Raw genomic sequence first — 57,671 nt, forward strand, 5'->3', positions numbered from 1 at the left:
CGGCGGTCAGATAACAGGCCCCGGCGACCAGCTCGGACTCGACCGTGTCGAGCGCGTCGATCAAATCGGTGATACCGGCTTTCAGCGCCGCTATGTCCGAAGGCCTTTTTTTGGCCAAGGCTTTCCGCACAGCGCCAACGGGTAACCACGCCCGTTCCGGCAAATCGGGCGCGCGATCTACGCCGTACGGGCCGATGGCGAGCATTTCGGCGGACAGGGTCTGGCCCTGCGCCATTTCCAGACGCTCGCCCAACAGATCGAGCGCCGGCCCGAAATCCTCGACGGCATGAAAGGCGAACTGCGCATATTGCACCGTTTCGCGGTCGAGCTCTGCGGACAGTATCTCCGCCAAATCGCCGGTGACCCGTGCGTCCACGCAGCGCAATTCCGCCTCTTCGGCCGCAAGTGCCTGCAAAGCATAGTGGCTTTCATCGTCGAGACAGAATGCCGTCACCGGGAGCGCCATCGCCCCCCATTCCGGCGCATCCTCCGCATCGCGAATGGCGGCCAGCGCGGTGCGGTCCGCAAACCAGTAACGGCGCGCGATATGGGTGACCGATCCGTTCATGCGGACTCTCCGAGCAAGGCCCGATGGTAGAGCGCGCCGTTTTGCGCGGCATCGAAATGTGTCTTCGCGGAGGCCAGTGCCTGTCGACGGCGCTCGGCAAAAGCTTCCGGATCATCGTGCCAGCGAATGATCCTGTCCGCGATATCCCGTGGATCGTAATCGACCAGTTCCACTCCGTCCGCCGTACCGAAATCGTCCGCAAACAGCGCGCGGGAGAGGATCGCCGGTAACCCAGACGCCATCGCTTCCATGACGACCTGCGGAAAACCTTCCGAACGCGCAGGCAGCAACAGCGCATGATGATCGCGATAGAGCCCGGGCAGCGCGGTATAGTCGTGAAAGCCGAGATAGCGGCGATTGCTCGCCTCGCGCTCGGCAAAATCGCCGGCGATGGTGAAGCGGACATCCGGCCGCTCATCCGCAAGCATATCGGCGGCCGCTTCGATCAGGTCGATGCCCTTTTCGGCGCTGCTGCGTCCGACGAACAGGATGCGATCGCACACGTCAGGTGCTTCGGATGGGGGATGAAAATGTCCGCGATCCACGCCGCGCCGGCAGATGCGGATCTTGCCCGGATCGCTGGCGAGCGAGGCCACGCGCGCCTGTTCCGTACCGCCCATCACGATGACCGTCCGGGCGACGTCGACCGCATACCGCTCCTGCGCCGCAAGGTTGGCGAGAAACGCCGTGCCGCGCATCGGCCGGCCCGCCCGTTCCTGTACGGCGATCTGCGTGGCGATATCGTTGCCTGCGATACGGTACACATAGTCGCAGGCTTCGCGATGGGCGGCCCGCGCCAGCGCGAAATTATGGCCGATCATCCGGCCGTTGAGCGTACTCACGATATCGGGGGCATGGACAGCCATCGCCGACGCATAGTCTTCGGCCAGCATGTCCGCGGCATGCGATCCCGCATCGTCCGCGGTATCGAGCGTCGCGAAGCCGACGCCGAAATTCTCGGCCAGCCTGCGCCGGTGCGGATCGTCCTCCGGCGGCAGATCGCGCATCAGCACCGTTATCTCCGCCTGGTCCTGGAGATCGCCGAGCAGGCTCGGATATTTGTAGCTGCCCCGTATCTCCCAATCGCGCGCATCATGCGCGACATAGGACGGTTCGAAAAAGGCGATGTGGGTCACGATGGCTCGACTGTGCGGAAAAGCGGCGGTGGAGACAAGCTAGAGCGCCAGGCGTTCGCGGTTGTCGACGAACCAGCGCCACGTTTCCTCCAGCCCGTCTCTAAGCCCGGTTTGCGGATCGTAGCGCAGCACGTCGCGCGCATGGCCGATATCGCACCAGGTATGGACGATCTCGCCGTCGCGAAACGGCTGATAGTCGACGGCGATGTCCCGCCCGCTGATCTCGCGCAGCATATCGATAATCGTGTTGAGCGGCGTGCCGATGCCCGTGCCGAGCTGGATCGGGCCGCTGGCATCGCTTTGCAGCGCCGCGACGATGCCATCCGACAGATCGCGCGCATGGACATAATCGCGCGTCTGCGTGCCGTCGCCATAGACGGTCAGCGTCTCGCCGCGCAGAATCTGCTTGATGAACAGCGCGATCACGCTGCCCTTGTGCCAGGATCGCGGGCCGTAAACGTTGGAAAAGCGCAGGGAGGCCGCCCGCATTCCGTAGCTCGCGGCATAGGCGGAGCAATAGCCTTCAACCGCCAGTTTCGAGGCGCCATAGGGCGAAAGCGGCGCCGCGACCATCGTCTCGTTGACCGGTGGTTCGGCCGCGCCGATGATCGCGCCGCCCGTCGATGCGTTGACGATCTTGTTTACACCCAGACGGCGCATCGCCTCGAGCACGACGAGGCTGCCGCCGACATTCACATCGAAATTGAACTTCGGTTCGGAAATTGATGGAATAACTCGAGTATCGGCCGCCAGATGCACCACCGCATCGACACCGGCCAGCGCGGTTTCGACCGTTTCTGCATCGCGGATATCGCCATGGCGGAATTCGATATCGCAATCGGCGATGGCCTCGCGCGATCCCAGCACTTCATTGTCCAGCACGACGATCTCATAGCCGCCCAGTTCTTCGAGCCGCGCGATCAGATTGCTGCCGACGAAACCCGCGCCGCCGGTAATCAATAGTTTCATTCCCAGTCCTTGCCCGTCTTTCGCGGGATCGAGTTGTCATTCCTCGGGCCGCGCCCTAATCGACGCGGGCCCATGCGTAAACGCCGGATCGGACCCTGATTGATGCAGCGCGACGACTTTACCGTAGCCGATTTTCCATCGCTCGACGCCTATCAGAGCGACGCGCCGGGGAAATTGCGCGTGTTGATCGCGACCGAGGAGATCGTCGGCCCGGTGCGCAATGGCGGGATTGCGTCGACCTACTACCACCTCGCCCGCGGGCTCGCCGCCGAGGGACATGACGTCACCGTCTGCTATCTGAAGGGCCGCGAAGTCGAGAACGAGACGGCCGATCACTGGGTCGATTTTTATGCGGGCTTCGGGATCACCTTCGTCCCCCTGCCCGATCTCGGCGAGCCGCTAGCCGGCGCCAGCGCCAAATGGCAATCGCGCTGGCTCGCCTTTTATCGCTGGTTGCGGGACAGCGAACGGTTCGACGTCGTGCACAGCTCGGAATGGCGCGGCGGTGCCTTTTACGCGCTGCAGGCCAAGCGGCTCGGCCTCGCCTTTCAGGATACGCTGTTCGTCACCAAGACCTCCTCGCCCTATATCTGGAACCGGCATTACCAGATGCAGCCGATCGACAATGTCGACCTGCTGATTGCGAGCTTCGCCGAGCAGAAATGCGTCGAATGGGCGGACATGGTCGTGGGCGGCAGCGCGCATCTCCTCAGCTTCATGGACCATATCGGCTATCGCCTGCCCGAGGGCCGCACCCATGTGCAGCCGAACATCGTCGATTTTTCCGAAGTGGTCGTCGAGGAACAGCGCCCCAACCGCGATTTCGGCGAGACGGTCCGGACACGCGAACTCGTCTTCTTCGGCAGGCTCGAGCCGCGCAAAGGTCTCGATCTGTTCGTGCTCGCGCTCGACATGCTCGTCGCGCAAGGGATCGAGATCGAGCGCGTGACCTTTCTCGGCAAGCCGGGGGAGCCGCTCGCCAACCAGCAAGGCCGCCAACCGCTCGATTTCATCCGCGACCATGCACAGCACTGGCCGTTTCCCGCCGATATCGTGACCGATCTCAATCAGCCCGAAGCGCTGAGCCTTATGTGCTCGCGCGACATGATCGCGGCCATGCCCTCGCTGATCGAGAATTCGACGATGGCGGTTTACGAGGCGCTCGTGCACAAAATCCCGTTCGTCGCGACCGCGGTCGGCGGCACACCGGAACTGATCGATCCCGCCGACCATGATGCGACGCTCGTGCCGCCCGACATCGAAGCGCTGGCGCTGCGTCTGCAGGGCGCGCTGGAAGACGGACAAGTCCTCGCCCGCCCGGCCTTCGACAACGACGCCAATCTTGAAACCTGGTACGGTTTTCACCGCTATGTGGCGGCCAACGGACCAACATCGCTGGCGCCCGCATCCTCTGATGCGCACACAGACGCCACAATCGCGCTCGTGATCCATGCGGCGAGTACCGATGCGCTCGATTGGGCGGTCGAACAGGCGATTGCCGTGCAGGATGTCGACGCCATCCGCGTCTATTCCGCCGTGAGTGCAGCGACGGCAAAGCAGCGACTGTCCGAAAGCGGCGCAAAGGGAATCGAGATTGTCGAAGCGATCGGCACGGCGGCCGGTGCCTGTTTCAACCACGCGCTCGAAACGGCGGATCAGGATATCTTCGTCTTTCAGGCGGCGGACAAAACGGCCTACCGCAATGGTTTCGCCGCCGCGTTGCGCGATGCCTGTACGACGGAGCCCGGCGCTCTGGTCACGGGCCTGTTCGCATTCGCCGCAGATGCCGAACGCGGCGAGCCGGATACGATTTTCGCGCCGCTCGGTGCCGATCCGGCGAGCCAAGCGCTGACCGGGGCGGCCTATGGCGTCGAACTGGTGGCCGGACTGCGGTCGACATTTCGTGACCTTGGCGATTTCGAAGCCTATCGCGTGCCCAAGGGCGTCACCCATGAATATGTGACACGCGCCGCGCAGCAGGGTCGCGACATGTTCGTGCTGCCGGAAATCCTGTTCGACCATCGCGGCGACTATGCCGAGATCACCGAACAGGCCGGCCATGGCGCCTATCTCGCGCAGAAGGCGCTGCTCGATGCGGGCAGTCTGCCGACGAAGAAGCTCCTCCTGCACAAGCCGGAAGCCGCCCGCACGCCGGGCAATGCCGGGCGGATCATCCTGGGCCAGGCGCATCGCGAAGAGGGCGAAACGGCCTGGCTCACCAATGTCGAAAAAATGGGGCGGGTGACGAACCCGCCACCCAATCGCCATCATGTGCTGCTCGGCTTCGACCGGGAAAGCGCGCGGCTCGATTTCGCCATATTGCACGAGGGCACGCTGACCGTCCGCGCCAATGGGCTGCCTATCCGGGAGGACGCCGAGTTCGGCCGTCTTGGGGAGTTTACGCGTGACAGTATCGCGCTTCTGCCGCTGCTCGAGGAGAGCGACCGGCTGCGGCTGCGCATCGAATTCAGCCGGAACGGGCGCGAGCGTTTCTCCTCCATTCTCGCGCAGCGCATCGAAGACGGCATCTATTTCCTCAGCGCGCGCAGCCCGATCTACTGGGACGGCGATTTCGACGAGATGTTGGCGCTGATCGGCGGCAGTCGGAACGTACCGGAGGTGCCGCCGCTGCGCCGCATGCCCGAACCGCGCCCGTCGCTGATCGCACGGCTGCGGCAAGACCTTCGCAAGAGCTGAGACCCGCCTGATAGCTTGGCCTCACGCAGGTCGGCACGGCGGGATCGGCGCTGGATTCACAGGGTCTTGCCGCTATAGATGTGATCGGTCGCATAATTTGCCCGGCTGAACGGCGCCAAGACCGGCAGCCAGCATCTGTGAGTGCGGAGGGGTATATGCCGTATCGGACGCGTGTTGGCGGTTACCGGGGCAATGGCGGCCACCCAGGCGCCCGCTCAGCAGCTCAGACCGAGTCTGGAGGACAGTTTCCGGCTGGGCACGGGCACCGGACTGCTCTGCCGCGTCCAATCCCGCTGCACCGATCCGGCGCTCGAAAAGATGTTCGATCGCGCCTGCGCAGTGGACGGCACGCGGCGGCGATGACGGCAGCCGATGGCTGAGACCGACACGCCCAATGGTGTTCCGGACCGGGACTCGCTGATCGCGCGCTGGCGGCGCGCCCGGCGCGAGATCGGGCCGACGCGCTTTGTCGCAACCATCGTCCTGCTGGTGCTCGCGCTGTTCGTCGCCCGTTACAGTTGGACGATGCCCTTTACCGACGAGATCGAGCGCGTCCTGTTCGACGTCCGGGCGAGCTACGCCATGGAGCAGGTCGAGGAAGACGATCGCATCGTCATCATCGTCTATGACGAGGACACCCTGCTCGACACCGGAGTCCGATCCCCGCTCGACCGCGAAATCCTCGCCCAGGCGCTCGCCAATATCGATACGCTTCAACCGGACGGGATCGCGATCGACATCCTGTTCGACCAGGCGACACCGAACGATGCGCTGCTCATCGACGCGCTGCGCAGCATGACGACGCGCACCTATGTGCCGCGCGTATCGCCCGAACACAGCCCGCAGCTCGGGCTTCAGCCGCGCCAGATGGATTTCCTCGCCGATTTCCTGCGGCAGACGGACACGGACGCCGTCGACGAAACGAGCGTCGTGCTGACCGCCGACGAAGACAATGTCGCACGCCGCTGGCCGGCCCAGCCCGACGACCTGCCGCCGCTCATGTCGAACTCGCTCGCGCCCGGGAACGAAGCCTATCGCGAGTATCGCGGCAGCATCGCCTATCGCACGCCGCTCTACGAAGACGGGGCAGTATTTCTCAAACTGCCGATCGGCTTTTTCGCCGACCCCGAGATGGCGCCGGCCTTCGCCGAATTCGTGACCGGGCGCCATGTGCTGATCGGCACCGATCTCAACGATCGCGACCGGTTCGAAACCCCTATCTCCCGCCTCACCGACGGCGCGACGATCCCGGGCGTCGAAGTCCATGCGCATATGCTCGCCCAGATACTCGACGGCGTGATGTTCGCGCAGATTCCGCCCTGGATATTGTGGCTGACGGCTTTGGTCGTCGTCCTGTGTGCGGCCCTGACGAGCCTGTCGGAGTTCCGGCTGTGGAAGCTCGCGCTGCTGATCCTCGTCCAGGCGGCGCTGATCCTCGTGATCCCCTTCACGCTGCATCGCACCGGCTATGATACCCAGAACCTGCCGGTGTTCGGCTGGATCGCCGGCTGGATCATCGCCTTTATGACAGTCGGCGCGGCGGCGCGTTCGGTGGGAGCGGAAAAGCGCCAATATGTGCAGGGCGCGCTCAACAAATACCTGCCCGCCGATGTCGCGACGCAGATCATGGACGATCCCGAGCGGCTGACGCTGCGCGGCGAAAAACGGGCGATCTATGCCGTTTTCACCGATCTCGAAGGCTTCACCAAGCTCAGTCACGCCATCGAACCGGAAATGGTGGCACGACTGCTCAACCATTATCTCGACAAGATGAGCGAGATCGTTCTCGATTATGGCGGGACGATCGACAAATTCGTCGGCGATGCCGTCGTCGCCTTCTGGGGCGCGCCGATCGCCCGTCCCGACGATGCCGACCGCGCCGCGCAATGCGCCATCGCGATGTGGCGATTCGGCGAGGAATTCCGCCAGAATGCACCCGAAGGCGTGCCGCCGATCGGCCGGACGCGGGTCGGACTGCATTATGGCGAGGCGATCGTGGGCAATTTCGGCGGCGAGGAGCGAATCCAGTACACGGCTCTCGGCGACGCCATGAATACCGCCGCGCGGCTCGAAAGCGCCAATAAACAGACGGATACGGCGATGCTCGCGAGTTACGAGGCGGTCGAAACGGTAACCAAGGCGGAATTCCGCTGTCTGGGGCGTGTAACGCTGTCCGGCCGGGCGACTCCGGTCAAAATCTACGAACCTGTGCTCGACATCACGGCAGGTTCAGCCGCGATGGTGGATAGTCTGTACCGGCAATTCGAAGAGGGAGATGAACAGGCCCGCGAAAAAATAGCCGAGTTGGCGGCGCAGAACCCCGACGACGCGGCACTCAGAAACTTCGCGGAACGCCTGATCACGACCGAACCAGGAGGGACTTATGTTCTACAAGGCAAGTAAATCGGCGCTCTATGCGGTGGCGGGCATCACGCTCGCATCGATGAGCGGCACGGCAATGGCCGACGTGCTGGTAACGCAATCCAGCGGCGCGATCGGGCGCGAACTGCCGCGCGGCACGCGGCTGCCCGACGACCGGATCATCACGCTGCGCGACGGCGACAGGGTTACCGTGCTGACCAGCAACGGCACACGCCGTTTCTCCAGCCCCGGCCGGTATCGCGTGAGCGGCCCGCGGCAGGTAGCGTCCGGCGGTATCGCACGAACCGGCCGCAACGGCATCTCCCGGGCGGGTATCAGCCGCGGCGTGCCGGGACTTGCCCCAATCCAGGCGGCGAACCGCACGCACTGGCAGATCGACATCGATCAGTCGGGCACATTCTGCATCGCCGAAGATCGGCCGGTCTCGTTGTGGCGGTCCAACGCATCGCAGGCGGCCGCGGTCATCGTCACGCGCGCCAGCACCGGTGCGAGCATGACGGTCACGCTGCCGGCAGGCGATTTCTCGCAGGCCTGGCCGGACGGCATGGCGATGGAAAGTGGAATCTATACGATACAGGTCACCGGCGATCCGGTTGAACGGCAGGTCGAATTCGTGACCGTCGAAGGCGATGTCAGCGATCCTATCGTCCTGGGCAGTGCGCTTATGGAGCATGAGTGCAACGTCCAGCTCGAAGCGATGACTGCCAATTACGAAACCGTCGAACCGGGCGAAGACGGAGGCTGATACGAACCTGGCGGACAAGCGCCGCAAGGGCAGGTCACCGCGCTAATGCAGCCGCGGGGAAACTGCATGGCGGCCAACGCGGATCTGTGGATTCAAAATCCGCTGGAGAGCGGCTCGGACGACTGAGCCGGCAATCGCGCCTCAGGGCCGCGAGACGATTGACCTTGCCCCGCGGGACCGGCATCGCTTGCGCCCATGACCGATACCCCGTTGATCCTTTTCAACAGCCTCACCCGCGCGCGCGAGCAATTCCGGCCTATCAATGACGGCGAGGCGCGCGTCTATACCTGCGGCCCGACCGTCTACAATTACCAGCATATCGGCAATATGCGCGCTTATGTGTTCGCCGATACGCTGGGCCGGGTGCTGAGCTGGAAGGGGTACAAACTCACCCATGTCATCAACATCACCGATGTCGGCCATCTGACGTCCGACGCAGACGCTGGCGACGACAAGATGGAAAAGGCGGCGAGCGAGAGCGGCAGATCGGCCTGGGACATCGCGAAATATTACACCGACGCCTATTGGCGCGATATCGAACGGCTCAATATCCGCCAGCCCGCCAAATGGTCGATCGCGACCGAGCATGTCGAGCAGATGATCGACTTCGCGAAAAGCATCGCGGACAAGCATTGCTACGAGCTCGACAGCGGCCTTTATTTCGACACTTCGACCGTGCCCGATTATGGCAGGCTCGCCCGCGCCGCGACCGATGAGGGCGAAAGCCGGATCGATCCGGTCGAGGACAAGCGGCATCAGACGGACTTCGCGATCTGGCGGAAGACGCCCGAAGGCGAGACGCGTCAGATGGAATGGGATTCGCCCTGGGGCCGCGGCGCGCCGGGCTGGCATCTCGAATGCTCGGTGATGAGCAAAATGTATCTGGGCGAAACCTTCGATATCCATACCGGCGGCATCGACCATCGCGAGATCCACCATCCGAACGAGATCGCGCAGAACCAGGCACATAGCTGCTCTGCCGATACCGGCGCGAACATCTGGATGCACAATAATTTCCTCGTCGATCGCGGCGGGAAGATGAGCAAGTCGGCGGGCGAGTTCCTGACGCTTCAGGTGCTCGTGGACAAGGGCGTCCACCCGCTCGCCTATCGCCTGATGTGCCTGCAGGCGCATTATCGCAGCGAGCTGGAGTTTACGTTCGAGAATTTGATTGCGGCGCTGACGCGGCTGAAGCGGATGGTGATGACCGTCGTGCAGTTGCGCGAAGAAACGGAACCGGCCGAGCGCTGCACACATCCACGGTTGCGCGAGATGCTCGACGCGTTCGGAGCGGCCGTTTCCGACGATCTGAACACGCCCAAGGCGCTCACGCATCTCGACGATATCCTCGCGCTCAAGAAAATCGACCGCGCCGAGAAGCTCGCCGCGATTGCGGAGGCCGACGCCGTTCTTGGCCTGAACCTGCTGACACTCGAGCGCGCCGATCTGCGCATGCGTCCGGTCGACGCCGATATCGAAGAAGATGAGGTGGAGCACCAACTCGACCTGCGTGCCGAAGCCAAGATGAACAAGAATTTCCCGGCCGCCGACGCCATCCGCAATATGCTCGCCGACAAGGGCGTCGAGATCATGGATGGCGATCCGCTGCGCTGGGAGTGGAGGATAGACGCATGACCAAAGCCGCCATCGCCTCGCTGATCCGGCCGCTGGTCGAACCGCATATCGACGGGCTGGACGTCACCTGGTTCGAAAGCGGCGACCAGGCGATGGAGATTGCCGACAGCGTCGAGATCGGCTGGTTCGACATGTACGACAAGCCGAAAATGGCGGAGATCATCACCGCGGCGACCAACCTCAAATGGTTGAATTCGATTTATGCCGGAATCGATCACTTTCCCGTCGATGCGCTGCGCGAGCGCGGGACGATCGTCACCAACGGCACGGGCATCAACGCGATCCCGATCGCCGAGTTCGTCGTGATGGGCATGCTGGCTGCGGCGAAGCGCGTCGATAAGCTGCTGGAATCGCAAGCGCAGGGCGAATGGCTGAACGGCCCGCCCGGCAATGCCGAGCTGTTCGAGAGCAAGATCCTCATCATCGGCTATGGCGCGATCGGCCAACAGGTCGCGAAAACGCTGTCGGGCTTCAATGCGGATATCACGGCCGTGCGCCGCACGCCGGTGGAGGATGACAGCATCATCGGCCCGGACGAGTGGCGCGCCCGGCTCGGCGAGTTCGACTGGGTGATCGTTGCGGCCCCCGCCACCGACGAGACGCAGCATATGATCGGCGCCGACGAACTCGCAGCGATGAAGAACACGGCCTGGCTCGTAAACGTCGCGCGCGGTTCGCTCGTCGATCAGGCCGCGCTAATTGCGGCACTGGAAGCGAAATCCATCGGCGGCGCCTTTCTCGACACGGTGACGCCCGAACCGCTGCCATCCGATGACCCGCTCTGGAAAGCGCCCAATATCTTCATCACCTCGCATATGTCCGGCAATGCGACCACGCGGATGTTCGAGCGCGCGGCGCAGCGCTTCGTCGAAAATCTCAAACGCTATCGCGCTGGCGAGGACATGATTTCGGTCGTCAATCTCGATCTCGGCTATTGAAGACATGTGCTCCTGCGCAGGCAGGAGCCTAGGGCGGCAGAGACAAACGCTCGTTGCTCTGGGCTCCTGCCTGCGCAGGAGCACTGCAGTAGTGACGCGCGCCGCTACCGCGTGTAACCTCTTGCCGGGTCTGCCGGAATAAGTTGCTGACAGGGGAAGCACGATGACCAAGGCGTCCGATCTTTTCGTCCAGTGCCTGGAAGAGGAAGGCGTAGACTATGTGTTCGGCGTGCCCGGCGAGGAAAATCTCGATTTTCTCGAAAGCCTGTCCAAGTCGAGCATTAAACTGATCCTCACGCGCCACGAACAGGGCGCGGGCTTCATGGCCGCCACCTATGGCCGGCACACGGGCAAGGTCGGCGTGTGCCTGGCTACGCTCGGCCCGGGCGCGACCAATCTCGTGACCTCGGCCGCCTATGCCAATCTCGGCGGCATGCCGATCCTGATGATCACCGGGCAGAAGCCGATCAAATCGTCCAAACAGGGCCGGTTCCAGATCCTCGATGTCGTCGACATGATGGGACCGATCACCAAATTCACGCACCAGCTGGCCTCAGGCGACAATATCCCGTCGCGCGTCCGCGAAGCCTTCCGCATCGCGACGACCGAAAAACCAGGCGCGACGCATCTGGAGTTTCCGGAGGACATTGCCGAGGAGCAGAGCGACAAGACGCCGATCCCGGCGAGCCTGCACCGCCGGCCGATTGCGGAGGAAAAGGCGATCCGCGCGGCCAGGCAGAAGCTTGAAGCGGCGAAATCGCCGATCCTCGTCATCGGCGGCGGCGCCAACCGCACGATGACCTGCCGGATGCTCACGCAATTCGTCGAAAAGACCGGCATCCCATTCGTCACGACCCAGCTCGGCAAGGGCGTGATCGACGAGACGAGCGACAAATATCTCGGCACGGCCGCGCTATCGGCCGGCGATTTCGTCCATCGCGCGATCGAATCCGCCGACCTGATCGTCAATATCGGCCATGACGTGATCGAAAAGCCGCCCTTCTTCATGCAGCGTGGCGGGGCCGAAGTCATCCATGTGAGCTGTATCCCGGCCGAGGTCGATCCCGTCTATTTCCCGCAAATCGAGGTGATCGGCGACATCGCCAACGCGATCTGGCAGATCAAGGAAGACATTATCCCGCAGGGGCATTGGACCTTCGACAAGATGATGAAGGCGCGCGCCGCCGAGGAAGAGCATACGGACAGCCTCGACGACGATATGCGTTTCCCCATCTATCCGCCGTTCCTCGTCAAGGCGGTGCGCGAAGCCATGCCGGCGGACGGGATCATCGCGCTCGACAATGGCGTCTACAAGATCTGGTTCGCGCGCAACTACAAGGCGCGCCAGCCCAATACGGTGCTGCTCGACAATGCGCTCGCCTCGATGGGCGCGGGCCTGCCCTCGGCCATGGGCTCCGCGATGGTCTATCCCGACCGCAAGATTCTCGCGATCTGCGGCGATGGCGGCTTCATGATGAACAGCCAGGAGATGGAGACCGCCGTGCGGCTCGGCCTCAATCTCACCGTGCTGATCCTGCGCGACGACGCGTATGGCATGATCCGCTGGAAACAGGCCAATATGGGTTTCGAAGACTACGGCCTCACCTTCGGCAATCCCGACTTCGTCCAATATGCCGAAAGCTATGGCGCGCACGGCCATCGCGTGGAAAGCGCGGCGCATCTCAAGGAGCTGCTCGACACCTGTCTCGGCAGCGAGGGCGTCCATCTGATCGACTGCCCGGTCGATTATTCGGACAATGACCGGATTCTCAATCACGAGATCAAGGAATTAAGCGAAAAATTAACGCTGTAAGTCGCGCAATCACGGTACGGAACGCTTGCCAGCAGCGGCCCGAAAGAACATAAGTCGGGGCGAGACGGGGGTCGCTTTATTTCGAACGGATGCGGGTGCGTCCGTCTTGATCGAAACCACGCCAGAGGAGGGATATGGCGGGGAGAGCGAATTGGGCGATCGGGCTAGCCGGGCTTGCGGCAGCGGCCGGCATTATGCTCGGCGTCGGCCAGTCCGAAGATGCGACCGCCGCGGCGGCGCAATCCACCTCGAACACCCATGTCGGCGTCGCGACCTGCGGCGGCACCACCTGTCACGGCCGGCAGGAAGCCGATGGCGCCGTGGTCCGGCAGGACGAGATTTTGCGCTGGCAGGAACCGTCCAGCGCAACCGGCGCACACAGTCGCGCCTATGCGGTCCTCACCAATCCACGCTCGCAGCGGATCGCTAACGAACTCGGCATCGGCAATCCGGCAAGCGCGGCGATGTGCCTCGGCTGCCATAGCGATTATGTGCCGCCGGCTCGGCGCGGTCCGCGGTTCCAGCTTTCCGACGGCGTGAGCTGCGAAAGCTGCCATGGCGGCGCGGGCGGCGGCGAAACCGGATGGCTCGCCAGCCATTATGCGGTCGGCAACACCCATGCGGCGAATGTCCGCCGCGGGCTTTACCCGCTGGAAAATCCCCGTGCACGCGCCTCGCTCTGCCTGAACTGCCATTTCGGTAGCACCGGCGAAGGCCAGTTCGTCAATCACAGGATCATGGCGGCCGGCCATCCGCGGCTCGTCTTCGAGCTCGATCTCTTCTCGACGCTCCAGCAGCATCATGACGAGGATGGCGACTATGCGCGGCGCAAGGGCCGGACCAACCATGTCCGCATGTGGGCGGTGGGCCAGGCGACCGCGCTCGAACGCTCGCTGACGCTCTTCCAGAATCAGCGCCTCGGCACCGAGGGCATGTTCCCGGAATTCTATTTCTTCGACTGCCATACCTGCCATCGGCGCATCTACGACGATCCGAACGCGCGCCCGACCGGGATCGCGAACCCGTCGCGCCCGATCCCCAACGGTTTCCCGAGCTATCAGGACGAGAATATGATCATGCTGGCGGCGGCTGCACGGGCGGTCGCACCCAATCTCGCCGAGCGGTTCGATCGGGACAGCCGCGCGTTCCACGGCGCGATGGCCGAGGGCCGCAGCGCGGCGACGGCGGCGGCGGCGCGCCTCCGCGAGAGCGCGCGCCAGCTCGGCAACGCCTTCGCCTCGGCCAGCTTCGACCGCCAGCAGACGTTCGCCATCATCAACAGCGTCTCCTCCGACGCGATCCGGCCGCGTTTCACCGATTATGAAGGCAGCGTGCAGGCGGTCATGGCGACCGATACGCTGCTCAACGCGATGGTCAGCCAGGGCATGGTGTCCGAAGCCTCGGTCACCGGCATCCGCGCCGATATCAACGCGGCCTATGCCGCGGTGCGCGAACCCAATGCCTATCGCCCGCTCGAATTCCGCCAGGCGCTCGGCCGCGCATCGGCGGCGATCGGACGGTTGCGGTGATACGGAGCACACGATTGACGGCGGCGCTGACCGCCAGCGCGCTCGTCCTCGCCTCGTGCGGCGGAGGTGGTGGCGGCGGCACGCCCGGCAATACGCAAGGCAATCCCGCACCGCCGCCTCCGCCTCCACCGCCGCCGGCCGTCACCCAATATCCGGTGCCGGCGCAGGAATCCCTCTCGGCCGCCGATGTGCGCCAGGTGATCGCGCAGGCCGCCGGCGAGGCCACAGCGCGCGGCCTGCCGGTCGCCATCGCTGTGGTCGACCGGGTCGGCAATGTCCTCGCCGTCTATGCGATGGACGGCGCGGATCTCTCGCTCAGCGTCCCTTCGCCCGCTGGCCCCGATTTCGACCTGCAGGGCACGGTATTGCCCGCGCCCGCCGCAGCCGCCGGCGCAATCGCCAAGGCGATCACCGGCGCCTATCTCTCCTCGGCCGGCAATGCCTTTTCCACGCGCACGGCGAGCGAAATCGTGCAGGAACATTTCCCGCCCGCCCCGGGCGTGACCACCGGCCTCGAAAGCGGTCCGCTCTATGGCGTGCAGTTCAGCTCGCTCCCCTGCTCCGACCTCGTCCGGCGTTTCACCGGTGCGATGGGCCCGGGCGCGCTGATCGGGCCGAAGCGCTCGCCGCTGGGCCTGTCCGCCGATCCGGGCGGCTTTCCGCTCTATCGCGATGGCGTGGTGATCGGCGGGGTCGGCGTGATGGGCGACGGGGTTTACGGTTTCGATCCCGACCGGCGCGACAATGACAATAGCGACGAGGAAGCGATTGCCCTCGCCGCCACAAACGGCTTCGAGCCCCGGCGCGGAATCCAGGCCGACCGCATTCCGGTCGACGGCACGACGCTTAAATATTCGGACGCGGACAGAGGCGACTTTGCGAGCAATCCCGATGCGCCACCGGCTTTCGCGACCATCGACGGCTCGCTGGTCAGCGTCGCCGGTTATTACGACGCGGCGGGCGGCGTGTTGGCCGGTACGGCCTATGGCTCGGAAGCGTCCGGCATTCGCGCCTCGACCGCCGCCGAATTCTCGATCCGCGATGCCTTCGTCCTCACCGACGGTTCGGGCGCCAACCGCTTTCCGATCCGCGCGGCGACGGACGGGGCGGATGTGACGTCGCCGCTCACTGCTGCCGAAGTCACGGCAATCCTCGAAGAGGCTTTTATCGTGATGCGCCGGGCGCGCGCGCAGATCCGGCGGCCCCTCGACAGCCGGGCGGAAGTCACCATCTCGGTCGTCGATACACATGGCGAGATTCTCGGCATCGTCCGCTCGCCCGACGCGCCGATCTTCGGCACCGATGTGTCGCTGCAGAAGGCCCGCACCGCGACCTTCTTCTCCGGCGCGAACGCGGCGACCTTGCTGCTCGGCAACCCAAGCGCCGATGTGCGCTCCTTCGTGCAGGCGACCCGCGATTTTCTCGGCGATCCCAATGCGCTGACCGGCGCCTTCGCCTTTTCCGATCGCGCGGGCGGCAACCTGTCCCGTCCCTTTTTTCCCGACGGCGAAGTCGGCCGGCCGAACGGGCCGCTGTCCCGCTCCATCGACAGCTTCAACCCCTTCTCGACCGGCCTGCAATCGGCGCTGATCCTCGACAATATCCTGACCCATGTCGGTTTCATTTTCGGGATGAACGCGGACACGCCGCCGCGCTGCACGGCGACGCCCGATGTCGCGCCCGGCCAGAACCCGCTCGAAAACGGCATCCAGATCTTTCCCGGATCGGTGCCCGTCTATCGCGGCAACAGGCTGGTCGGTGGGATCGGCATTTCGGGCGACGGCATCGATCAGGACGACATGATCGCGTTTCTAGGCACGCATAACGCCTCGGTGCGCGTCGGCGGGATCAGCAATGCCGCGCCCGATATCCGCGCCGACCGGATCGTCGTGCGGGTCGGCGGGAACGATGTCCGGCTGCGTTACGTCAACTGCCCGTTCGCGCCGTTCCTCGATACGGACGAGCAGAATGTCTGTCAGGGGTTGTGAGTGATGAGCGGCGGGGTATCGCTTATCGCAATAGCGCTAGTGAGCGGGCCAGCATCGTGTCTCGGAGCCAATGGCGGAGATTCTCCCCTCCCCTTGATGGGGAGGGGCTGGGGGTGGGGTGAGCTCGCAACTAGCGCATCGGTTGCAACCGTATTTGCAGACGGAGAAATCACCCCCACCCAAACCCTCCCCCATCAAGAGGGAGGGCTTCTTGAACTCGCATCGGCCGATCCGCCGCGCAGCCAGATGCCACGCCGCGTGCCCGGCGAGCCGGAGCCGGGCCTCAACGAGGTTCAGATCGAAGACGACATGGAGCCCGGCGATGCGGATGAAACACTGATCGAAGACCGCCGCCGGCCCGGCGTGCCGCAAAGCAACCTGCCCGATCCTGTGACGCAGGAAAATGTCGGCGCGGTGCGCGCCCCGCCACCTCAAGCCTTTCCCGGCGACCAATTTCCGGTGCCCGATCGCTGGCGGATCGTCGAGAGCATCGGCGTCAACGAGAACCTGCTCGACCCCTACAACCAGAACACGCTGAAAGGCGACCGGCCGATCCCGCTGGGCGATTTGCCGGACTGGCTGCCGATCAACGGCGACGACTGGTTCTTCGTCGTCAACGCGATCTCGGACACGGTAATCGAACCGCGCAGCTTTCCGACGCCGGTCGGCGTGCAGACGACGACGGAACGCGACAGCCTCGATGTGTTCGGCCGCGCCGACAGCCTCGTCCTTGCGCAAACCTTCATTACCGGCGTCGCGTTGATCAAGGGATCGACCGCCTATCGCCCGCCGGATGTCGAATATCGCGTCACGCTCGCGACCCAGTTCAACTATGTCGATGTAAACGAGCGGCGCATCCTATTCGTCGAGCCGAGCCGGCCGAGCCATCGTTTCGACTGGTTCACCGGCGTCCAGGAACTGTTTTTCGACTATCACTTCCGCAACACGTCGCGGCGCTACGATTTCGATTCCATCCGCATCGGCGTCCAGCCCTTCAATGCCGATTTCCGGGGCTTTCTCTTCCAGGACAACCAGCTCGGCGTGCGATTGTTCGGCACGCGCGACAATAACCGGCTCCAATATAATCTCGCCGCCTTTATGCGGCTTGAAAAGGACACCAACTCCGGCCTCAACGACCTTTTCGCGACGCCGCGCAGCGATTTCGTGTTTCACGCCAATCTCTACCGGCAGGACCTGCCGGTGCCCGGCCTCACCAGCCAGTTCAGCCTGACCTACAATATGAACCGCGAGCGCACCGATATCGAGATCGACGATAACGGTTTTCCGGTACGCCCGGCGCTGCTCGGATCGTTGAACGGGCGCAATTACGACGTCCTCTATCTGGGCTACAACGCCGACGGGCGGATCGGACGGTTCAACCTGACGGCCAGCGCCTATCTCGCGCTTGGCGAAGACCGGAACAGCTTCTTCACCGACGAACCGGCCGATATCTTCGCCTATTTCGGCGCCGCGGAGCTCAGCTACGATGTCGACTGGATGCGCTTCCGCCTGTCCGGCCTTTATGCGAGCGGCGACGGCGATCCGTACGACAATACCGAGCGCGGCTTCGATGCGATCTTCGAAAACCCGATCTTCGCGGGCGCGGACACCAGCTACTGGATCCGCCAGGTGATCCCGTTCGCGGGCGGCGGGCGCGCCATCGGCGTCAACGGCCGCAACGGCATCCTCAACTCGCTGCGCAGCTCCAAGGAGCAGGGCCAGTCCAACTTCAACAATCCGGGCACGATCCTCGCCGGCGTCGGCGCCGACTTCGACATCACGCCGGAAATTCGCCTCTCCGCCAACGCCAACCATCTCTGGTTCGAGGATACGGACAGCCTGCAGGCCCTGCGCAACGAAGGCAGCATCCCGAGTTCGATCGGCTATGACCTGTCGGCGGCGGCGATCTGGCGGCCCTCGGCGATCCAGAATGTCGTCTTCCGCCTGTCGGGCGCGGTGTTCGAGGCGAGCGACGGTTTTGCAGACCTGTTCGCCAACGATAGGCGATCGAACACCTATTATTCCGTCCTCTTCAACGCGATACTGACCTACTGATGGGCGGGCGACGCACATATCCGAAATCCTCCCCCTTAGGGGGAGGTGGCGCGCGAAGCGCGACGGAGGGGTATAGCCGATTCCCAATTTCGATCCGCTGGCCGGAATACCCCTCCACCGCCTGCGGCGGTCCCCCTCCCCTTGCAGGGGAGGATTTATGCTGACGACTCCTCGAATCCTTGCGCTAGTCGCTCTGATAGCCATCGTTTTCGCCATCGCATCCAGCCCCGGCGGCGCGGCGGGCGGAGAGACGGCGGTAGAGCGCGACTATGCCGCCGCCGGCGTCCTCGCCGATCCCGCACCGCGCAACCAAAGCCAGGAAGAGGCGGACGCCAAGAGCGCAGGCTGCATCACCTGCCACACGGCAACCGACGAGCTGACCATGCACGCCACGCCCGCCGTCACGCTGGGCTGCACGGACTGCCATGGCGGCAATCCCGATGTCGCGCTGACGGATCCCGATCTCCATTACGAGCATCCCGACTATCTGTCGGTGCAATATCGCGCCCATGTCCTGCCGCTCTATCCGGAAAGCTGGCACTGGCCGGCAAGTGCGAATAATCACCGCTCCTACACGCTGCTCAACCGGGAAAGCCCCGAATATATCCGCTTCGTCAATCCGTCCGACTATCGCGTCGTGCGCGAGGCCTGCGGCGCTTGCCATATCGAGGTGATCGAAGCCGCGGAGCGATCGCTGATGGCGACGGGCGCGATGCTCTGGGGTGGCGCGTCCTACAATAACGGCATCCTGCCGTATAAGGTCTATATCCTCGGCGAGGCTTACACGCGCGATGGCGAGCCGGCGCAGATCGTTTCGCCCGGCGATCCGCACGGCACGGTAACGCCCGAACAGGCCGCGCGCGGCGCGCTGCCCAATCTCGTGCCGCTGCCGACCTGGCATGTCGTGCCGCCCGGCGACATTTTCCGCGTGTTCGAGCGCGCAGGCCGCAATATCGCCTCGCAATTCCCCGAAATCGGCATCCCCAATATCGGCGGCAACATTCAGCGGCTCGAGGAGCCGGGCCGGCCCGACCTGCGCCAGTCGAACCGCGGACCCGGCACGGGCCTGCGCGTCTCGATCCCCGTGCTCAACATTCACAAGACGCGTCTCAACGATCCCTTCACCTGGTTCATGGGCACGAACGACCAGCCCGGCGATTACCGCCATTCGGGCTGCGCCTCCTGCCACGTCGTCTATGCGAACGACCGCGAGCCGCGCCACTCGCTGACCTGGGCGCAATATGGCCGGGACGGGCAGACGGCAACCGTCGACCCAACGATCAACCGGCTGCGCCAGGGCCAGCATCGCCCGGACCAGGCGCATGAAGAGGGCGAGGTTAACGACGACACACATGAAGTCGATGTGACCATGGCGCCCGGCCAGTGCGGCGCGGCTTTCGACATGATCGCCGAACAACTCCAGCAGCAGGGCATTCGCGGCTCGGGCGGGCAACGGGACGATGCGCATCACGAAGGTGGCGAATATGATGGCGTGGGCGGCGCGGACGGCGCCGAAGCGGATACCGGCCCGGTGCCCTTCGCCGAACGCGAGCGCGGGCATCCGGTGCGCCACGCCTTCACCCGCTCGATCCCGACCGCACAGTGCATGAACTGCCACATGCACCAGCCCAACATGTTCCTGAATTCCTATCTCGGTTACACGATGTGGGATTATGAGAGCGACGCGCCCCTGATGTGGCCGCGCGAGCAAGTCTACCGCACGGCCGAACAGATGTTCGCGATCCTCGACCGTAATCCCGAGATGGCGGCGATCCGGGGCTGCTGGGGCGATATCGATTTCCTGCGCAACGTGACCGACCTGATCAACCCGCAGGCGCGCGATACGCAGTTCGCCGATTATCACGGCCATGGCTGGAATTTCCGCGCGATCTTCCGCCGCGACCGCGACGGCAATTTCCTCGACGCGGACGGCAATATTCTCGATCCTGACGATCCCGAGCTCTTCCGGCGCGAGGGCGAAGGCCAGTTCGTCGATGTCGGCACAAATCCCGGGCGCTCGGTGCACATGATGGACATTCATGCCGAGGTCGGCATGCAGTGCGCGGATTGCCATTTCGCACAGGATTCGCATGGCAACGGCCTGATCTATGGCGAGGTCGCGAGCGCGGTCGAGATCGCCTGTGTCGATTGCCATGGCACGGCGGACGATTATCCGACGCTGCGGACGTCCGGCCCCGCCGCGCCGCCAACGGGCACGAACCTTACCCTTCTGCGCAACCCGGACGGGCAGCGCCGCTTCGAATGGATGCGCGACTATTCGGGCCGCCGGATTCTCGTCCAGCGTTCGATCATCGATCCAGATCTCGAATGGGAAGTGAGCCTTGTCCGCGACACGGTCGACCGCTCGCATCCCGATTTCAACGAGATGTCGGCCCGCTCGAAACTGATGGGCCGCAGCGGTGCGGAAAGCGGGGTGTTCGAATTCGGTCCTGGCATCGCCGAAGAGGATCGGGCGCATCGGGACGAGGAGATGGCCTGTTTCACCTGCCACCTCTCCTGGACGACATCGTGCGGCGGCTGCCACCTCCCGATCGAAGCCAATGCGTTGACCTTCAGCCATCACTATGACGGCCTGCAATCCCGCAATTACGCGACCTACAATCCGCAGGTAGCGCGCGACCAGATGTTCCAGCTCGGACGGCACCAGGACACGCGCGGCAATATCATCGCGCCGGTGCGCTCAAGCTCCGCGCTGGTGCTCAGCTCGACGAATATCAACCGCGAGCGCATTTATGTGCAGCAGCCGCCGATCGCCGCGTCCGGCTATTCGAGCCAGGCCTTCGCGCCGCATTTCCCGCACACGGTCCGCCGGACCGAGACCAAGCAATGCACGGACTGCCACCTCTCGGCGGCCAATGACAATAATGCGATCATGGCGCAGCTGCTGTTGCAGGGCACGAATTTCGTGAACTTCGTCGGTCTCAACGCCTGGGTCGGAAACGAGCAGGGTTTCCAAGCCGTGCGCGTCACCGAATGGGAAGAGCCGCAGGCCGTGTTCGGCTCCTATCTCCACCGCTATGCCTTTCCCGATTATTGGCGGCGGCATGTCGAGGATAATGGCCGCGAGCTGCTCGAATATCGGCGGGGACGGATCTTCGACGACGAACTCTCGGGCGAGACGCGAGCGATCGAGGAAATCGAACATATCACGCAGCGGACCAACGATGCGGCCCGCTGCCTGCAGCTGCGCGGCGAATATATGTTCGTCGCCGAGGGCCGGGGCGGCTTCCAGGTCTATGATGTCGCCAGCGTCGCCAATAAAGGTTTCTCGGAGCGTATCGTGACCGCGCCCTTCTCGCCGCTCGGCCATGACACGCGCGTCGATACGACCAATGCGACCTGCATGGCGCTGCCGACCAACCAGAATATCTCGCCGGACCGGCAGGTCGCGATGTCCAACATGATACCCGGCGAGACGGAGGAGGAGCGCGAAAACCGGCCGACATACACCTGCGAAAACGCCCCTGCCGAAACGCTGATCCGGATCAATCAGGAGCAATGCTTCCACCCGATCTATAATTACGCCGTCATCACCGACAGCGTCGAAGGACTGATCCTGGTCAACGTCAACACGATGGCCGATGGCGAGTTGCGCAACAATTTCCTGCGTCGCGCGGAATTCACCGACGGCACCGATGCGTGGAACGAGAATGGCGTGCTGAACGGCGCGCGCCATATCGTGCTCGGCGGCCATTATGCCTATATCGCCGCGGATGCCGGCATGGTCGTCATCGACCTCGACGATCCGCTGGCGCCCCGCCATGTCGCGACCATCCCGCTCACCGATGCGCGCGCCTCCGCCTTGCAGTTCCGCTATCTCTGGGTGACGACCGCCGAGGGCGTGCAGGTCATCGATGTGACCGATTTCGAGAATCCCCGGCTGATCCCGAACGCCACCTTCCCGCTCGCCGATGCGCGCCGCCTCTATATCGCGCGCACCTACGCCTATATCGCGGCGGGGCGGGACGGGCTGGTGATCCTCGACGTCGAAAATCCCGAAGCGCCGGTCGAACATGCCCGCTTCGTCCGCGAGGGCACGACGCCCGACACCAACGATGTGATCGTCGGCACGACCAACGCCTCGCTCTTCGCCTATGTCGCGGACGGGGTGAACGGCATGCAGGTGCTGCAGCTGACCAGCCCGTCGAGCCAGCCCAATTTCTACGGCTTCTCGCCTGCGCCGGTGCCTGAACTCATCGCCTGGATGCGGACCTCCTCGCCCGCGCTGGCGCTCTCCAAAGGTCTCGACCGCGATCGCGGCGTCGATGAGACCGGGGGCCAGATGGCGATTTTCGGCCGGCTCGGCTCCCGGCCATTCACGCGGAGCGAGATGGAGCGGCTATTCCTGAACAGCCGTCGCGAGCCCTATCGCGTGACCGATCAGGTGGACATGGATCACTGGGTCTCGAGCGCATTCGCCGGGAGATAGCGCGAATTAAACTCCGCTTGGGCTGAGCCTGTCGAAGCCCTGCCCTTTTCTTTTTCTGCCAGACAAGAAAGGAAGAACGACCCTTCGACACGCTCAGGGTAGACGGGAAATGGGCTGAGCTTCTTTCGGGATCGCAGCTACCCCCGATCGCTCGCATGCTCGTCGAGCAGGTAGCGGACCAGCGGCTGCATGGTCTCGTCATAGCGTGCCAGCTGCACATGATCGTCCGAATTCGATTGATGCGAAATCAGGCTCTGCCCGTTCCAATAATGCAGCGCGAAGGCGGGCGGGTCGGCGACGATCATCGCGCGATTGTCCGGCGTGCCGGGATCGATCGGCCTCAAATCGAGCGCGACCTGCGGGGCGGTCGAGGGCGTCACGGTCAGTGTCATACCCGCCCAGCCAGTCGAAATCGGCCGGTGGATATGGCCGGCGATCAGCCCGACGATATTGTTCGCCGGGGCCAAGGTTTCGCGCAGCCGCTTCACCCAATCCGCTTCCGGCTCGCTCGTCATCCAGGGAATACCGGTTTCGATCGGCGGATGATGGAGCACCACCATCACCGGCTTGTCGGTCTCCTCCGCAAGTCTGTCCTTCGTCCACGCCGCGCGCTGCTCGCAAAAGGCGCCGCCATGGCGCCCGGGTTCGAGCGTATCGAGCACAATGATCCGCACCGGCCAGCGCTTCTCGTCGATCACATATTGGACGAAACCGTCCGCGGTCGGCACTTCGGGGAAAAGCTTCGAAAAGCCGTCGCGATCGTCATGATTGCCGACACACGGCCAGACCGGAAAGGGGCAGCGCCCGAAGGCCGATTTGAGCCGTCGATAGCTGTCCGTATCGCCCTTGTCGGTAAGGTCCCCGGTGGCGAGCAGCAGATCGGGCAGCGGCTCCATCTTGCACAGCCGCTCGAGCACCTGATCGAGCCGCCGCCGGTTGAATTCGGCCGGGTCGTCCGGATCGAATCCCAGATGGATATCGGTGATCTGTGCAATCAGCATGGATTCGGGACATCCATATTTATCATGCAACCCATCCCCCTTGCTCGCCCCCGGCCCATTCAGCGATCCCCACGCGGATTGATCGCCAGACTGCCATAATCGCGGACACTGCGCGGCCTTTGCCCGCGATTGTTTCTTGCGCGTACGAGATACGGTGCCGCATCGTCCGCATGATAGCTGTGACACATAGCACAGGTCGAGACGATCTCGTCTCCGCTTGCACGCCCGCCCGCATGGCACTCGCGGCACGTCTCGATGCCCGGTAGCAGCACGTCGCTCGCTTCCTCGGACGTGTCGGCCTCATGGCAGGTCGCGCATTCCTCCGTCTCGTGCGCGCCGTGATCGAACCAGCCCGCATGCATGTAGCGGGAAATCTGCCGTACCGGCACGATGTCGAAGGATAGCGAGCCGCGAATCTGCGGCCGCTCGACCGCGTGGCAGTCGTAACAGGCGCCGTCGCGCGAGAAGACCGCGCGGATCGCATCGTTGGCCCGGGCGTAGCGCGTGCGCGCCGCGAACTGGTAGCGCCCGACGGTGCGCGCGCGGCTGTCTTCGCCCGGCCGCCGCCTCTCCATGCCGGAAAGATCGATCGGCCGGCGCGGCGCGGTATTGCGATAAAAGGCGCGGATATCGGCGATCACCATTTCCGGTTCGCCATGGCGCAGCGTGCGGATCGTACCGCCGATCCGGTCGAAGGCGAGGCTGTGGCACATCTGGCAATTGGCCTCCATATTGATCGGCTCGAACCGCGTGCGGTCGGGCGTCGTCACGTGGCAATCTGCGCATTGGAGCGCCTCGCCAAAGCCATATGTACCGCTCAGCCGTTGCGCCATCCGCGCCACGCCATTGGTTTCGGACAGATGCAGCTCGTGCGGGAATTTGAGGCCGGTATTCTCTTCGGGATCGTCTTCGATGCTGACCCGGCGATAGCGGGCCATGCCGTTCTCGTCCGCCGGACGTGTCATGATGCGCGGGCGAAATTCGGGATGGTCGTCGCCGAAATCGTGCGCGTTGAGGATATCCGTGTCGGTCAGGCGCGTGTCCATATCCGTGTGGCAGTCGGCGCAGAACTGCTGGGGCGCCGCCGCCATTTCGCCGGCGCCCTCATGCTCCAGATGGCAGGAGGCGCAGCTGCGTTCGGGGCGATTGAAGGTCGTGGCAACGGCGCGCAGGAAAGCCCGCCCCGCACCGAGTTCGGGTTCGGAGATCGCCATACGGTCTGCCTCGGCATGATCGGGAATATCGGTATGGCATTCGAGGCATGCGCTGTCGCGGACCGAAACGAAAGCTTCGACGTGACAGGCCTGGCAGTCATTGGCGAGGTTCGCATGCGCGTCCGACATCGATCCGCTGATCCACAGCGTATCTCCGTGGAAAACATCGGCCCGCTCTTCGACGCCCTTGTTCGAGACATAGGAATAGATCGGCCAGGCGAGGCAGGAGACAAGGATCAGCGTCACGAAGGTCCAGGCGCTGATGCGCTTGCCGGGCACCGTCCGCACGAGCGAGAAGAGCCGGCGCGCGCTGATCGGTTCGGGACCTTCGTCGCGATCGACGGTGATCACGATGCTGCCCTCTTCCTCGCCCGTGCCCATCGCGACATCGAGCCGGTGCGGACCGATGCGGATGGAGCCGCCGCGGATCGCATTGATATCGGCGCGCGCCGTCGATCGGCCGTTGACCGAGATCGGCAGGTTCTTCTCGCCCTCGACCGAGAGCAGGTTTCGGCCGAGATCGCGGATCGTCGCGTGATGGAGCGTGACGCCGAGATCGGTGAGGACGATATCGCTGTCGGTGCTGCGCCCGATCTTCAACGCGCGCTTGTCGACCGGACTGGCCCGGACGATCTCCCGGCCTCCCGAGGTGCGCGAACGATATCTGACGATAAAGCTCATCGCGCCCCTACCAGTAGAAAAAGACGCTGACGATATGGGCGGAGAGCGCGGCGAGCAGCGCGAAGGTCACGGGCACATGAATGTAGAGCCAGATCTGCAGCAGCGCCTTGATCCTGAGGTGCTGCCGGATGCGCGAGAGCGCGGCCTGTTTGCGCGCGAGCAGCGCCTCCAGCCGGTCATACATCTTGTCGTCCGGATCGTCGGCGCTCACCGGCCGTGCCCGGAATTCGGCCAGAGCCCGAGCGGTCGCGCCGCCGCGCGACCTGCCGCCGAGACGCTGCCGTATCCCGCCATCGAACGCGGTTTCGTCGAGCGCTTCCTGCATCGTGGCGGCGGGACCCGCATCGAGCGGCTGCGCCGCGTCGAACAGCTGGCGATCGATATCGGACAGTGTTGCGAGCATCTGCACTTCGGTCGTCTCGTCGCGATTGTCGCTCAGCCGGCGCGGCATGAGGCTGTAGACCGAAATGCCGAATATGCCGGTCACGATGACGATCATCATGAGCACCCAGGCCAGCGTATGCACGTTCCAGCCAAGCTGGAAACCGGTGTGCAGCGTGCCGATGACCATCAGGGCGAGGCCCAGATAGACATGCGCCGACGTCCAGGCCTTGAGCGACCAGCGGCCGGGCGTCATCGCGCGTTTGCGCACGCCGAGCATCGTCAGCCAGAGGATCAGCAGCACGCCGACCGTGCCCAGCGCATAGCCTAGCCAGCTCCCGCCATTGTGCCGCGGTTCGACATCGATGAGGAGATAAGCGACGATCAGCGTGATCGAGATGCCGAGCGCCATCTTCCCCCAATAGCCGTCGCGGTAACGCAAAAAGCCTTCATGCCGTGTCGGCAGGCCGTGCCGCCCGGTATCGGCTCCGCTTCCCCCCAAGTCCGCCCCCCGCGTCGCCATGGTCAGACCTGCTCCGTTTCGAGGCGGGACACCGACAGGAACTCTTCCGGCGCGACGCGTATGGCCGCGCCGGTCGGACAGGCCCGGACGCATGCCGGACCGCCACGGATCCCGGCGCACATATCGCATTTGATCGCCACTTTCGGCGTCTCGTCGGAAACCCGATCCTCGACCCATTCGCGGTCCGGTTCGCCCGGCCCCGGCCCCGTGCCGAAAAACAGCCAGCTCAGCAGCGAGGGTTTGGGCGGCGGGACCTTCTCCATCCGGATCACGCCATAGGGGCAGTTGCGCTGGCAATTGCCGCAGCCGATGCAGGTCTCGTCGATGAACACCTCCCCGTCGTCGCCGCGATGGATGGCGTTGGGCGGGCAGTCGGCCATGCAATGCGGATGCTCGCAATGGCGGCAGCTCGTGGGGACGTGGAGATGCGCATAGGTGCGCCCGGCCTCGCGGTCGAGCCGCGACAGCCCGTCATGGCTGTCGGCGCAGGCCTTTTCGCAATTGTCGCAGCCGACACAGAGATTCTCGTCGATCAGCAGCACGTCTGTCGCTTCGCCGATCCCGTTTTCGACGAGGAAGGAGGCGATCGAGCTGTACATGTCGACAACGGTGGAAAAACTGTCCTTCTTCGCCTCGACGAAATTGTTGATATTCTCGCGCGCTTCCATCTCGCGCCGCGCCCCTTCGAGCAGTTCGGGCTTGCTTTCCAGCAGGGCGCGGAAGGCCTGCCCGTCGATCCGGATGACTTCCGACTTTATGGCGGCGCGCACCGTGGCCCCGCGTGGCTGATTGTCGAGCAGCGCCATCTCGCCGACATAGGAACCGGCCGGCAGATAGGAGAGAAAGACGGGTTTGCGGCCGATCGACTTTTCCACGACCATCGAGCCCGACCGGATGACGAAAATATCGATGCCCGCATCGCCCTCGTCGATGATCGCTTCGCCGGCCTTGACCTGCATGATTTCGGCCGAGCGCATGACGTCGACCAGATCTTCCGATTTGAGGCCTGAACCGAACATCTGCAGCAGCTGCCGCTCGGTCGAGACATAGGTGATCGCGCGCTTCGCTGCCGGCACGGTCGCCATGAGTTTCAGCGTCGACATGCGCGGTATCTCGACCGCGATCACATCCGTTCCCGCACGGATCGTCGCGCCGCGGCGCCGGCCGGAAACAAGGCCGACCTCGCCGAATATGCTGCCCTGTTCGATCTCCTGCGTCAGCGACTTGTCCGTATCGCTGAGCTCGACCAGCACATGGCCCTCCGCAATGCCGAAGATCGACGAGCCCGGCTCGTTCTTCTCGAAGATCGTCGCGCCGCTTCGGAAATAATGCACTTCGGAATCGAGCATGAACTCGCGCATCTGCAGCGGGGAGAGCTCGTTGAGGATCGACACGCGCGCGCGCAGGAATTCGAGCCATTCGTCGACCGACTTCCCGCCCGGCAACCCCTTGAACTTCGCTTCGAGCAACGGTTCGTCGGCTGGTTTGAGCTCGGTATTGCCGTTGATGAACTCGACGACGTCGTAGCCCTGGTTCATGCAATGCTTGATCAGCGGATAGCCGGCTAGCGCACCGATGACGAAGATACCCTTCTTCGTGGATTCGAACGCCGGGGAGAGTTTCGGAAAGGCCTCGCGATCCTCGCTGGCGAACTCGACGCCGCAGGCCTCGACGAATTTGCGCGGCGGCGCGGAACCGATCCGCGCGATCACCCGGTCGCAGCGAATCTTGGTCTGCCCGTCGCGCGTGTCGAGCACGATCTCGCCGGGCAGCAATTCGGCCGGCGACGTCTCGTTCATGATCGTGATCCGCCCCTGCTCGCCCGCTTGCGTCAGCAGCTTGACGTTCGCATCCTTGGCTCGCGCGAATTCGGCCGAGCGGTTCAGGATCGTGACCACATTGCCCTGTTCCGCATCGGCAGCCAGGCCCAGTGCATTTTCGATACCCGCATCGCCCGATCCGATGACCGTGATATGTTCGTCGACATATTCGCCGGGATCGTCGAGCTGATACTGGACGTGCGGCAGGTCGCCGCCCGGGACCCGCAACATGTTGGGATTGCCCTGCGTGCCGATGGCCAGCACCACATTTTCCGCTGCAACCGTCTCGCCATCGGCGAGCGCGATGCGGAAATTGCCCGCCTCACCCGCGATAGCCGTCACGTCCGCATTCAGGCGCACATTCACGCCCTGTGCCGCGGCCTGCTCGTCCCAAGTGCCGAGCACCTCCTCGCGCTTGCCGGCCTCGAAATCCATGTCCGAGCGCAGCACGAGCTGGCTCGGCGTCGCCATCACATGCTTGCCCTTCTGATATTTGTAGATCGTATCGGAGAGGTGATCGGTCTTTTCGAGGAGGATATGGGGAATGCCGAGCTGTGCCGCGCGTCCCGCGGCGCTCAGACCGGCCGGCCCCGAGCCGATTATCGCGATCCGATAGGCATCCGCCACTTAGCCTCCCTGCCCTCCGGCCAGTTTGCCAGGTGGGCGGGTTTGCCCTGCGTCCACCTGTTTATCTGTGCGCCCGATCACCACTCTATCATCTTTGGAGGGACAAGCTAGACATGAGGGGGAAAATTATGGAAGGCGCGAACCATGGCCGAATCGCAGAAAACAAGCGCTGACACGGGGAACAACGCGGCCCGCTACGCCCTGATCGCGGCTGCCGCGATCGCCACATTCTCCATCGGTTTCGCCATCGCGCGGGGCGACGATCAGGGCGCCGCGGAATCCGGCGCGCCGCAGGGCACCGTCCAGGCCGAAACGATGGACGATAACGAACTTGCCAGTGCGATTCCCGATCTCGAAGCGCGCGTCGAACAGCGGCCCGAAGACGAACAGGGCTGGGCGTTGCTCGGTCTCGCCTATTTCCAGACCGGGCGATATGCGGATGCCGCGCAAGCCTATGGCCGGGCGAGCGAGCTGAACCCGACGCTCGCCCGCTATCATTCGGCGCGCGGCGAGGCGCTGGCGCTCGCGGCGGACAGCGGCTTTCCCACCGATGCGCGCCAGGCTTTCGCGCGCGCGCTCGAGCTCGATCCGGCCGATCCGCGCGCGCGCTATTTCGAAGGCGTGGGCAAGGACATCGACGGCGACCATGAAGGTGCGATCGACGACTGGATCGCGCTGCTGCGCGATACGCCGGCCGATGCGCCCTGGGAGGCCGATCTGAGGCGGCTGATCGCACAGGTTTCCGAAGAACATGGCATCGATGTCTCGGGCCGCGTGCCGCCGCCCGGCACGCTCGCGCAGAGCAATGTGCCCGACGCCGCCACCGCCGCTATTCCCGGGCCGAGCGACGAGGAGATGCGCGCCGCGAGCCAGTTGCCGCAGGGGCAGCAGGACATGATGATCGAAAATATGGTCGAAGGCCTCGATCAGCGCCTGTCGCGCAATCCCAACGACGCCAATGGGTGGATCATGCTGATGCGCTCGCGCATGCAATTGGGGCAGACGGCTCAAGCGGGCGAGGCCTGGCGGCGTGCCCGCGAGGCATTCGCCGGCAACTCTGTGCAGCTCGAACGGATCAACGCCTCCGCGCGTGCTCTCGGCGTGCCGGGCGCATAGCTGCAAATCCTCCCCTCCAAGGGGAGGGGGACCGCGAAGCGGTGGAGGGGTATGACCGTTGGCCCAGCGCGCTACATAGCCGCTGACACCCCTCCGTCAGCCCTGTGGGCTGCCACCTCCCCTTACAGGGGAGGATTTTTGCGGATCAATTGTCTGAATATTGATATGGCTTGAGGCGCAGCCTGCGCAGGAGCACAATCATCACCAATCGCCGAACCGGTCCACTACGGCATCGATCAGCGCGGCCTCGTTGGGCACCTGACCGGCGAGCACGAGCTGCGCCAGGCCATGGACGAGCGCGAGCGACTGGATCGTCGCGACTTCGCGATCCCGGTCACTGGCATCGGCGGGCAGCAGAGCCGCGATATTGTCCTTGAGCAGCCGCCCGGCGCGATTGTCGCCGACGACTTCGCCGTCCGCGCAACCGCCAGCCAGGTGCATGTAACCGGTCATCAGCCGGAACAGCGCCGGATTGGCGAGCGCGAAATGGACATAGGCCTGGCCGATCGCCCGGAAGCTCGCGTCGCGCCGGTCATACCGCGCGGCTGCCGCTTCCTGTACATCGGCGAGCCTGTCGAAACCCGCATCGACGAGCGCGGCGAGCAGCGCATCCTTGTCCGGAAAATGGCGGTAGACGGCCGTCGCGCTAACCCCGGTTTCGCGCGCCACTTCGCGCAGCCCGATTTCGCCGCCCGCCTTGGTCTCGAGCAGCTTCAGCCCGGTCGCGATCAGCGCGCTCCGAAGGTCGCCATGATGGTAGCTTTGCTTCTTCGAACGGGTGGTCGTCTCTTTCATGTTGACACTGTTACCATCGTTCAGTTAACACTGTCAACATAACGATTCGCATGTGAGGAACCGAGCAAATGGCCAGCGTCATCGAAAAAACCATCCGCAAGACCGTCACCACCGGAATCATCGGCATGTCCAAGGTCAATGCCGCGCTCAAAACGCGCAGCGACGACCATCCCTATCTGACCGGTATTCACACGCCGATGACCGAGGAATTCACCCTCACCGAACTGTCCGTCGACGGTGAAATTCCGGCCGATCTCGACGGCCGCTATCTGCGCATCGGCCCCAATCCAGTTACGCCGCCCAAGCCCGCCACCTATCACTGGTTCATCGGCGACGGCATGGCGCACGGCCTGCGGATCAGGAACGGCAAGGCCGAATGGTATCGCAACCGCTGGATCCGCTCCGCCGATGTCAGCGAAGCGCTGGGCGAGCCGCCCGTCCCCTGCCCCGACAATCGCGAAGCGGGCACGGCCAACACCAACATCATCGGCCAGAACGGCCGCACCTGGGCCATCGTCGAAGCCGGCAATTCGCCGGTCGAGCTCGACGAGGAACTCGAAACGCTCGCGATCAATCCGTTCGACGGCACGCTTGCCGGCCCCTTTTCCGCCCATCCGCATCTCGATCCGGATACCGGCGAGATGCATTCGGTCTGCTACAAGGCCGATGTCCAGGATACTGTCTGGCACACGGTGCTCGGCCCGGACGGCGGGGTGATCCGCGAGGAACCGATCGCGGTCGAACATGGCCCGAGCATTCACGATTGCGCGATCACGAAGAATTACGTGGTCGTGATGGACCTTCCCGTCACCTTTTCGATGAAGACGCTGATCGCCGGTCACCCCTTCCCCTATCGCTGGAACCCGGATCACAAGGCCCGCATCGGCCTAATGCCGCGCACGGGCACCAATGCCGACATCGTCTGGCACGACATCGAGCCCTGCTACGTCTTCCATCCGGCCAATGCCTATGAGCGCGAAGACGGGTCGGTCGTGATGGACGCCGTCGTCCACAACCATATGTTCACCGACGGCCATGACGGGCCGGACGGCTCGAAGAGCGCCTTCGAACGCTGGACGATCGATGCCAGGGGCGGGCCCGTCCAGCGCAAAGTCGTCGACGCCTCGAACCAGGAATTCCCACGCTTCGACGAGCGGCTGACCGGCAAGCCCTATCGCTATGCCTATTGCATGGCCGCCGAAGGCAGCAACGAAACGCCGGGGCTGATCAACGATACGCGGCTCTACAAGTATGACGTCGAGACGGGCGAGCGGCAGGTCCATGATTTCGGGCCGAAACGCCATCCCGGCGAGTTCGTCTTCGTGCCGCGCGGAGAGGGCGAGGAGAATGGCTGGCTCGTCGGCCTCGTCGTCGACATGAACGACGAAAGCACCGATTTCGTGATCCTCGACGCGGCAAACTTCACCGCCGACCCGGTTGCGACGATCCACCTGCCCCACCGCATTCCGCCGGGCTTCCACGGGAATTGGGTAAGCGCCGACTAGCGCCGTCCGAAACGATCGGAGACGACAGCAGATGAGCCGGCTACCGATGGCGATCTACGCGATAATCGCGCTGAGCAGCCTCGTACTGGGCGCGATCTACATCTTCTCGTCCACATTCATGCCTTATCATGGCGTCGCGGTGGGCGCGGAATGGAGCGAAGTGCCGTCCGAATATCGCGTCCTGATCGGCGCATTGCTCGATGTCGCCGGTGCAGGATGGCTCGCCATGACGGTCGCGCTGTTCGCCCTCATTGCCTTCCCTATCCGGCGCGGCGAGCGCTGGGCGCGCTACGCGGCGCCGCTCATCGTGCTGGCGTTCAACATCCCGACACTTTGGGCCACGCTCAATGTATACTGGTACAGCCCGGCCACGCCGCCCTGGTATGGCGTCGCCGGCACCTGCGCTGCGGCGCTTCTCGCATTCGCGATCGACCGCCCGTGGCGGACAGATGTTACTGGCAGCTGACGACCATAAAGGAACACGAGAACCAATTCCCCTCCCCTAGATGGGGAGGGGTTAGGGGTGGGGTGACTTCACCGTGCCCGCTATCGCCAGCCGTTGGACCACCCCCACCCAACCCTCCCCCATCAAGGGGGAGGGCTTCTTCTACGTTGCGATTTCGCAAAGCCTGGATTTCGGCCCGGCAACCAAAACCCCGTTGCAATCCCTTGTGCAGTGCCGCATGATTCTATCCACAGGTATGAAAACAAGCGATTGAGCCAATGACGAAGCCATGGACACCCGATAGCTGGCGTGATGCGACCGGCATCCAGATGCCCGCCTATGACGATGCGGCCGCGCTCGCATCCGTCGAGAACACGCTCGCCGATTATCCCCCGCTGATCTTTGCCGGCGAGGCGAAACAGCTGCGCACGGACCTTTCGGAAGTGGCCGAGGGCAAGGCTTTCCTGCTCCAGGGCGGCGATTGCGCCGAAAGCTTCGCCGAGTTCAACCCGACCAATATCCGCGATACGTTCCGCGTGATCCTGCAGATGGCGGTCGTCCTCACCTATGCCTCGAAAGTGCCGGTCGTGAAGGTCGGCCGCATGGCCGGGCAGTTCGCCAAGCCGCGTTCCTCGGACGTCGAGGAGCAGGACGGCGTCACCCTCCCCTCCTATCGCGGCGACATCGTCAACGATATCGGCTTCGACGAAGCCGCGCGCGTGCCCGATCCGCAGCGCATGATCCGCGCCTACAGCCAGGCCTCGGCGACGCTCAACCTGCTGCGCGCCTATGCGTCGGGCGGCTATGCGAACCTGCACCAGGTGCATAGCTGGACGCTCGATTTCATGGGCAAGAGCCCCTGGGCGCAGAAGTTCGAGGAACTGGCCGGCCGCATCGGCGATGCGCTGCAGTTCATGGACGCCTGCGGCATCGACGCCGACCGGGTGCCGCAGCTCAACGGCACGCAATTCTATGTGTCACACGAAGCGCTGCTGCTCCCCTATGAGGAAGCGCTGACCCGGCAGGACAGCGCAACCGGCGACTGGTACGACACGTCCGCGCATTTCGTCTGGATCGGCGACCGCACGCGGTTCGAGGATTCAGCGCATGTCGAATATTTCCGCGGTATCGCCAACCCGATCGGCATGAAATGCGGGCCGAGCCTGGATCCGGATGACTTGCTCAAGCTGCTCGACACGCTCGATCCCGAGCGCTCGCCGGGCCGCATCACGCTGATCAGCCGCTTCGGGCACGATAAGGTCGAAGAGGGCCTCGCCCCGCTCGTCCGCAAGGTGAAGGCGGAAGGCCATCCTGTCATCTGGTCCTGCGATCCGATGCACGGCAACACGATCAAGGCGGCCACAGGCTACAAGACGCGGCCCTTCGACCGCATCCTCGACGAAGTCCGCGGCTTCTTCGCCGTGCACCGCGCCGAAGGCACTTATGGCGGCGGCATCCATTGCGAGATGACCGGCCAGGACGTCACCGAATGCACAGGCGGCGCGATCGACGTGACCGAGCAGAACCTCGCCGACCGCTACCACACCCATTGCGACCCCCGCCTCAACGCCGGGCAGAGCATCGAACTGGCCTTCCTGCTGGCGGAAATGCTGAACGAAGAGAATGGGCGGCGGGAGAAGGAAGCCGAGGCGGCGTAGCTAGGCCAACCGATAGAAAGTGGCGAATTGGTCGATACCGGACATCAAGCTTAGGCAAAAATCCCAGCAAGATTAGGGCTAGGGCTGGTTTTCCGGTACTACCGACGATCGATACCGAAACCGCTGAGGGAAACTGCTCTCTTCATCCGGCGACAAGAAAACCCTTCCGTTGCGCATCATGTTTTCGCAGAATTCCTCGCTGGCATCCAAATTGCTAAGTGTTTCTCCGACAGCCAATGTCTCAAGGCGGTGAACCTCGCAGTCGGTGACATCGCCCGCGCTATTTACGGTTATCGATAAATCGATCTCATGCGGAACGATCCAGGCCATATCCGCATCTCCAGTCGGTATCTCCCACCGAATTGAACTGGAAAACCGGCTTGGAACATTCTCTCCCGCTTCGTTTTGCGGCGGGATGAACTGCGCTCTCTCCGACAATAATCGGCACGTCGTATCGTTCAATATCGGATAAAGAGACGGCTCTTCCAAAGAGCAACCGGTAACTATGCCGTTTTCGTCGACCTCAAGCGTGAAATGGATAATCCCTTCCTCGTCGTTTCGTATCGCAGCTGGCGGATAGTCGCTATTTTGTATCCACGACCCGGGATTGCTCGCCGGGCATGGCTCGTTCTCAAGCGCATCCCGGCCAAATTCACATTCCCGCGCGGCTTCGGCATCTGCGGCCTGACCAACCAACATCAATGTAAGCCAAAAAAGCATATCGTTATCTCTCTCCGGTGTGCGCGCCGCCGCATTATGCACGAGACTGAAAAATCACAATTAGGTTCAAAATTGCCCGCAATCACACGCAGATGATAGCAGAACGTCAGACCGATGCAGAACCTAGCGCCGTTCAGTCGCTTTGCAGAACGTCCGCAGGCAGACACGGAACGTCGGAGCCAGACCAGTCTATCTCATATGTAGCCGGTACGCTGGGGAAACGCCCCCGCAGCGGAAAACTACGGTCGGGATCATAGAAGATCCATGCCATCGAATTGTCGAAATTGTCCAAACGGCCATTGTCGCGGTGGGCACGCTCAGGCGCGATTTCTTCGACTTCGACGCGCGACCCGCGGATCATACGGATCGTGCCGTCGTCCCGGCGCTCCATCACGCGATAGTATATCTTGCCGAACATCATCGTATCGAACATCGAGTTGAACGACCAGTTTGTAACATCCGTCTCTTCCGGAACGCGCACAGTCGTCACATAGCAGCTATAGTTCCGCGCCGTGTAAAAGGGTGTGTCTGCGTCGCTTCCGTCAGACCGTTGCCGCCTCGGTGGCGGACTGAATCCACCTCCCGGTAAGGCAAATCTATATCTGCCGTCGCCCCTATCGTCCCAATCAACAGGGCCGCTTCCGACGATTGTGAGAATGCTTGCTTGGGTTTGGCGGTCGTAGCGATAGGTGACGCTTTCAATCTCATCCCAGGTGCCCTGGCCTGTAAGCGAACTGCGAAAGGTGTTGGTCAGCTGTGAAGGCGTCATCGCGGAGAGCAATGCATATTGATTCAAGCCTGCAAAACCACGCGTTACGCTAGTGTTGATCCGGCGCGCGGGTTGCTGGAACCCCGCACGAGCGTCGATTTCAATCAGGCCGATCTCTTGCGGCAAGGCAAAAGGTTCGTGTCGAATCTGCTCGAGCGATGCCCCGTTTTCCGACAGCGGGAGGACCCATCGATAGGGCAGAAACGGTGTCAGGCCCGGTTCAATTACAGCCGGCAGAGTGGGGTCCATCCAATATGTAGATCCACCAATGTCAGCGCGGACGAGTATGTGATCGAACAGGGCCGGATTGGGCAGCCGGGCGTCCGCGCCGTCGTCCCCTCCAGCATTGTTAACGAGCACAAGTTCCGCATCGATACCGAGCTCATTCAGCAAAGCCATCAGCAAAGCGGATTTTCCCTTGCAGTCGCCATATCTGCGTTGCCACGTCTCGTCGGCGGTAGCGGGCTCATAATTCCCCCCATCAAGACCGACATAGATGTATCGGACCTGCTGCTGAACCAGTTCAAGCGCCGCTTGAGCGCGTTCGAGGTCTCCCGAATGCGCGCTGGCTATTCGGGTCGCTTCCTCCCGGACCGGAGACGTTTCCGAGAGCTGTGACGCCACGTCGAAAAGTGCGTCGAAGCGCTGAGATACGGCCGACCAGGATGCAAAATCGCTATACTCGACAATCCGCTGCCAACTGTAGCGCGGTGGCGCATCCGGCGGCGGGGCCAGCATCTCGGGATTTTCAACACTCAACGTTAGCGAAGCCGGACCACGCTCTTCGAAGCCAGCCAAGTCCTCGGTCAACTGGGTCGTTGGCTCCTGACCCTCTTCCCATCTGAGGCTGACCCTGTAACGGCCTGGTGGTGGAGCAGGCCCAAACATCAAAAAGCCGAAATCATTATCCGCCAGCGTGGGATCATGTGAGGGACTCGTGAACGCCCATTCCAGCTCATCCCCGACACGCAAGTCAGGCACACGGAGTACCGCCGTTAAATTGCCCGTGAGAATCGCCTGTTCGAGTTGTTCTTCACGGCGCAACACTTCAAAACTTGTATCGGCAAGGACGTCGATTTCCTCTCCGTCACGGTATATGCGCAGCATGTGAACCACGGGGGCGCCGGCAGCGGGATTCCATGTAATGGAGAGATTGCCCGCTGCGAGCGCTTGCGGATGCAGCAACTTCATTCGTTGGCCCAGATATGTGTGTTGCCCCTCATCCTCGAGATGCACGATCAGGTCGCTACGCCGCATAAATACCGTACCCGCGGCGTCTGCAGGCACAGGTACGGGCTCCGATACTTCGACCCAACTCGGCGAGGGTCCGGTCAATACTTGGTCAGCTTGCGCCTTAACTCGATCGGGCGTAACGATCACCGCCACGAGAAATACCAGAGAAATCATGCGCATAAATCATTAGCTCCCCAAACCATGATGCAACTAGAACGGCTGCGCGCAACCCTTTTGTCAGAGGGAAACTGCTTCATGCGCCGTTCGCTCCTTTGACCAAATCTCGTCTTGTGGACCAAACATGGTGGCGAATTGTGTCGGATTCTTCTGTCCTACACGCCCTCTGCCTTGCTATTCTACCCGACGCTCTTTGAACGCGTCGATCTCTCAGGCCTGATCTCATAGCCGGGCGCACGGGCGCTGCTCGCCCCGCTATGCGTCTACTGTGTCAACTTTGGCAGGATAGCCGCCGGCACCCCCGGCCTGTGTCAACCAGTGTCAACCGGACAGGAACTTTGGGAAAGGCCGCCTAGCCCGCGTTCGGATCGACGTTGAAGATCGTTTCCATCATCGCGGCGCCGCGATGCGTAAGGCCGAGTGCGGCGTCTCGGCCCTCGCCCATCCGGTCGATCAGACCGCCGACGATAAGGCGCTGGACGTGATTTTCGAGGATATCGTAAGCGATCATCGTGTCGGTCAGATGCTGCATCGTGACTTCGCGGTTGCTCTCATGCGCAACCCAGATGGTCAGCATGATATCCCAGCTCGGTTCACCGAAATAATTGTCGGGCGCGACCGCGTCGCGCCAGCGGCGCATGGTCAGCACCTGCTTCGCATCGGGAATCGCCATGCGGACCTGCCCGTTCTCAGGCATGCCGTTGAAAGAATCACGGACTGGCTTGTGCATCGTTATGCACTCCTCGGAACAGTCGATTTTGGGGAACCAGCGGCCTCCCGCCACGGGCTAACTCGCTCAACTCTATGGCAGACTGGCCGGTTCGCGTCATGTCACGGCGACGCGGGACGCGGATCGGCTGCGCCAGTTCGTGACACGTCCGGACCGATCTGCCAGAATAGCCGCACTGAAACCGCACATATGCTGCGACTGGAGCCGAACTGTTGAACCACTCGGCCACCATTGATCTGATCCGCGACACGGATGCCGATTTCCTCGACAGCCTGTCCGAAATCGATTCGGTCGAGGGCGTCATGGAAAGCACGCGCCGGCATTTCTCCGGCGTCGAGCTCAAGCGCCTCAGCTATCACTTCACGCCGCCCTTCCACTCGCAGACGTCGGAACGGGTGATCGTCGTTGCGGACGGCTTTCCCGCGGCCTGGCTTGAAAAATATGCCGATCCCGATTTCCGCGCGCTGGACCCGATCCCCGATTTCATCATGGCCGCGCACCGGCCGATGTCCTGGCGCCGCGCGATCGCCGAGCATCCCGACCGGGCGCGGGCCGAGGCGTTCTGGGCGGAGCTGGAAAAGTTCGGCCTTGTCAACGGGATCGGCATCCCGCTCTACGGCCCGGGCGGGCGGGACGCCTATTCCTCGATCGCGATAGACCGGCCGTTCGACGATGACGACAAGCCCTTTATCCGCCGCATCCGCACCGCGTTCCAGAGCGCGCATCTGCGCATCTCTCACCTGGTGCTCGAGGAGATCAACGAGGGCGCCCAGCTTTCGATGCGCGAGACCGAGGTGCTGAGCTGGATCATCGCCGGCAAGTCGAAAAACGATATCGCCCAGATCCTCGAAATCTCGGCCGCCACCGTCGACACCTATCTGCGGCGCATTTACGCGAAGCTGAAGGTGAACGACCGCGTCAAGGCGAGCCTCGTCGCGCTATCGCGCGGTCTGGTACGGCTTTAGCGGGGAAGCGCCGGCAAACGGACCGTCGCCCATTTCGGTCTATTTGGTCGCGAAGGCAGGCTTTTCCGACTGCTCGCGCGGTGCGCCCGGCGTAACGATCGGCCCGCCGCACAGCTCGTCAGCCATCTCGTGATTGCGATCGCGATGGCCCATTTCGTCCTCGCGCACCTGCACCACGACATCACGCAGCCGGGCATCGGCGGGCAGGTCCCAATAGTCGATGGCGATCTTGGGCGCAGGGACGTTTTCGAGGCTGCCATTGTCGATCTCGGCGAGATAGCGGGTATAGCTCACCACCGCCTCTTCCTCGAAATAGGCGACGACGCGGTGCGCCGTCTTCGGCGAAAGCAGATAGACGAGGAAATAGACGTTGAAGAACACGCCCTGCGCGAGAACGATGAGGAACCGCTCGAAACCGGAGGGCTTCGCGATGGCAATAAACGTCATCAGGTGCATCCGCTCGTTCTCCGCCTCGTCGAGCAGCTCGCGGATCCAGCCCTCATCGTCACGGATGCGGCGCAGCGATTTGAGGTGCTGCAACATCCCGCCCACCATGCCGGGCACGGCGGCCACGGTCTCCAGCACCACGGCCCGATGGCCATAGCGTTTGCGGAAGAAGCTGTCCGCGATGAAGCGCAACACCTGCACGAACGCAAAGGCAATGCGGTCGCGGATGGTTTCGGGACTGCGGCGATAGTGCAGATCATTCATGCTCGACACTCTATTTCGAGACCGAAATGGGAACGCACCGTCATTGATACCAATGCAAAATCACGAACGAATTGATCGATATTTGCTATCGTAAAATGGGTGAAGGTCAGAGCCGTCTAGTCGCTCTGCTCCGCCAGAAACCCCCGCATTGTCGCAACGAACCTGCCCCAGGCGGGCTCATGTCCGAGCAGCAGGTGGTTCTTGCTGTCAAGCGCGACGAAGCGCGCGCCGGGGATTTTCTTGGCCATATAACGCCCGGCGTCGAACGGCACGACCGCGTCCTCGCGCGAATGGAAGACGATGGTCGGCACTTCGATCTGGGCGAGCAGGTCGCGAACGTCGATCCGCGCGAGCGCGTCCTGCAGGCGGATCGCGGCCTCGGGCGACGCCGAAATCCGTTGCAGCTTGTTGAACCAGTCGGCCTCCTCATGGCTCGCTTCGGGCACGTAGAGCGATGTAAACATCTGGCGGTAGGCGGGATTGTCCTGCCCCCAGCCCGATTTGGTCAGCGTCATCATCGCCTCGCGCCGCGCCAGCTCTTCGGAATCGGAGCGCACCTTCCAGCCCATCGCATAACCGCCATGCAGGATCAGGCATTTGACGCGCTCCGGATGGCGCACGGCATAGGCGATCGATACCGCACAGCCCTGCGAGATGCCGAGCAGCGGGAAACGGTCGAGCCCCGTTGCATCGACGACGGTTTCGAGATCCTGAACAAAGGCGTCGAAGCTGATGTCTTCGACCTTCCAGTCGGAAAGACCGTTGCCGCGCTCGTCATAGCGCAGCAGCGTATGCTCGCGCGCGAGTTCGTGGATCCAGTGCCGCCAGATCGGGCTCTCCCACTCATATTCCAGATGATTAAGCCAGTTCGCCGTCTTGACCAGCGGCGGCCCGTCGCCGACGCAGCTATAGGCAAGCCCTGTGCCATCGGCCGCCGTGCAGAATTCGACGCGTTGCTGGCGCACGGACAGGGACTCTTCGGCAGCCTGTGATTCATCGGATTGCGCCGTACCGGCGGCATCCGCCTCGACCGCAGCGACGAAGCGGAAACCCTTGCCATGGACCGTGCGGATATAACGTTGCTGGCGGCCGTCATCGCCGAGCAGATGGCGCGCCGATTTGACGCGGCTCGTAATCGCTGCGTCGGAAACGATCCGCCCCTCCCAGATCCGCTCGATCAGCTCATCCTTGGTCACCAGCCGGTCGCCGCCCTCGACGAGCAGGATCAGCAGCGAAAGCACCTGCGGTTCGGCCGCAAGCGCTTCGCCCGCGCGGCGCAGCTCGAAACGTCCCGCATCGAGTGCGAAGTCGTCGAATCGATAGATCACAAGCGTCTGCCCACAGTCAGTCCGCTCCTCAAAGCCCGCGCGGTTGCTCTTCAGACGCCTGCGGACGCGATGCTTCGTTATCCTCCTTCAGAAAATCGCGCAAATGCGTCGTGAATTTGATCCAGGCTGGCTCATTTTCGAAAATCAGATGATTGGGACTGTCGAGAGCAACGAAGCGAGCGCCGGGAATCGCCCGGCCAAGTTCTCGACCGGCCTCGAACGGCACGGCCGTGTTGTCACGCGAGTGGAATATCAACGTCGGCGCCCGGACCTGCGGCAGCAAGGCGCGCACATCGATATCGGCAATCATGGCTTCGTAGCGCTGGACGATCTCCGGAGAGACGGACACGCGCTGCAACTCGGTGAACCATGCGGCCTGTTCGGCCGAGGCGTCGGGAAAATATAGCGACGTATACATCTGCCGGAAGGCGGCGTTTTCACGCCCCCATCCGCTTCTCGACAAGGTAAGCAGCGCTTCGCGCGGGGCGATCTCGTCGGCCGAGCCCCATAACCGCCAACCCGTCGCATAACCGTTATAGAGGATCAGCCGGCGCACCTTTTCCGGATGGCGGACGGCATAGGCGATCGCCATAGCGCTGCCCTGTGCCGTGCCGATCAGATCGAAACGCGCGGCGCCTGCGGCCTCGGCGACGACGCCGATATCGTCGACAAAGGCGTCGAAAGAGAGATCATCGACCTTCCAGTCGGACAATCCGCTGCCGCGGCCATCGAAACGGATCAGCCGTCTATGTTCGGACAGCGCAGCGGCCATATGCCGCCAGATCGGGATCTCCCACTCGCAGCCCAGGTGATGAAGCCAGTTCGCGGCCTTCATCAGCGGCGGCCCATCGCCGGAACAGCAATAGGCGAGCCCGGTGCCGTCGACCGCGGCGCAGAATTCGACGCGCGGGCGCGGCCAGTCGGGCGCTTCGCTTTCCCGCGCGGGCGCGTCGGATCGGCCAGCCTCCTCGATATCGCCGACGAAGCGGAAGCCCTTGCCGTGGACCGTGCGGATGTAGCGCTGCTGGCGGCCGTCATCGCCGAGCAGCTGGCGCGCCGATTTGACGCGGCTCGTAATCGCTGCGTCGGAAACGATCCGCCCCTCCCAGATCCGCTCGATCAGCTCATCCTTGGTCACCAGCCGGTCGCCGCCCTCGACGAGCTGGATCAGCAGCGAAAGGACCTGCGGTTCAGCCGCAAGCGCTTCGCCCGCGCGGCGCAGCTCGAAGCGCGCAGCGTCCAGTTCGAAATCGTCGAATCGGTAGAGCATGGCGCGCCAGCATAGCGCAAATCCGGCAATTCTTCCGATTTTCTCCAGCTCATCTCCAAGCACCGGCGGAGGGCCGGCGGTACATCATGGTCATCGAAACGAAGGAGCAAGACCATGTTTGACTACAGGCCCACATCGCCGACGGCCGCCGTTGCGGCCTCGTTGATGGCCATCATCCTGAGCGCGGGCGTCAACGCCCTTTTCATCGCTCAGGCGCCGATCGCCTGACGGCGAAACCAGACCCCGGGTGCAGCTTCTCCCCCCGACCCCAAGCCCCGCTGCGCCCATCGGCCGGAGGGCGGCCCGATCCGCCCTCCGCCACCCCTCCCCTGAACCCAAGAAAAGGAAAAGCACATGAAACACGATTTCAGCTTCGAACAGGCGCTCGCCGCGTCAGGCCGCATCGCCTGGCAGATCGAGGACGTCCTCCCGGCCGACGGCAGCCTCGATTTCCAGCGGCATTTCCTGCCCGAAAGCCTCGCCCGGACCGGTGCCGCGACCACGCTCAGCCCGCGCGAACAGCAGGTGCTCAATCATATTCGCGGCCATGAATATCTTTCGATCTTCGGCCTCGTCGAGGAGTTCATCCTGCCCTTCGTGCTCGACCACGCCCGGCCGCAACTGAACGGCGACGATGTCCGCGTCCGCGCGCTGCTCGCCTTCGCCGGCGAGGAAGCCAAGCACATCCACCTCTTCAAGCAGTTCCATGCCCGCTTCACCCGCGATTTCGGCACGGACTGCGCGGTGATCGGCCCGCCCGAAACGGTCGCGGCCGAAGTGCTAAAGCATGATCCGCTCGCCGTCGCGCTCACCATCCTCCACATCGAATGGATGACGCAGCGGCACTATGTCGAAAGCGTCCGCGACAATCGCGATCTCGACCCGCTGTTCAAGAGCCTCCTCAAGCATCACTGGATGGAGGAGGCCCAGCACGCCAAGCTCGACACGCTGATGGTCGAGGCGCTGGTCGAGGGCCGCGACGAAGCGAGCATCCAGAAGGCGATCGACGAATATCTCGAAATCGGGATGTTCCTCGATAACGGCCTGAAGACGCAGACGGACTTCAACATCGATGCCTTCGAGCGGGCCGTGGGCCGCACGCTCGGTCCGGCCGAACACGAAGAGCTGACCGCACAGCAGCATCAGGCGTTGCGCTGGACCTATCTCGGCTCCGGCATGACGCACCCCAAATTCGTCGCGACGCTCGCGGCGATCTCACCGGCCGCCCGCGACCGTATCGCCGAAGTCGCGCCGGTCTTCAGCTGAGCACCCCCGTCCAAACCCAAGCAAAGGAGACTGACAATGCTGGACACTGCCAAGAAAACCATGGTCAACGATATCGACCTAGACGCGCTCGAAGAGACGGTCGCGGCGATCGAGAAGGATGCCGGCTGCGGCCGGGTCGAATTCGGCGTCACCACCGAATGGACCGGCCAGACGCGTTCGGAATCGACCGTCGACGGCTACACGTTCGGCGGTGAGCGCATCGAACGGAAGTTCAAGATCGTCGCCGACGAGCCGCCCGAGCTGCTCGGTACGAACAGCGCGCCCAATCCGCAGGAGCTGCTGATGAGCGCGGTCAATGCGTGCATGATGGTGGGCTATGTCGCCCAGGCGGCCACCCGCGGCATCACGCTGACGACCTGCCGGATCGAAACGAAAGGCGAGCTCGACCTGCGCGGTTTTCTCGGCCTCGACGAGACCGTCCCGCCCGGTTACCGCCGGATCGACTATACCGTTACCATGGAAGGCGATGGCAGCCGCGAGCAGTATGAGGAAATCCACGCCGCGGTACGGGCCACCTCGCCCAACTTCTTCAACATGGCGCGGCCGATCGAGATGAACGGCACGCTGGCCTGAGGCCCGCAAGGCTAAAAGAGGGCGTCACCAGCCGGTGGCGCCCTTTTTTTTGCGCCGATCCGGTCGATCAGTCCGCCCGTGGCCAATCGGTTTCTTCAGGGCCGACCCGGTCGATAGCTTCATACGAGATCGCGCGCTTCCCCGCCGACCACGGCGACCCGATTGCTGCCCGCGCTCTTCGCGGCGGCCAGGGCGTCCATCGCCGCGCTGCGGAGTGCCTTGGTGTCACGACCGGCCGCCAGCGCCACACCGATGCTGACCGTTATCGTATCTTCGATTGACGGAAAGGCCTGCCCGATGCGGACTATCGCCATCTGGCGCAAGGCTTCCGCGCGAAGCTCGGCCTGCGCCATATCATCGACATTCAGGAACACGGCGAACCTGTCGCCCTCGATGCGGAAGGCGCCCTTGCAGTCCCCCTTCGCTTCTACTTCCCGCAGCAGATTGGCGAGCGTGCGTATCACATTGTCGCCGATCTCGCGGCCGTGCTGCGCGTTGATCTTCGATTGGCCGTCGAGATCGATCATCGCCAGGGCGCCCGCCGGCTGCTCTTCCAGAGCGAGTTCGAATCCGCGCCGGTTGGGCAGTCCCGTCAATTCGTCGGTTCGCGATCGCCGTTCCTCCTCGATTTCGCGGGCGATCTCGTCATCGCGTTCCCGGCGCAGAACGACGAACCGGTCGGCCACGCCGAACGCGGTGACGATCGCTTCGGTCGCCAGCCCGAAATAGAGCGAGAAATCCATCTCGGACGGAAGTATGTAGACATCGAGCCCGCGCGCGATCCGGTCGACGGCGATGAGGCTCGTAAAGGCCCAGCCGCCGAGCAGAAACAGGCCAGCCCGGCTTCTGCGCTGTATCAGCCGGAAAATCAGAACCACGAAGACCGCGATCGCCGGAATATAGGCGGCGTGATAGATGTTGCGCGCGATGAACGGCAGGTCTTTCGCGAATGTCAGCATGAAAAGGGCATTGGCGATCAGGATCGCGCTTGCGCCCCATGCCCATATCTTCTCCCTTTGTGTCAGCATTCCTTTTTCGACGAACGCGACCGCGAAAAAACCGAACATGCCGATGGCGAACGATAGCGACGCGTAGGACGTCATCAGCCGGATCCACAGGCTGGTATCCGGGAAAAAGTGCATCATCAGGTTGGACGAGGCGAAGGTGTAGGTAAGGATGCCCGCGGCCATCAGCGCGTGCAGCAGCATGAACGGGTATCGCAGGAACATGTAGAAGGCGAGGCTGTAGAGGATCGGCACGAGCGTCAGCCCGCAATAGATGGCGAACATGACCGAACGGCCGTAGCGCTGCCTGTCCGAGGCATCTTCGGTGATCACTTCCATCGCCGAATAGATCGCGCTCGACCATGGCCGATCCAGGCCGACGAATATGGTGTCGATGGTCCTGCCGCCCGCGGCAAGCGGCAGCGCGAAACGCGGACCCGCCGTCCAGGCGTCGGCAACCTGCCCGGCGTCGAACCGGCTTATCTGGACACCGCCATCGGCGTAGCGCACCGCAAGCGTGATCTGCTCGAGCGGTGCGAAATCGCTTTCCAGGCGAAGTGCCGCATCCGGCAGGTCGAGTTGTCCGGCATCGATACGCAACCAGACATAGGCGGCTCTCGCATCGGCCGGGTCGACATCGCACGCAAACTGCGCCTCCCGCGCAATCGCCTCTTGCGCACTCAACCGTTCGGAGTCCGTGAGTACACAGGACTGTTCGAAGACGGAAACCGACGAGTTCGCCGCAATTGCCGAATGCGTACTGGCCAGCATAATCAGGCCGGCGATTACAAGCATCGCCCGGACCATGATGCGCGCGACCATCATTTCCCGATTGCCCGGCGCAATATCGTCACTTCAAAAAGTACTGGCGCGTCAAGGAGATACAGATGGCTCACAAAACTGATATTCCTCAACGCGACCCGATGTGCGGCTAACCCGAGCGATGGCGGCAAAAGCAAAATTTTCAGCGGAATCGCCGAACAGAAACATCCAATTGTCGGTAGCTATTGCATCCCCGTTACGATTGTAAACGCCCTTACCGAAATTCCACCCCTTCGAATTCTCCGCTCTTCAGCCAGCCATCGAGATAGGCGAAATAGGCCTGAGCGCCGTGCGGATAGCCGACGAAATATTTGGCCTCTTCGGTCGGCTGGCCTTCGTTGTTGTAATAGCCGGGCGTGCATTCGGTGGAGCCGATGACCATGCCGGGGCCCGTCATCAGGAGCGCGACCCACTGGTCCTGCGCCTCTTTCGTCACCTCGACTTCTTTCGCCCCGGTTTCTCGTGCGTGATCGATCATGATTGCGATCGCGCGGGCGCATTCAACCAGATTGTGCGGATAGTTGGAAATCAGGTGCGCGCCTTGGGCGGACTGGACGAGGAACAGGTTCGGAAAACCATGGACGTGGATGCCGTGTTTCGAGCGCATCCCGTGTTCCCAGGCCTCAGACAGCGTCAGCCCGTCGCGGCCGACCGGATCGAAGCCCGTACGCCGCTCGAGCGTCGTGCCGACCTCGAAGCCGGTTGCATAGATGATGCAATCGACTTCATATTCCTCGCCCGCGACGACCACGCCCTTTTCGGTGATCCGCTCGGCGCCCTGCCCGTCCGTGTCGATGAGGTGCGTGTTCGGGTTGTTGAACGATTGCAGATATTCGTCATGGAAACAGGGCCGCTTGCAGAGCTGGCGATACCAGGCCTTCAGCTTCGCGGCGGTATCCTCGTCGCCGACGACCTCGTCGGTGCGGGCCCGGATTTCGGTCATTTTCTGGAGGTCCGCATCCTCCCAGGCGGCGAGCATATTTTCGACGGTCATCTGATCGGGCGGCAAGTCCTTGATCCGTTCGCGGAAGCGCCGGGTCAGGTCGGTCCAACCATCCTGCACCAGGTCCTCATTGGCAAAGCCCAGGCCCTGATTGGCAGTGAAATTGTCGAGCCAGCGTTTCTGCCAGCCCTCGGTCGCGATCTCTTCGAACCAGTCGGGATCGATCGGCTCATTGTTACGGATATCGATCGAAGACGGCGTGCGCTGGATGACGAACACCTCTTTCGCAGCGCGCGCGAGATGCGGGACGATCTGCACCGCCGTCGCGCCGGTGCCGATGATCGCGACGCGCTTGTCCGCCAGCCCTTCCAGCAAACCGCCGTCCGGATCGCCGCCCGTATAGTCGTAATCCCAGCGGCTCGTATGGAAGCTATGGCCCTTGAAGCTCTCGATACCGGGCAGGCCGGGCAGCTTGGGCACGTGCAGCGGCCCCGTGCCGAGGCCGACGAAATCGGCCGTGAAATCGTCGCCGCGATCGGTCGTGATGCGCCAGCGGGAATGCTCGCCCTCCCAGACCATCGATTCCACCTTCGTGTGGAAGACGGCCTTGTCGTAGAGATCGTAATGCTCGCCGATCCGCCGGCAATGATCGAGGATCTCGGGCGCGTGGACGTACTTCTCCGATGGCATATGCCCGGTTTCTTCGAGCAGCGGCATATAGACCATCGAAGCCGTGTCGCATTGCGCGCCCGGATAGCGGTTCCAGTACCAGGTTCCGCCGAAATCGCCGCCCTTTTCGAGGATGCGGATATCCTCGATGCCCGCTTCCTTGAGCCGCGCGCCCGACACCAGCCCCGAAAAACCGCCACCGACAAAGGCATAGGTCACATGATCGGTCAGCGGTTCGCGCTCGGTGCGCTCGCTATACGGGTCCTCGGCATAATGGGCGAGCTGTCCCTTGAGTTCGAGATACTGCTCATTGCCGTCATCGCGCAGCCGCTTGTCGCGCTCCTCGGCATATCTGGCCAGGATGGCGGCCTTCTGGTCGGGATCGATCGTCGCGGTGCTGGCCATGGGCTTCCTCTGACGTAAACGGCAACTGCTTTGTCCCTTGTGCGCAGCATGCGGCCCTGCGTCAACGGCGGCGCCCCTCTCGACATCCGGCGCGATATGCGTAATTTCCCCGAAAACTTGGGGATGCCGGCATGTATGACGTGAAGCTCGACCGATCGCTGTTCGAAGCGCAGACGGACACGCCCTATCGACCGATGACTTTGGCGGACATGCTCCGAGAGCAGGCCGAAAGGCGCGGCGACAGTCTCGCGCTGCGTGAACTGCTCGAAGACGGCGCGATCGGGCGCGAATGGACCTATGCGAAGCTTCTGGCCGATTCCGAGAAACTCAGCCGGGCACTCGCGGCACGCCATGCGCACGGCGCGCGGATCGCGATCATGGCGCATAATCTGCCCGAGTGGATCCTGATGGAATGCGCCTCGGCCATGACCGGGCTGACGCTTGTGACGGTCAACCCAGCCTTCAACGCGCGCGAGCTGCGCTATGTGCTCGAACAGTCCAACTCTGAAGCCATCTATTATGTCGCCGCCGTGCGCGGCAACTCGCTCGGCCCGATCGTCGAAACCGCGTGCGAAGACTTGCCGGCTATCGAACACACAATCCTGTTGACCGATCATGAGGCGCTTTTCAGCGGCCACGACCGCGGGGAGGAGCGGACAACAGAACCCGACGATGTCGTGCAGATCCAGTACACATCCGGCACCACCGGTTTTCCCAAGGGCGCGCTGCTGCACCAGAAGGGCCTGATCCAGAATGCCGCCGATATCTTTCGCCGTACGCAAGCGTCGGCCGAAGACAGCCTCGTGCTGATGGTGCCGCTGTTCCACACCGCCGGTTGCGCGATTTCCGTTCTCGGATCGCTGACGCACGGCATGACGATTTTGCTCGCCCCCGGATACGATCCGCAAATGATCGCGCGCGTCATCGAACGCGAACGCCCGACCATGACGGGCGGCGTTCCGACGATGCTGTTCGGGCTGGTCGAAGAGGCTGAAAAAACCGGACGCGATCTGAGCTCGATCAAGGGCGTCACCTGCGGCGGCGCGATGGTAGCGCCCGAGCTCTCCCGGCGCGTGCGCAAGACCATCGGCGCGACGATCCAGATCATTTATGGCCAAACCGAAGCCTCTCCGGGCATCACCATGGCGAACCGGGACGATGCCGAGGAAGACCTGACCCAGACGATCGGCCAGCCCCTTCCCCTTATGGACGTCGCGATTATCGAGCCGGGCGGCAGCCGGATTTGTGATATCGGCGAGCAGGGCGAGATCTGCGTGCGCGGCTACAACGTCATGACCGGCTATAACGACAATCCGGAGGCGACTGCCGAAACCATCGATACGGACGGCTGGCTGCGCACGGGCGATCTCGGTACGATGGACGATCGCGGCTATCTGAAGATCACCGGCCGGGTGAAGGAGATGATCATCCGCGGCGGAGAGAATCTCTTTCCGGCGGAAATCGAGAATGCGATGCTCGAACATGCGGCGCTCGCCGAGGTGGCGGTGGTCGGCGTGCCGGACGAGAAATGGGGCGAACTGGTCGCCTGTTTCATGCGCGCGGCCGAAGGCGAGAAGCCGACGGCGGACGAGTTGAAGAGCTTTATCCGCGAACGGCTCGCGCCGCACAAGACGCCGAGCTTCTGGATCTGGGTCGAGGACTGGCCGATGACGGGATCGGGCAAGATCCAGAAATTCGCGATGGCCGAAGCGTTCGAGCGGGGCGAATATCAGGCGCTAACCGCCTGAACTATCTCCCGTCATTAACATTTGAACTGGCGCGGGGCGGACCGCGCCATATAGTCGCGCTGGCCGAAAGGAGAGCCACGACGTGACACTAGACGCGAACGCGCTGAAGCCGGCCTGGCTCGACGGCTATCAGCGGCGCGACCTGTTGCCGGACATCCTGGCCGGGCTCATCCTCTCGATACTGCTCGTCCCGCAGGCCATGGCCTATGCGCAGCTTGCCGGGCTACCGGCCGAAACCGGTCTGTACGCGGCGCTGGTTCCGCCGCTGCTGTACCTCCTGTTCGGCACCTCGCCCTATGTGTCGCTGGGCCCGGTGGCACTCGTGTCGCTGCTCGTCGCCGAGGCGACGGGGAATGGCGATATCGATCCGCTGCAGGGCGCGATGATTATCGCGATCCAGGCCGGCGTGATCCTGTGCCTGCTCGGCGCGCTGCGCCTCGGCCGGCTCGTCAATTTCGTCAGCGAGCCCGCGTTGCTCGGCTTTACCGCAGCGGCCGCCGTGCTGATCGCGACAAGCCAGCTCCCGGCCTTGCTCGGCCTCGATGTCGCGCGCAGCGGGACGCTGATCGGCACCGGCGAAACGCTGATCCCGGCGCTCGGCGATACGGTCGTGGCTACGCTGCTGGTAGGCGGCGGCGCGCTCGCCCTGCTGTTGCTGACCGACCGCTATGCCGCGGCAGGACTCTGGAAAATCGGCGTCCGCCCGCCATGGCGCCAGGCGATCGTCAAATCGGTACCGCTCGCCATCATTATCGGCGCGGCTGTCGTCGTGCAGTTTGCGGCGCCCGGCGTCGCCACGGTGCAGGCGACGGCCGGCGGATTACCCGATTTCGCGCTGCCACCGCTCGATGCGGCGATCTGGCTCCGCCTGCTGCCGTCGAGCGCCGTGGTCGCGATCATTGCCTTTGTCATCGGCACAGCGGTCGCGAAGTCGCTCGCCGGGCGCGAACGCCGCTCGATCAATACGAGCCGCGAGGCGTTCGCCATCGGCGCGGCGAATATCGGGGCAGGACTGACCGGCGGCTATGCGGTAGGCGTGAGCCTCAGCCGGTCGGCGCTGGTCAGCGAAAGCGGAGCGAAATCACCGCTAGCCTCGATCGTCGCCGCGCTGGTCGTGCTCGCCGTCCTGCTCTTCTTCGCCGACACGCTCTCCTATCTGCCCGAAACGGCGCTCGCCGCGCTCGTGATCAGCGCGGTTTTCGGCCTCGTCAAAGTCCGCGAAATCGCGGCGCTCTGGCGGTATGACAAGATCGAGGCGGCGATCTTCGTCGCCACGCTGACGGCCACGCTGCTGCTCGGCGTGCAATGGGGCCTCGCGGTCGGCGCGCTGCTCGGCATCGCCGGTTTTCTGTGGTTTTCCAGCGTTCCGCGCATCACGCGGATCGGCTCCATCGACGATGGCGATTCCTTCCGGTCGATCGATCGGGAGGAGGTGGAGACCGACACGCTGCCCGTCCTCGTCGTGCGCATCGACCGGTCGATCTATTTCGGCAATGCGAGTTATTGCGAGGATGCGATCCTTGAGCAGGTCGCCGAGCATCCCGAAGCCAATTGCCTGATCCTCGACATGCGGGCTGTGAACGCGGTCGACGCGAGCGGCATGGCGATGTTGCGGCGGCTCTTGGCCAATCTCGATTCGAAGGAGCTGTCCGTCAATTTCGCCGCGATCCACAAGCCAATCTTCGAGGCACTGCAGAATAATGACCTGGCCCGCTCCCGCAATTTCTATCGCACCGTGCGCGAAGCCGTCGAAAAGTGTGGTGAGACTTCGGAATCCGAATAGCCGGCCGCCCGGTTACACCGCTTCCGCAGCCGCCTCGCTTCTCGCGACTTCGCCGGCGATATGGCGGAACGCCTTTTCGAAAATCTCCGGCGGCTGGCCGCCATTGATCACATATTCGCCGTTCACGATGATCGTCGGGACGGACTGGACGCCGCGCCCGCGCTGATGCGACTGGGACTGGCGGACATGGCCTGCATAGTCGTTCCCGGCCAGTATCTCGCGCGCCCGCGCACCGTCGAGCCCCACGGATTCGGCGATGCCCGCCAACGTCTCGTGATCGCCCATATTCTTGCCGTCGGTGAAATAGGCGGCGAACAGCGCATGTTTGAGCGCGCGCTGCTTACCCTCTTCCATCGCCCATTCGAGCAACCGGTGCGCATCGAACGTGTTGTAGATGCGGAAGCCGTCGCCCGTATTCATCGTGAAGCCCGTCTCCTCGGCCCGCGCCCGGATCTCGCCGCCGCGCCGTTTCGCATCGTCGGCGGACATCCGGTATTTGGTCGCGAAATAGTCGGCCCGGTCCATGCCTTCTGCCGGCATGTCCGGGTTGAGCTCGAACGGCTCGAAGCGAATGTACGGCTCGATCTCGTCGTCGATCGCGGCCAGTGCCGCCTCCATGTTGCGCAGGCCGATCACGCACCAGGGGCAGGAGATGTCGGAAATGAAGTCGATCTTGAGTTGCGTGGCCATGATGGGCTCCCGGGCATGCGTTGAACCGGTCGAAGGACTCGCCGGGGCACCGACCATAGCATAAACCGCCCGCGTTGACCTCCCGCGCCGGTCCCCCTAAATGAGCCGCCCGCAAGCGCGCTTGCCATGGCCCCTTCGTCTAGCGGTTAGGACGCGGCCCTCTCACGGCTGAAACACGGGTTCGAGTCCCGTAGGGGTCACCACATTCTCCCGGCATTTTTCACGGCCACGTTGCCGCGCTTGACCCGCAGCAAGCCCCTGCATAGGCCGTCTGCAGGAGGCTATCCGCGATGACGTTCAAGGCGATCAAGGTCGTGATCATTACCGAGAAAGTCATCTTCGATGGCGTTGCGCAGATCATCGAGGATGCCGGCGGCACGGGGTACACGGTCGTATCGGCGGGCGGCAAAGGCAGCCGGGGCGTGCGCCCGACGAACCGGGCGTCGATCGTCGACGCGTTCCGCAATGTGAAGGTCGAGGTGATCGTCTCGGACCATGACGTCGCCGAGCAGATCATCGATACTGTCGCGGCGCGCTATTTCGACGATTATTCAGGGATCACCTATCTCGAAGAGGTCGAGATCCTCCGCCCGCACAAATTCCATCACTAATTCCGGGCGCTAGCCGAACTCCGGCCCGAACACGATCTGGGCGAGCGCTACATAGAGCGGGATGCCGATCGCGATCGCGACCGGCGTGCCGATACTGGTCGACGAACCGATATAGGCGGACGGGTTGGCCGAGGGTATCGCGGCGCGCAGCGTCGGCGGGCCCGAAATATCCGAACTCGAACCGGCCATCACGGCGAGCAGCACGATGCCGCCCGGACTGAACCCCGTCGCCAGATGCAGGAGATACCCCAGCCCGAAAGCGATCAGGCCATGGGTCAGCGGGGAGACGACGGCGTAAACCGCATACCAGTGCGCGACTTTGCGGATCTCGTTCAAGCGCTGATAGGCTTCGATCCCCATGATCAGCATCAGGATCGAGAGCAGCCCGCGGAACAGCGGGTCGTAAAAACCCTCGAACACCTGTTCGGGGCGCGTCAGCAGCCCGAGCGCCAGGCCCAGGATCAGCGCGGACAGCGCCGATCCACGCAGGCTGTCGGCGATGATCGCGCCGATCTTCGGCTTCTCGCTCGATTTACCGTCGCGCTTTGCGAAATAGAGATTGGCCAGCACGATAGCGAGCACCAGCGCCGGGATGTCCATGAACGGGTAAAGCGCAGGAACCCAAGCCTCGTAGAAGATATCGTCTTCCTCGAGCAGGACCATCGCGGCGGCGAGAGTCGAGGCGCTGACCGCGCCGAACAGGCCAGCCGTGGCGATCGCATCTTCGGTTCTCACGCCGGGCAGAAACGAGAGCGTGAAGCGCCCGATGAGCACGATCGCACAGCCGATGAAGACGGTCGCCACGGCGGGCAGCAGCATATCGGCGAAATTGGCGTCGCGGATTTCCAGCCCGCCCTCGATGCCGATGCGCATGAGCAGCATGAACACCGCGAACTTGTAGATCGCGTCGGGAATGTCGAGCTTGCTGCGAAAGGCGGCGAGCAGCATTCCGCCGATCAGAAAGGCGAGTGCCGGAGACTGGAACTGCGTCACGAGACGCGTCAGGAAATCGACCAGCAGTTCCATTTCGCGTGTCTTGTCACCCTGTTGCGTCCCTTGAGTCTATCGACGCGGTGATTCTGGCCGTCAAGCTTGGCGGTTCGGGATCGTAAGCCGCTAGGCGCTCGACGAAATCGGCAGGACGAGCCGTGCCATCGCTTTTCTGATTTACACTGACAGAGCCTAGTCATTGGCCCATCACATTGCGTTCGTATATATCTATCGCAACGGTCACTGAAGTTAGGAGAGAGCATATGGACGCGAAGACAGGCGAAATGAGCGGCGGTTGCCCGATGGGCTTTGACGGCGAAACGCGCTCACTGCTGGGCAGGACCAACCGGGACTGGTGGCCCGACCAGCTCAATCTCGAAATGTTGACCGAAGACGGCACGTCGCCCGATCCGATGGGCGCGGATTTCGATTATGCCGAGGCCTTCAAGAAGCTCGATTATGAAGGGCTGAAGAACGACCTCACGGCGCTGATGACGGACTCGCAGTCCTGGTGGCCGGCCGATTATGGACATTACGGCCCGTTCTTCATCCGCATGGCGTGGCATGCGGCCGGCACATACCGCACCGGCGACGGCCGCGGCGGCGCCGGCAGCGGTCAGCAGCGTTTCGCGCCGCTCAACAGCTGGCCGGATAACGGCAATCTCGACAAGGCGCGGCGCCTGTTATGGCCGATCAAGCAGAAATACGGCCAGAACATCAGCTGGGCCGATCTGTTCATCCTCGCGGGCAATGTCGCGATCGAATCGATGGGCGGGCCGGTGTTCGGCTTCGGCGGCGGCCGCAAGGACGTGTATGAACCTGAAAAAGTCTATTGGGGCACCGAAGAGCTCTGGGTCGACCAGGGCGCCGAAACCCGCATCATCCCCGATGAAGGCAAGGCGCTGGAAAACCCGCTCGCGGCGATCCAGATGGGCCTGATCTACGTCAATCCGGAAGGCCCGGGCGGCAATCCCGATCCGCTCGAGTCGGCGCGCGACATGCGCAAGACGTTCGAGCGGATGGCGATGAACGACGAGGAAACGGTCGCGCTGACCGCTGGCGGCCACGCGTTCGGCAAATGTCATGGCGCGATCCCGGCCGACCAGCTCGCCGGCAGCCCCGAGGGCGAACATCTGATGCTGCAGGGCTTCGGCTGGTCGACCGATCCGGACCAGATCGCAGAGGGTCACATCACGACGTCCGGCCTCGAAGGCCCGTGGACGCCCAACCCGACGCAGTGGGGGAACGACTATTTCCGCCTGCTGTTCAAATATGACTATGAGCTGGTGGAGAGCCCGGCGGGCGCCAAGCAGTGGACGCCGGTCGATCCCGAAGAGGCCGACATGGCGCCCGATGCGCGCGATCCGTCGAAAAAGGTTCCGACCATGATGACGACGGCGGACATGGCTTTGAAGATGGACCCGGACTATCGCAAGATTTCCGAACGGTTCCTCAACGATCAGGCCGCGCTGGAAGACGCCTTCGCCCGCGCCTGGTTCAAGCTCTGCCACCGCGATATGGGCCCCAAGGTCCGCTATCTCGGGCCGGAAGTACCCGAAGAGGACCTGATCTGGCAGGATCCGATTCCGGCCGGAACCGAGCCCTCGGACGGCGCGGTATCGGATTTCAAGTCGAAGATCCTCGATAGCGGGCTGTCTGTCAGCGAACTCGTCAAGGCGGCCTGGGCGTCGGCCTCGACCTATCGCCGGTCGGACCATCGCGGCGGCGCCAACGGTGCGCGTGTACGTCTCGCGCCGCAGAAGGACTGGGAAGTCAACGACCCGGACGAGCTGGCGAAGGTGCTTGCCAAGATCGACGAGCTTCGCGGTGACATGTCGATGGCCGACGCCATCGTCCTCGCCGGTTCGGCAGCGGTCGAGAAAGCGGCGAAGGACGCCGGCTTCGACGTCACGGTGCCGTTCCTCGGCGGTCGCGGCGATGCAACCGAGGAGCAGACCGACGCCGAGAGCTTCGAACCGCTCGAGCCGTTCGCCGACGGCTTCCGCAACTATCTGCGGACCAAGGCGAGCGTGAAGACCGAAGACATGCTCGTAGACCGCGCGCACCTGCTCGGTCTCTCGATGCCCGAGATGACGGTGCTCGTCGGTGGCCTGCGCGTCCTCGGCGCGGTGAGCGGCAATACCGGCCATGGTGTGCTCACCGACCGGCCCGGCCAGCTCACGACCGACTTCTTCACCAACCTGCTCGACATGGGTACGGCCTGGACGGTCGTGGACGAGAGCGGCGATGAGGAATTTGTCGGTGCGGATCGTGCCAGCGGTGACGAGAAATGGCGCGCCACGCGCACCGATCTCGTCTTCGGTTCCAACTCGCAGCTTCGCGCCATCGCCGAAGTTTATGCCGAGAACGGGCATGAGCAGAAATTCGTGAACGACTTCGTCGCGGCATGGACCAAGGTCATGAACGCCGACCGGTTCGACGCCGCTTAAGCTAGACCGTCCGACTTACTCGGAAACCCAAAATCCCCGCCGCGCCACCCGGTGCGGCGGGGATTTCTTTTATCTAGTAACCGAGCGCCTGGCCGTCCTTGCGCATTTCGGTCGCGCCGGCATAGACGCCGGTTTCCGGATCGCGGACGATGGCCTGATAGCCGCCGAACATGATGCCGTTGGTCACGACTTCGACATTGTGCCCCATTGCGCGGAGCTGCTCGACGGTCTCGTCCGGGATACCCGCCTCGACACTGAGCGTGCCGAGCAGGTCCGCGCCCGTCCCTTGCAGATCGTCGGTCGGCGCGCGGCCGCCGCCATGGTTGATCCGCGCGGCATCGCCCGCTTCCTGCACGTTCATGCCATAATCGACCATGTTGATCAGCACCTGGACATGGCCCTGGGGCTGCATCGATCCGCCCATCAGGCCGAAGCTCATATAGGGCTGGTCGTTGTGCATGACGAAGGCCGGGATGATCGTCTGGAACGGCCGCTTGCCCGGCGCATAAACGTTCGGATGATCGGGATCGAGCGAGAACAGCTCGCCGCGATCCTGGAACATGAAGCCGAGCCCGTCCGGCACAAGGCCCGAGCCCATGCCCCGATAGTTGGACTGGATGAGGCTCACCATCATGCCGCTTGAATCCGCGACCGTCAGATAGGTGGTGTCCCCCTCCCCTTCGATCCGCGGATCGCCGGGCGCGAAGGCCGGATTGGCGCGCGCCGGATCGATCTCGGCGAAGCGGCGCTGGCCATATTCCTGCGACAACAGCCCCTCGATCGGAATGTCGGAAAAGGCAGGATCGGCGTAGAAGCGGGCCAGATCCTCGAAAGCGAGGCGCTTCGCCTCGGTGATGTAATGCAGCACTTCGGCGGACCCACGCGGCCATTGTGCGAGGTCGACATTGCGCAGGATATTCACCATCTGCAGCGCCGCGAAACCCTGGCTGTTGGGCGGCAGTTCGCACAGCTCGTACCCATCGCGATAGTCGACACAGGCGACATCTACCCATTCGCTCTCATGCGCGGCCATGTCCTCATAGCGCAGCGCGCCGCCGATCCGCCGCATATAGGCATCGATGGTCCGGGCGATTTCGCCCTCGTAAAAGGCCTCGCGCCCGC

At 63.3% G+C, this 57,671-nt stretch carries 41 protein-coding genes and 1 tRNA gene (1 of these 42 running past the window's edge); 23 read left to right on the top strand and 19 right to left on the bottom strand.

The features are described 5' to 3' along the window. From ACTS1Z_RS00025 to ACTS1Z_RS00035, 3 genes are all read right to left on the bottom strand, one after another. Window positions 1–568: hypothetical protein (locus ACTS1Z_RS00025; RefSeq protein WP_442622376.1), on the bottom strand; the 568-nt coding region annotated here is incomplete at its 3' end. Next, window positions 565–1,704: a glycosyltransferase gene (locus tag ACTS1Z_RS00030; RefSeq protein WP_442622377.1), complete on the bottom strand. Its 1,140-nt coding sequence runs from the start codon at window positions 1,702–1,704 to the stop codon at window positions 565–567. The genes ACTS1Z_RS00025 and ACTS1Z_RS00030, both read right to left, overlap by 4 nt. 39 nt (window positions 1,705–1,743) lie before the next feature. Then, complete coding sequence (locus ACTS1Z_RS00035; RefSeq protein ID WP_442622378.1) at window positions 1,744–2,673, bottom strand: NAD-dependent epimerase/dehydratase family protein; 930 nt, start codon at window positions 2,671–2,673, stop codon at window positions 1,744–1,746. A gap of 102 nt (window positions 2,674–2,775) precedes the next feature. On the opposite strand from ACTS1Z_RS00035, the gene ACTS1Z_RS00040 reads away from it, so the two are divergent. The 11 genes from ACTS1Z_RS00040 (at window position 2,776) to ACTS1Z_RS00090 (ending at window position 22,905) form a co-directional block, all read left to right on the top strand. Continuing rightward, on the top strand, window positions 2,776–5,370 hold the full coding sequence (locus tag ACTS1Z_RS00040; protein WP_442622379.1) for a glycosyltransferase family 4 protein: 2,595 nt from the start codon (window positions 2,776–2,778) through the stop codon (window positions 5,368–5,370). Window positions 5,371–5,562: 192 nt separating this feature from the next. Then, window positions 5,563–5,733 (top strand): hypothetical protein, encoded by a 171-nt coding sequence (locus ACTS1Z_RS00045; RefSeq protein WP_442622380.1) that lies wholly within the window; start codon window positions 5,563–5,565, stop codon window positions 5,731–5,733. Between the two features lie 9 nt (window positions 5,734–5,742). Further along, window positions 5,743–7,773 (top strand): CHASE2 domain-containing protein, encoded by a 2,031-nt coding sequence (locus tag ACTS1Z_RS00050; RefSeq protein ID WP_442622381.1) that lies wholly within the window; start codon window positions 5,743–5,745, stop codon window positions 7,771–7,773. Beyond that, the gene (locus ACTS1Z_RS00055; RefSeq protein WP_442622382.1) at window positions 7,754–8,497 is read left to right on the top strand and encodes a hypothetical protein; all 744 of its coding nucleotides are present in this window, start codon (window positions 7,754–7,756) and stop codon (window positions 8,495–8,497) included. The genes ACTS1Z_RS00050 and ACTS1Z_RS00055 overlap by 20 nt, the downstream gene beginning before the upstream one ends. A 195-nt stretch (window positions 8,498–8,692) precedes the next feature. Next, on the top strand, window positions 8,693–10,132 hold the full coding sequence (gene cysS / locus ACTS1Z_RS00060; RefSeq protein WP_442622383.1) for a cysteine--tRNA ligase: 1,440 nt from the start codon (window positions 8,693–8,695) through the stop codon (window positions 10,130–10,132). Beyond that, window positions 10,129–11,070, top strand: a complete 942-nt coding sequence (locus ACTS1Z_RS00065; RefSeq protein ID WP_442622384.1) for a D-2-hydroxyacid dehydrogenase — start codon at window positions 10,129–10,131, stop codon at window positions 11,068–11,070. Before cysS ends, ACTS1Z_RS00065 begins: the two co-directional genes overlap by 4 nt. Window positions 11,071–11,233: 163 nt before the next feature. After that, window positions 11,234–12,883, top strand: a complete 1,650-nt coding sequence (locus ACTS1Z_RS00070; RefSeq protein ID WP_442622385.1) for an acetolactate synthase large subunit — start codon at window positions 11,234–11,236, stop codon at window positions 12,881–12,883. 134 nt (window positions 12,884–13,017) lie between these two features. Continuing rightward, window positions 13,018–14,412: a multiheme c-type cytochrome gene (locus ACTS1Z_RS00075; RefSeq protein WP_442622386.1), complete on the top strand. Its 1,395-nt coding sequence runs from the start codon at window positions 13,018–13,020 to the stop codon at window positions 14,410–14,412. Then, window positions 14,412–16,400 (top strand): heme-binding protein, encoded by a 1,989-nt coding sequence (locus ACTS1Z_RS00080; RefSeq protein WP_442622424.1) that lies wholly within the window; start codon window positions 14,412–14,414, stop codon window positions 16,398–16,400. The genes ACTS1Z_RS00075 and ACTS1Z_RS00080 overlap by 1 nt, the downstream gene beginning before the upstream one ends. Before the next feature lie 246 nt (window positions 16,401–16,646). After that, complete coding sequence (locus tag ACTS1Z_RS00085) at window positions 16,647–18,455, top strand: hypothetical protein (protein ID WP_442622387.1); 1,809 nt, start codon at window positions 16,647–16,649, stop codon at window positions 18,453–18,455. 157 nt (window positions 18,456–18,612) lie between these two features. Further along, window positions 18,613–22,905 (top strand): hypothetical protein, encoded by a 4,293-nt coding sequence (locus ACTS1Z_RS00090; protein WP_442622388.1) that lies wholly within the window; start codon window positions 18,613–18,615, stop codon window positions 22,903–22,905. Window positions 22,906–23,042: 137 nt separating this feature from the next. On the opposite strand, the gene ACTS1Z_RS00095 is transcribed toward ACTS1Z_RS00090, so the two are convergent. From ACTS1Z_RS00095 to ACTS1Z_RS00110, 4 genes are read right to left on the bottom strand one after another with little or no spacing between them, the layout of a single operon-like run. Continuing rightward, window positions 23,043–23,906, bottom strand: coding sequence for a phosphodiesterase (locus ACTS1Z_RS00095; RefSeq protein ID WP_442622389.1), 864 nt, complete (start codon window positions 23,904–23,906; stop codon window positions 23,043–23,045). Between the two features lie 59 nt (window positions 23,907–23,965). Continuing rightward, a complete protein-coding gene (locus ACTS1Z_RS00100) occupies window positions 23,966–25,801 on the bottom strand; it encodes a cytochrome c3 family protein (RefSeq protein WP_442622390.1) in 1,836 nt (611 codons plus the stop codon). A gap of 7 nt (window positions 25,802–25,808) precedes the next feature. Continuing rightward, the gene (locus ACTS1Z_RS00105; RefSeq protein WP_442622391.1) at window positions 25,809–26,684 is read right to left on the bottom strand and encodes a hypothetical protein; all 876 of its coding nucleotides are present in this window, start codon (window positions 26,682–26,684) and stop codon (window positions 25,809–25,811) included. A gap of 23 nt (window positions 26,685–26,707) precedes the next feature. Continuing rightward, window positions 26,708–29,152 (bottom strand): cyclic nucleotide-binding domain-containing protein, encoded by a 2,445-nt coding sequence (locus ACTS1Z_RS00110; protein ID WP_442622392.1) that lies wholly within the window; start codon window positions 29,150–29,152, stop codon window positions 26,708–26,710. A gap of 144 nt (window positions 29,153–29,296) precedes the next feature. On the opposite strand from ACTS1Z_RS00110, the gene ACTS1Z_RS00115 reads away from it, so the two are divergent. After that, window positions 29,297–30,268, top strand: coding sequence for a TPR domain-containing protein (locus ACTS1Z_RS00115; RefSeq protein WP_442622393.1), 972 nt, complete (start codon window positions 29,297–29,299; stop codon window positions 30,266–30,268). 201 nt (window positions 30,269–30,469) lie between these two features. Here the strand turns inward: ACTS1Z_RS00115 and ACTS1Z_RS00120 are convergent, their stop codons facing one another. Beyond that, entirely contained in the window at window positions 30,470–31,063 is a 594-nt protein-coding gene (locus ACTS1Z_RS00120; RefSeq protein WP_442622394.1) for a TetR/AcrR family transcriptional regulator, read from the bottom strand. Between the two features lie 68 nt (window positions 31,064–31,131). Between ACTS1Z_RS00120 and ACTS1Z_RS00125 the strand changes: the two genes are divergently transcribed. From ACTS1Z_RS00125 to ACTS1Z_RS00135, 3 genes are all read left to right on the top strand, one after another. Then, window positions 31,132–32,568, top strand: coding sequence for an 8'-apo-carotenoid 13,14-cleaving dioxygenase (locus ACTS1Z_RS00125; protein ID WP_442622395.1), 1,437 nt, complete (start codon window positions 31,132–31,134; stop codon window positions 32,566–32,568). A 31-nt stretch (window positions 32,569–32,599) separates the two neighbouring features. Further along, window positions 32,600–33,034, top strand: coding sequence for a hypothetical protein (locus ACTS1Z_RS00130; RefSeq protein WP_442622396.1), 435 nt, complete (start codon window positions 32,600–32,602; stop codon window positions 33,032–33,034). 257 nt (window positions 33,035–33,291) lie between these two features. Then, entirely contained in the window at window positions 33,292–34,671 is a 1,380-nt protein-coding gene (locus tag ACTS1Z_RS00135; RefSeq protein ID WP_442622397.1) for a class II 3-deoxy-7-phosphoheptulonate synthase, read from the top strand. A 78-nt stretch (window positions 34,672–34,749) separates the two neighbouring features. On the opposite strand, the gene ACTS1Z_RS00140 is transcribed toward ACTS1Z_RS00135, so the two are convergent. The 3 genes from ACTS1Z_RS00140 to ACTS1Z_RS00150 all read right to left on the bottom strand — a co-directional run bounded on the left by ACTS1Z_RS00140 (window position 34,750) and on the right by ACTS1Z_RS00150 (window position 38,300). After that, window positions 34,750–35,391, bottom strand: coding sequence for a TonB family protein (locus ACTS1Z_RS00140; protein WP_442622398.1), 642 nt, complete (start codon window positions 35,389–35,391; stop codon window positions 34,750–34,752). Window positions 35,392–35,524: 133 nt separating this feature from the next. After that, window positions 35,525–37,573, bottom strand: a complete 2,049-nt coding sequence (locus ACTS1Z_RS00145) for a DUF3857 domain-containing transglutaminase family protein (RefSeq protein WP_442622399.1) — start codon at window positions 37,571–37,573, stop codon at window positions 35,525–35,527. Window positions 37,574–37,922: 349 nt separating this feature from the next. Further along, the gene (locus ACTS1Z_RS00150) at window positions 37,923–38,300 is read right to left on the bottom strand and encodes a hypothetical protein (protein WP_442622400.1); all 378 of its coding nucleotides are present in this window, start codon (window positions 38,298–38,300) and stop codon (window positions 37,923–37,925) included. A 212-nt stretch (window positions 38,301–38,512) separates the two neighbouring features. Between ACTS1Z_RS00150 and ACTS1Z_RS00155 the strand changes: the two genes are divergently transcribed. Then, window positions 38,513–39,265 carry an autoinducer binding domain-containing protein gene (locus tag ACTS1Z_RS00155; protein ID WP_442622401.1) on the top strand — a complete coding sequence of 251 codons (753 nt, stop codon included), beginning with the start codon at window positions 38,513–38,515 and terminating at the stop codon, window positions 39,263–39,265. A gap of 39 nt (window positions 39,266–39,304) precedes the next feature. Here ACTS1Z_RS00155 and ACTS1Z_RS00160 read toward each other — a convergent pair whose 3' ends face one another. From ACTS1Z_RS00160 to ACTS1Z_RS00170, 3 genes are all read right to left on the bottom strand, one after another. After that, window positions 39,305–39,976 carry an alternative oxidase gene (locus tag ACTS1Z_RS00160; RefSeq protein ID WP_442622402.1) on the bottom strand — a complete coding sequence of 224 codons (672 nt, stop codon included), beginning with the start codon at window positions 39,974–39,976 and terminating at the stop codon, window positions 39,305–39,307. Between the two features lie 116 nt (window positions 39,977–40,092). Continuing rightward, window positions 40,093–41,304, bottom strand: a complete 1,212-nt coding sequence (locus tag ACTS1Z_RS00165; RefSeq protein ID WP_442622403.1) for an alpha/beta fold hydrolase — start codon at window positions 41,302–41,304, stop codon at window positions 40,093–40,095. 28 nt (window positions 41,305–41,332) lie between these two features. Further along, window positions 41,333–42,574, bottom strand: a complete 1,242-nt coding sequence (locus ACTS1Z_RS00170) for an alpha/beta fold hydrolase (RefSeq protein ID WP_442622404.1) — start codon at window positions 42,572–42,574, stop codon at window positions 41,333–41,335. Window positions 42,575–42,928: 354 nt separating this feature from the next. On the opposite strand from ACTS1Z_RS00170, the gene ACTS1Z_RS00175 reads away from it, so the two are divergent. Then, entirely contained in the window at window positions 42,929–43,840 is a 912-nt protein-coding gene (locus ACTS1Z_RS00175) for a diiron oxygenase (RefSeq protein WP_442622405.1), read from the top strand. Window positions 43,841–43,876: 36 nt separating this feature from the next. After that, on the top strand, window positions 43,877–44,434 hold the full coding sequence (locus tag ACTS1Z_RS00180) for an OsmC family protein (RefSeq protein WP_442622406.1): 558 nt from the start codon (window positions 43,877–43,879) through the stop codon (window positions 44,432–44,434). Between the two features lie 119 nt (window positions 44,435–44,553). On the opposite strand, the gene ACTS1Z_RS00185 is transcribed toward ACTS1Z_RS00180, so the two are convergent. Beyond that, on the bottom strand, window positions 44,554–46,263 hold the full coding sequence (locus ACTS1Z_RS00185) for a diguanylate cyclase domain-containing protein (protein WP_442622407.1): 1,710 nt from the start codon (window positions 46,261–46,263) through the stop codon (window positions 44,554–44,556). Window positions 46,264–46,474: 211 nt separating this feature from the next. After that, entirely contained in the window at window positions 46,475–48,277 is a 1,803-nt protein-coding gene (locus tag ACTS1Z_RS00190; RefSeq protein ID WP_442622408.1) for a flavin-containing monooxygenase, read from the bottom strand. Window positions 48,278–48,408: 131 nt separating this feature from the next. Here ACTS1Z_RS00190 and ACTS1Z_RS00195 point away from each other — a divergent pair, with 131 nt between their 5' ends. Both ACTS1Z_RS00195 and ACTS1Z_RS00200 read left to right on the top strand, forming a co-directional pair. Beyond that, the gene (locus ACTS1Z_RS00195; protein WP_442622409.1) at window positions 48,409–50,025 is read left to right on the top strand and encodes a class I adenylate-forming enzyme family protein; all 1,617 of its coding nucleotides are present in this window, start codon (window positions 48,409–48,411) and stop codon (window positions 50,023–50,025) included. Between the two features lie 82 nt (window positions 50,026–50,107). After that, the gene (locus ACTS1Z_RS00200; protein WP_442622410.1) at window positions 50,108–51,808 is read left to right on the top strand and encodes a SulP family inorganic anion transporter; all 1,701 of its coding nucleotides are present in this window, start codon (window positions 50,108–50,110) and stop codon (window positions 51,806–51,808) included. A gap of 12 nt (window positions 51,809–51,820) precedes the next feature. On the opposite strand, the gene ACTS1Z_RS00205 is transcribed toward ACTS1Z_RS00200, so the two are convergent. After that, the gene (locus ACTS1Z_RS00205; RefSeq protein ID WP_442622411.1) at window positions 51,821–52,498 is read right to left on the bottom strand and encodes a DsbA family oxidoreductase; all 678 of its coding nucleotides are present in this window, start codon (window positions 52,496–52,498) and stop codon (window positions 51,821–51,823) included. Between the two features lie 128 nt (window positions 52,499–52,626). Between ACTS1Z_RS00205 and ACTS1Z_RS00210 the strand changes: the two genes are divergently transcribed. Together ACTS1Z_RS00210 and ACTS1Z_RS00215 are read left to right on the top strand one after the other, a co-directional pair. Then, window positions 52,627–52,701 (top strand) — tRNA-Glu (locus ACTS1Z_RS00210). Between the two features lie 87 nt (window positions 52,702–52,788). Next, the gene (locus tag ACTS1Z_RS00215) at window positions 52,789–53,109 is read left to right on the top strand and encodes a P-II family nitrogen regulator (protein WP_442622412.1); all 321 of its coding nucleotides are present in this window, start codon (window positions 52,789–52,791) and stop codon (window positions 53,107–53,109) included. 9 nt (window positions 53,110–53,118) lie between these two features. On the opposite strand, the gene ACTS1Z_RS00220 is transcribed toward ACTS1Z_RS00215, so the two are convergent. After that, window positions 53,119–54,135: a sodium-dependent bicarbonate transport family permease gene (locus ACTS1Z_RS00220; protein ID WP_442622413.1), complete on the bottom strand. Its 1,017-nt coding sequence runs from the start codon at window positions 54,133–54,135 to the stop codon at window positions 53,119–53,121. A 227-nt stretch (window positions 54,136–54,362) separates the two neighbouring features. Between ACTS1Z_RS00220 and katG the strand changes: the two genes are divergently transcribed. Next, window positions 54,363–56,549 (top strand): catalase/peroxidase HPI, encoded by a 2,187-nt coding sequence (gene katG, locus ACTS1Z_RS00225; RefSeq protein WP_442622414.1) that lies wholly within the window; start codon window positions 54,363–54,365, stop codon window positions 56,547–56,549. 73 nt (window positions 56,550–56,622) lie between these two features. Here katG and ACTS1Z_RS00230 read toward each other — a convergent pair whose 3' ends face one another. After that, a protein-coding gene (locus tag ACTS1Z_RS00230; protein ID WP_442622415.1) for a gamma-glutamyltransferase family protein crosses the window boundary here: on the bottom strand, window positions 56,623–57,671 show its 3' portion. The gene runs 739 nt beyond the window's last position; only the last 1,049 of its 1,788 coding nucleotides appear in the window; its start codon lies off the right edge, out of view; it ends in the stop codon at window positions 56,623–56,625.

Source organism: Parasphingopyxis sp. (assembly GCF_052168295.1).
In the GTDB taxonomy this organism is placed as follows: Bacteria; Pseudomonadota; Alphaproteobacteria; order Sphingomonadales; family Sphingomonadaceae; genus Parasphingopyxis.

Excerpts from the sequence above, each read along its gene's own strand:
- ACTS1Z_RS00090 (WP_442622388.1), top strand. The coding sequence starts at position 18,613 with ATGCTGACGACTCCTCGAATCCTTGCGCTAGTCGCTCTGATAGCCATC.
- ACTS1Z_RS00095 (WP_442622389.1), bottom strand. The coding sequence starts at position 23,906 with ATGCTGATTGCACAGATCACCGATATCCATCTGGGATTCGATCCGGAC.
- ACTS1Z_RS00140 (WP_442622398.1), bottom strand. The coding sequence starts at position 35,391 with ATGCTTTTTTGGCTTACATTGATGTTGGTTGGTCAGGCCGCAGATGCC.
- ACTS1Z_RS00150 (WP_442622400.1), bottom strand. The coding sequence starts at position 38,300 with ATGCACAAGCCAGTCCGTGATTCTTTCAACGGCATGCCTGAGAACGGG.
- ACTS1Z_RS00040 (WP_442622379.1), top strand. The coding sequence starts at position 2,776 with ATGCAGCGCGACGACTTTACCGTAGCCGATTTTCCATCGCTCGACGCC.
- ACTS1Z_RS00120 (WP_442622394.1), bottom strand. The coding sequence starts at position 31,063 with ATGAAAGAGACGACCACCCGTTCGAAGAAGCAAAGCTACCATCATGGC.
- ACTS1Z_RS00115 (WP_442622393.1), top strand. The coding sequence starts at position 29,297 with ATGGCCGAATCGCAGAAAACAAGCGCTGACACGGGGAACAACGCGGCC.
- ACTS1Z_RS00100 (WP_442622390.1), bottom strand. The coding sequence starts at position 25,801 with ATGAGCTTTATCGTCAGATATCGTTCGCGCACCTCGGGAGGCCGGGAG.
- ACTS1Z_RS00055 (WP_442622382.1), top strand. The coding sequence starts at position 7,754 with ATGTTCTACAAGGCAAGTAAATCGGCGCTCTATGCGGTGGCGGGCATC.
- ACTS1Z_RS00130 (WP_442622396.1), top strand. The coding sequence starts at position 32,600 with ATGAGCCGGCTACCGATGGCGATCTACGCGATAATCGCGCTGAGCAGC.
- ACTS1Z_RS00075 (WP_442622386.1), top strand. The coding sequence starts at position 13,018 with ATGGCGGGGAGAGCGAATTGGGCGATCGGGCTAGCCGGGCTTGCGGCA.
- ACTS1Z_RS00050 (WP_442622381.1), top strand. The coding sequence starts at position 5,743 with ATGGCTGAGACCGACACGCCCAATGGTGTTCCGGACCGGGACTCGCTG.
- ACTS1Z_RS00035 (WP_442622378.1), bottom strand. The coding sequence starts at position 2,673 with ATGAAACTATTGATTACCGGCGGCGCGGGTTTCGTCGGCAGCAATCTG.
- ACTS1Z_RS00170 (WP_442622404.1), bottom strand. The coding sequence starts at position 42,574 with ATGCTCTACCGATTCGACGATTTCGAACTGGACGCTGCGCGCTTCGAG.
- katG (WP_442622414.1), top strand. The coding sequence starts at position 54,363 with ATGGACGCGAAGACAGGCGAAATGAGCGGCGGTTGCCCGATGGGCTTT.
- ACTS1Z_RS00045 (WP_442622380.1), top strand. The coding sequence starts at position 5,563 with ATGGCGGCCACCCAGGCGCCCGCTCAGCAGCTCAGACCGAGTCTGGAG.
- ACTS1Z_RS00220 (WP_442622413.1), bottom strand. The coding sequence starts at position 54,135 with ATGGAACTGCTGGTCGATTTCCTGACGCGTCTCGTGACGCAGTTCCAG.
- ACTS1Z_RS00185 (WP_442622407.1), bottom strand. The coding sequence starts at position 46,263 with ATGATGGTCGCGCGCATCATGGTCCGGGCGATGCTTGTAATCGCCGGC.
- ACTS1Z_RS00215 (WP_442622412.1), top strand. The coding sequence starts at position 52,789 with ATGACGTTCAAGGCGATCAAGGTCGTGATCATTACCGAGAAAGTCATC.
- ACTS1Z_RS00125 (WP_442622395.1), top strand. The coding sequence starts at position 31,132 with ATGGCCAGCGTCATCGAAAAAACCATCCGCAAGACCGTCACCACCGGA.
- ACTS1Z_RS00175 (WP_442622405.1), top strand. The coding sequence starts at position 42,929 with ATGAAACACGATTTCAGCTTCGAACAGGCGCTCGCCGCGTCAGGCCGC.
- cysS (WP_442622383.1), top strand. The coding sequence starts at position 8,693 with ATGACCGATACCCCGTTGATCCTTTTCAACAGCCTCACCCGCGCGCGC.
- ACTS1Z_RS00145 (WP_442622399.1), bottom strand. The coding sequence starts at position 37,573 with ATGCGCATGATTTCTCTGGTATTTCTCGTGGCGGTGATCGTTACGCCC.
- ACTS1Z_RS00135 (WP_442622397.1), top strand. The coding sequence starts at position 33,292 with ATGACGAAGCCATGGACACCCGATAGCTGGCGTGATGCGACCGGCATC.
- ACTS1Z_RS00085 (WP_442622387.1), top strand. The coding sequence starts at position 16,647 with ATGCCACGCCGCGTGCCCGGCGAGCCGGAGCCGGGCCTCAACGAGGTT.
- ACTS1Z_RS00205 (WP_442622411.1), bottom strand. The coding sequence starts at position 52,498 with ATGGCCACGCAACTCAAGATCGACTTCATTTCCGACATCTCCTGCCCC.
- ACTS1Z_RS00195 (WP_442622409.1), top strand. The coding sequence starts at position 48,409 with ATGTATGACGTGAAGCTCGACCGATCGCTGTTCGAAGCGCAGACGGAC.
- ACTS1Z_RS00070 (WP_442622385.1), top strand. The coding sequence starts at position 11,234 with ATGACCAAGGCGTCCGATCTTTTCGTCCAGTGCCTGGAAGAGGAAGGC.
- ACTS1Z_RS00065 (WP_442622384.1), top strand. The coding sequence starts at position 10,129 with ATGACCAAAGCCGCCATCGCCTCGCTGATCCGGCCGCTGGTCGAACCG.
- ACTS1Z_RS00180 (WP_442622406.1), top strand. The coding sequence starts at position 43,877 with ATGCTGGACACTGCCAAGAAAACCATGGTCAACGATATCGACCTAGAC.
- ACTS1Z_RS00160 (WP_442622402.1), bottom strand. The coding sequence starts at position 39,976 with ATGAATGATCTGCACTATCGCCGCAGTCCCGAAACCATCCGCGACCGC.
- ACTS1Z_RS00190 (WP_442622408.1), bottom strand. The coding sequence starts at position 48,277 with ATGGCCAGCACCGCGACGATCGATCCCGACCAGAAGGCCGCCATCCTG.